The 45,505-nt window shown below is 73.3% G+C and carries 32 protein-coding genes and 1 pseudogene (1 of these 33 running past the window's edge); 5 read left to right on the top strand and 28 right to left on the bottom strand.

Going from position 1 to position 45,505, the window contains the following annotated elements; genetic code table 11:
• A pseudogene (locus HCN08_RS17360) lies at positions 1–138 on the top strand (ATP-binding protein); the annotation flags it as partial.
• 79 nt (positions 139–217) lie between these two features.
• Here HCN08_RS17360 and HCN08_RS17355 read toward each other — a convergent pair.
• The 5 genes from HCN08_RS17355 to HCN08_RS17335 form a co-directional block, all read right to left on the bottom strand.
• Positions 218–433: an acyl-CoA carboxylase subunit epsilon gene (locus HCN08_RS17355; RefSeq protein ID WP_167984003.1), complete on the bottom strand. Its 216-nt coding sequence runs from the start codon at positions 431–433 to the stop codon at positions 218–220.
• A gap of 2 nt (positions 434–435) precedes the next feature.
• Positions 436–2,019 (bottom strand): acyl-CoA carboxylase subunit beta, encoded by a 1,584-nt coding sequence (locus HCN08_RS17350; protein WP_167984002.1) that lies wholly within the window; start codon positions 2,017–2,019, stop codon positions 436–438.
• Positions 2,020–2,187: 168 nt separating this feature from the next.
• The gene (locus HCN08_RS17345) at positions 2,188–3,105 is read right to left on the bottom strand and encodes an HpcH/HpaI aldolase/citrate lyase family protein (protein WP_167984001.1); all 918 of its coding nucleotides are present in this window, start codon (positions 3,103–3,105) and stop codon (positions 2,188–2,190) included.
• A complete protein-coding gene (locus tag HCN08_RS17340) occupies positions 3,105–4,187 on the bottom strand; it encodes an HpcH/HpaI aldolase/citrate lyase family protein (RefSeq protein WP_167984000.1) in 1,083 nt (360 codons plus the stop codon). The genes HCN08_RS17345 and HCN08_RS17340 overlap by 1 nt, the downstream gene beginning before the upstream one ends.
• A gap of 170 nt (positions 4,188–4,357) precedes the next feature.
• Positions 4,358–5,272 carry a hypothetical protein gene (locus HCN08_RS17335; protein WP_167983999.1) on the bottom strand — a complete coding sequence of 305 codons (915 nt, stop codon included), beginning with the start codon at positions 5,270–5,272 and terminating at the stop codon, positions 4,358–4,360.
• A 246-nt stretch (positions 5,273–5,518) separates the two neighbouring features.
• On the opposite strand from HCN08_RS17335, the gene HCN08_RS17330 reads away from it, so the two are divergent.
• Positions 5,519–6,028 (top strand): hypothetical protein, encoded by a 510-nt coding sequence (locus tag HCN08_RS17330; RefSeq protein ID WP_167983998.1) that lies wholly within the window; start codon positions 5,519–5,521, stop codon positions 6,026–6,028.
• Between the two features lie 46 nt (positions 6,029–6,074).
• Here the strand turns inward: HCN08_RS17330 and cimA are convergent, their stop codons facing one another.
• From cimA to HCN08_RS17305, 5 genes are all read right to left on the bottom strand, one after another.
• The gene (gene cimA, locus HCN08_RS17325) at positions 6,075–7,685 is read right to left on the bottom strand and encodes a citramalate synthase (protein WP_167983997.1); all 1,611 of its coding nucleotides are present in this window, start codon (positions 7,683–7,685) and stop codon (positions 6,075–6,077) included.
• Between the two features lie 618 nt (positions 7,686–8,303).
• Positions 8,304–9,392, bottom strand: a complete 1,089-nt coding sequence (locus tag HCN08_RS17320) for a branched-chain amino acid aminotransferase (RefSeq protein ID WP_167983996.1) — start codon at positions 9,390–9,392, stop codon at positions 8,304–8,306.
• Between the two features lie 144 nt (positions 9,393–9,536).
• Positions 9,537–10,580: a 3-isopropylmalate dehydrogenase gene (locus HCN08_RS17315; RefSeq protein WP_167983995.1), complete on the bottom strand. Its 1,044-nt coding sequence runs from the start codon at positions 10,578–10,580 to the stop codon at positions 9,537–9,539.
• 499 nt (positions 10,581–11,079) lie between these two features.
• Positions 11,080–12,711: an L-glutamate gamma-semialdehyde dehydrogenase gene (pruA, locus tag HCN08_RS17310; RefSeq protein WP_167983994.1), complete on the bottom strand. Its 1,632-nt coding sequence runs from the start codon at positions 12,709–12,711 to the stop codon at positions 11,080–11,082.
• Between the two features lie 34 nt (positions 12,712–12,745).
• Positions 12,746–13,681 carry a proline dehydrogenase family protein gene (locus HCN08_RS17305; RefSeq protein ID WP_167983993.1) on the bottom strand — a complete coding sequence of 312 codons (936 nt, stop codon included), beginning with the start codon at positions 13,679–13,681 and terminating at the stop codon, positions 12,746–12,748.
• A 140-nt stretch (positions 13,682–13,821) separates the two neighbouring features.
• Between HCN08_RS17305 and HCN08_RS17300 the strand changes: the two genes are divergently transcribed.
• A complete protein-coding gene (locus tag HCN08_RS17300; RefSeq protein WP_206318875.1) occupies positions 13,822–15,006 on the top strand; it encodes a PucR family transcriptional regulator in 1,185 nt (394 codons plus the stop codon).
• 131 nt (positions 15,007–15,137) lie between these two features.
• Here HCN08_RS17300 and serA read toward each other — a convergent pair whose 3' ends face one another.
• The 6 genes from serA to HCN08_RS17270 all read right to left on the bottom strand — a co-directional run bounded on the left by serA (position 15,138) and on the right by HCN08_RS17270 (position 24,997).
• On the bottom strand, positions 15,138–16,730 hold the full coding sequence (serA, locus tag HCN08_RS17295) for a phosphoglycerate dehydrogenase (RefSeq protein ID WP_167983991.1): 1,593 nt from the start codon (positions 16,728–16,730) through the stop codon (positions 15,138–15,140).
• 266 nt (positions 16,731–16,996) lie between these two features.
• The gene (gene ilvC, locus HCN08_RS17290) at positions 16,997–17,995 is read right to left on the bottom strand and encodes a ketol-acid reductoisomerase (protein ID WP_167983990.1); all 999 of its coding nucleotides are present in this window, start codon (positions 17,993–17,995) and stop codon (positions 16,997–16,999) included.
• Positions 17,996–18,096: 101 nt separating this feature from the next.
• The gene (gene ilvN / locus HCN08_RS17285) at positions 18,097–18,624 is read right to left on the bottom strand and encodes an acetolactate synthase small subunit (RefSeq protein ID WP_167983989.1); all 528 of its coding nucleotides are present in this window, start codon (positions 18,622–18,624) and stop codon (positions 18,097–18,099) included.
• 126 nt (positions 18,625–18,750) lie between these two features.
• A complete protein-coding gene (locus tag HCN08_RS17280; protein WP_167983988.1) occupies positions 18,751–20,622 on the bottom strand; it encodes an acetolactate synthase large subunit in 1,872 nt (623 codons plus the stop codon).
• A 229-nt stretch (positions 20,623–20,851) separates the two neighbouring features.
• On the bottom strand, positions 20,852–23,731 hold the full coding sequence (locus HCN08_RS17275; protein ID WP_167983987.1) for a putative bifunctional diguanylate cyclase/phosphodiesterase: 2,880 nt from the start codon (positions 23,729–23,731) through the stop codon (positions 20,852–20,854).
• Positions 23,732–24,025: 294 nt separating this feature from the next.
• Positions 24,026–24,997 (bottom strand): 2-hydroxyacid dehydrogenase, encoded by a 972-nt coding sequence (locus tag HCN08_RS17270; protein ID WP_167983986.1) that lies wholly within the window; start codon positions 24,995–24,997, stop codon positions 24,026–24,028.
• Positions 24,998–25,160: 163 nt separating this feature from the next.
• On the opposite strand from HCN08_RS17270, the gene HCN08_RS17265 reads away from it, so the two are divergent.
• Positions 25,161–26,411 carry a PQQ-dependent sugar dehydrogenase gene (locus tag HCN08_RS17265; RefSeq protein WP_322974500.1) on the top strand — a complete coding sequence of 417 codons (1,251 nt, stop codon included), beginning with the start codon at positions 25,161–25,163 and terminating at the stop codon, positions 26,409–26,411.
• Positions 26,412–26,901: 490 nt separating this feature from the next.
• On the opposite strand, the gene HCN08_RS17260 is transcribed toward HCN08_RS17265, so the two are convergent.
• Both HCN08_RS17260 and HCN08_RS17255 read right to left on the bottom strand, forming a co-directional pair.
• Positions 26,902–29,934: a helix-turn-helix transcriptional regulator gene (locus tag HCN08_RS17260; protein WP_322974499.1), complete on the bottom strand. Its 3,033-nt coding sequence runs from the start codon at positions 29,932–29,934 to the stop codon at positions 26,902–26,904.
• Between the two features lie 149 nt (positions 29,935–30,083).
• On the bottom strand, positions 30,084–30,299 hold the full coding sequence (locus HCN08_RS17255) for a hypothetical protein (protein WP_167983984.1): 216 nt from the start codon (positions 30,297–30,299) through the stop codon (positions 30,084–30,086).
• 313 nt (positions 30,300–30,612) lie between these two features.
• Between HCN08_RS17255 and HCN08_RS17250 the strand changes: the two genes are divergently transcribed.
• Positions 30,613–32,415, top strand: a complete 1,803-nt coding sequence (locus HCN08_RS17250) for a protein kinase domain-containing protein (protein WP_167983983.1) — start codon at positions 30,613–30,615, stop codon at positions 32,413–32,415.
• On the opposite strand, the gene HCN08_RS17245 is transcribed toward HCN08_RS17250, so the two are convergent.
• The 10 genes from HCN08_RS17245 to HCN08_RS17200 all read right to left on the bottom strand — a co-directional run.
• Positions 32,301–34,595 carry an MMPL family transporter gene (locus HCN08_RS17245; protein ID WP_167983982.1) on the bottom strand — a complete coding sequence of 765 codons (2,295 nt, stop codon included), beginning with the start codon at positions 34,593–34,595 and terminating at the stop codon, positions 32,301–32,303. The two genes, HCN08_RS17250 and HCN08_RS17245, sit on opposite strands and share 115 nt — an antisense overlap.
• A 234-nt stretch (positions 34,596–34,829) precedes the next feature.
• On the bottom strand, positions 34,830–36,338 hold the full coding sequence (gene gatB / locus HCN08_RS17240) for an Asp-tRNA(Asn)/Glu-tRNA(Gln) amidotransferase subunit GatB (protein ID WP_167983981.1): 1,509 nt from the start codon (positions 36,336–36,338) through the stop codon (positions 34,830–34,832).
• A 42-nt stretch (positions 36,339–36,380) separates the two neighbouring features.
• Entirely contained in the window at positions 36,381–36,635 is a 255-nt protein-coding gene (locus tag HCN08_RS17235; RefSeq protein ID WP_167983980.1) for a hypothetical protein, read from the bottom strand.
• The gene (gene gatA, locus HCN08_RS17230) at positions 36,632–38,125 is read right to left on the bottom strand and encodes an Asp-tRNA(Asn)/Glu-tRNA(Gln) amidotransferase subunit GatA (protein WP_167983979.1); all 1,494 of its coding nucleotides are present in this window, start codon (positions 38,123–38,125) and stop codon (positions 36,632–36,634) included. Before gatA ends, HCN08_RS17235 begins: the two co-directional genes overlap by 4 nt.
• A gap of 5 nt (positions 38,126–38,130) precedes the next feature.
• The gene (gatC, locus tag HCN08_RS17225; protein ID WP_167983978.1) at positions 38,131–38,424 is read right to left on the bottom strand and encodes an Asp-tRNA(Asn)/Glu-tRNA(Gln) amidotransferase subunit GatC; all 294 of its coding nucleotides are present in this window, start codon (positions 38,422–38,424) and stop codon (positions 38,131–38,133) included.
• A gap of 115 nt (positions 38,425–38,539) precedes the next feature.
• Positions 38,540–40,831, bottom strand: a complete 2,292-nt coding sequence (locus tag HCN08_RS17220) for a putative bifunctional diguanylate cyclase/phosphodiesterase (RefSeq protein ID WP_167983977.1) — start codon at positions 40,829–40,831, stop codon at positions 38,540–38,542.
• Positions 40,832–41,052: 221 nt separating this feature from the next.
• Positions 41,053–43,287 (bottom strand): NAD-dependent DNA ligase LigA, encoded by a 2,235-nt coding sequence (ligA, locus tag HCN08_RS17215; RefSeq protein ID WP_167983976.1) that lies wholly within the window; start codon positions 43,285–43,287, stop codon positions 41,053–41,055.
• Between the two features lie 84 nt (positions 43,288–43,371).
• Complete coding sequence (locus HCN08_RS17210; protein WP_167983975.1) at positions 43,372–44,376, bottom strand: methionine synthase; 1,005 nt, start codon at positions 44,374–44,376, stop codon at positions 43,372–43,374.
• Positions 44,377–44,432: 56 nt separating this feature from the next.
• Complete coding sequence (locus tag HCN08_RS17205) at positions 44,433–45,131, bottom strand: SDR family oxidoreductase (RefSeq protein ID WP_322974498.1); 699 nt, start codon at positions 45,129–45,131, stop codon at positions 44,433–44,435.
• A protein-coding gene (locus HCN08_RS17200) for an LOG family protein (protein WP_167983974.1) crosses the window boundary here: on the bottom strand, positions 45,128–45,505 show its 3' portion. 153 nt of this gene lie beyond the right edge of the window; 378 of the gene's 531 nt are visible here — the last part of the coding sequence; its start codon lies off the right edge, out of view; it ends in the stop codon at positions 45,128–45,130. Before HCN08_RS17200 ends, HCN08_RS17205 begins: the two co-directional genes overlap by 4 nt.

The following is a 45,505-nucleotide window of genomic DNA, read 5'->3' as shown; positions in this document are numbered from 1 at the left end:
GGTCCCGAGGAGGTGCGCGAAGCCCTGCAGATCGGCCCCGAGGCACCCATCATCACCACCGACGCCCGCAACCGCGGCGAGGCCAAGAGCGCGCTGATCACCCTCGTCGAGCACGCCCTGCTCGCCCGCCTGCGCTGAGCGCCGGGAACGTACGAGAGCCCCGCACCGTGGAGGTGCGGGGCTCTTCGTGTGCCCGGGTCGTGCCCGGCCGTCGTGCTCAGCCCTGCCAGGAGTGCGGGGCGCGGAAGCCCGGGGTGCGCTCCAGCCGGCGCCAGCCGGCCACCGAGCGGGAGGGCGCGGCGGGGGCGTCGGCGCCGCCCGCGGCGGCCCGGGCGAGCAGGATCGCGGTGATCGCGGCCAGCTCCTCCGGGGCGACCTGGCCCTTCTCGACGCGCACGAGGGAATCGGCGGGAGTGCTCACTGTGGTCTCCATGGCTACTGGGGAGGGTTGCCGTGCTTGCGCGACGGCAGGTCCGCGTGCTTGGTCCGCAGCATCGCCAGCGAGCTGATCAGCACCTCGCGGGTCTGCGTCGGGTCGATGACGTCGTCCACCAGGCCGCGCTCGGCGGCGTAGTACGGGTGCATCAGCTCGGCCTTGTACTCCTTGACCATGCGCGCGCGCATCGCCTCGGGGTCGTCGGCGTCGGCGATCTGCCGGCGGAAGATGACGTTGGCCGCGCCTTCCGCGCCCATGACCGCGATCTCGTTGGTCGGCCACGCGTAGGTCAGGTCGGCGCCGATGGACTGGCTGTCCATCACGATGTACGCGCCGCCGTAGGCCTTGCGCAGGATCAGCGAGATCCGCGGCACGGTGGCGTTGCAGTAGGCGTACAGCAGCTTGGCACCGTGCCTGATGATTCCACCGTGCTCCTGGGCAACGCCCGGGAGGAAGCCGGGGACGTCCAACAGGGTGATGATCGGGATGTTGAAGGCGTCGCACAGCTGCACGAAGCGGGCGGCCTTCTCGGACGCCTCGATGTCCAGGACGCCGGCGAGCGAGGCGGGCTGGTTGGCGACGATGCCGACCACCTGGCCGTCGAGCCGGGTCAGGGCGCAGATGATGTTGGTGGCCCAGCGCTCGTGGACCTCCAGGTACTCGCCGTCGTCGACGATCTCCTCGATGACCTTGTGCATGTCGTACGAGCGGTTGCCGTCGGCGGGCACCAGGTCCAGCAGGACGTCGCCGCGGCGGTCGGCCGGGTCGTGGCTGTCGACCGTGGGCGGGTTCTCCCGGTTGTTCTGCGGCAGCAGCGAGAGCAGGTAGCGCACCTCCTCCAGGCACGTCTGCTCGTCGTCGTACGCGAAGTGCGCGACGCCGGAGACGGCGGAGTGGACGTCGGCGCCGCCGAGGCCGTTCTGGGTGATCTGCTCACCGGTGACGGCCTGGACGACGTCGGGCCCGGTGATGAACATCTGCGAGGTCTCACGGACCATGAAGACGAAGTCGGTGAGCGCCGGGGAGTAGGCGGCGCCGCCCGCGCACGGGCCGAGCATCACGCTGATCTGCGGGATGACGCCGGAGGCGCGGGTGTTGCGCTGGAAGATGCCGCCGTAGCCGGCGAGCGCGGAGACGCCCTCCTGGATCCGGGCGCCGGCGCCGTCGTTGAGGGAGACCAGGGGGGCGCCGGCCGAGATGGCCATGTCCATGATCTTGTGGATCTTGGTGGCGTGCGCCTCGCCGAGCGCGCCGCCGAAGATCCGGAAGTCGTGTGCGTAGACGAAGACGGTCCGGCCGTGGACCGTGCCCCACCCGGTGATCACACCGTCGGTGTAGGGACGCTTGGCCTCCAGGCCGAAGCCCGTCGCGCGGTGCCGGCGCAGCGGCTCCACCTCGCGGAAGGTGCCTTCGTCGAGCAGCAGGTCGATGCGCTCGCGGGCGGTGAGCTTGCCCTTGGCGCGCTGGGCCTCGGTCGCCTTCTCGCTGGGTCCGGCGGCGACCTCCGCACGGATGGCGTGGAGTTCGGCCACCCGCCCCCGGGCGTCGTTCACCTCGGCGGGCACCTCTTGCGATGTGGTCATGCAACGACAGTACGAGCCGTCGGCCGCAAAAGAGCCATCGACTTCGTACAGTGTCACTCGCGGCTTCATGGTGGATTCCGACAGAGGCGGTCCACCTGGGGGTTCCGCTTTACGGCCGCGGCACCCGGCGTTTCATCTGCGGCGCCGGGCGACACACGGCCGTAACAGTCAGCGGCCCTCGACGGCGGCGGCCAGCGCGAGCAGCCGCCTGGCCTCCTCGACATGCAGGTTCTCGATCATCCTGCCGTCCACGGTGACCACCCCGCGGCCCTGTGACGTGGCCTGATCGAAGGCCGCCACGATCCTACGGGCCCGGTCGACGTCCTCCGCGGCGGGGGCGAACACCCGGTTGCAGGGCTCGATCTGCCCCGGATGGATGAGGGTCTTGCCGTCGAAGCCGAGCCGGCGGGCTTGGAGGGTTTCCGCTTCGAAGCCGGGCAGATCCCGGACGTCGTTGTAGACACCGTCCAAGATGACCCTCCCCTCGGCGCGCGCGGCGAGCAGCGCCAGGGACAGCGCGGTCAGCAGCGGCGCCCGGCCGGGGACGTGCTCGGCGTGCAGTTCCTTGACGAGGTCGTTGGTGCCCATGACCAGCACGGTGAGCCGGTCGCACGCGGCGGCGACCCGGCGGGCGTCGAAGATCGCGGCGGGCGTCTCCAGCATCGCCCACACGGCGGTACGGTCCGGGGCGCCGGCGGCTTCCAGCGCCTCGACCACGGCGGTGACGGTACGGGGGTCGTCGACCTTGGGCACGACGACGGCGTCGGGTCCGGCCTGCGCGGCGGCCCGCAGGTCGTCGGCGTGCCAGGGGGTGCCGGGGGCGTTGACCCGGACGGTGACCTCGCGGTGGCCGTAGCCGCCGGCGGCGACCGCGGCGGCGACCCGCTCGCGGGCCTCCGCTTTGGCGTCGGGGGCGACGGAGTCCTCCAGGTCGAGGATGAGCGCGTCGGCGGGCAGGGTGCGGGCCTTGTCCAGGGCGCGCTCGTTGGCGCCGGGCATGTAGAGCACCGAGCGGCGCGGGCGCAGGTGCCCGTCGCCGTCCTGGGCGGGGGTGCCGGCCGGACGGGGCGTCAGGTCGTCCGCCATCACAGGGCCGCCTTCCGGGCCGCCGCGTACGAGGCGGCGAGTTCGGGGTCGCGGGCGGCGAGGGCGGCGGCGAGTTCGGCGACCACCCGGCACTGCTTGTAGGTGGCGTCGTCCTGCATCTTGCCGTCGATCATCACCGCGCCGGTGCCGTCGCCCATGGCCTCGATGACCCGCTCGGCCCAGGCGACGTCCTGCGGGGCGGGCGAGAAGACCCGCTTGGCGATGTCGATCTGCACCGGGTGCAGCGTCCAGGCGCCGACGCAGCCGAGCAGGAAGGCGTTGCGGAACTGGTCCTCGCACGCGGTGACGTCCTGGATGTCGCCGAAGGGCCCGTAGTAGGGCAGGATCCCGTGCGCGGCGCAGGCGTCCACCATCCGGGCGATGGTGTAGTGCCACAGGTCCTGCTGGTACGTCACCCGGGGCATGTCCCCGGGGGTCCCCCCGCCGGAGGTAGGGGGCGGGTCCTCGCGGACCAGGTAGCCGGGGTGGCCGCCGCCGACCCGGGTGGTCTTCATCCGGCGGCTGGCGGCCAGGTCGGCCGGGCCGAGGGAGATGCCCTGCATACGGGGGCTCGCCCCGGCGATGGCCTCGACGTTGGCGACGCCGGCCGCGGTCTCCAGGATGGCGTGCACCAGCACCGGCCGGTCGAGTCCGGCCCTGGCCTCCAGCTGGGCGAGCAGCCGGTCCACGTAGTGGATGTCCTGCGGGCCCTCCACCTTGGGCACCATCACCACGTCCAGCCGGTCGCCGATCTCGGTGACCAGGGTGACCAGGTCGTCCAGCGCCCAGGGCGAGTCCAGGCTGTTGACGCGGGTCCACAGCTGCGTGCCGCCGAGGTCGTGGGCCCTGGCGACCGCGACGAGCCCGGCGCGGGCGGCCTCCTTGCGGTCGGTGGGCACGGCGTCCTCCAGGTTGCCGAGCAGCACGTCCACCGTCGGTGCGAGGGCCGGCACCTTCGCGGCCATCTTCGCGTTGCCGGGGTCGAAGAAGTGGATCATGCGGGAGGGCCGGAACGGCACCTCTCGCAGGGGGGCCGGCGCCCCCACGGCCAGCGGGCGGAAGAAGTCCTTCGCGCTGCGCATGCGGTCTCCCGGTGGGTCGGGTCGAGGGTTCGCCGCTCACCCTATGACCGCCGGCGCGCGGATATTACCCGTCAGTATGTGTGCTCTTGCTCACCGGGCGCCATGCCCGGTGAGCCCCATGGTGCGCGATCGGCCGCGCCGCGCCGGCCACTGACGCGCGTACGTCTCCCTCACTGCGGGGGCAGCCGCAGGAGGCCGGTGCCCTCGCGGACGTCGCGGTGCAGGACCGGGGTGCCGAGCAGGGCGCCGTCCAGGGTGGTGGTGACCCGCAGGACGTGGTCGCCGAGCCGGGAGGTGCCGGCGTCGCGCAGCACCAGGTGCGCGGTGAGCCGGTCGACCCGGCCGGGCAGCAGCCGGGTGGCACCGAGGACCGCGGTGACCTCGGCGCCGGGCAGGTGGCGGGCGAGCCAGCGCCGGGCGCTCGCGGTGACGGCGGCCTCGTAGGCCCGCTGGAGGGGGAAGGGGCGCAGCAGGCTGAGCACCGGTTCGCCGTCCGGGCCGAAGGAGGCCCGGTGGTACGGGGCCGCGCTCAGCGCCGCGAGGCGGCGGCGGGAGGTCAGCCGGAGCAGGGTCGGCAGGTCCCGGCGGTCGCGCGGGAGGGTGCGCAGGGTGCGCGGGGCGGCGATCAGCACGGAGCCGGCCGTCGTGCCGCCGGGGTGGGCGGCCAGGCTCGCGTGCAGGGCGGCGAGGACGCCGGTGACGGTGTCGTTGCCGAGGTCCGCCGCGATCCACGGGTCGGCGACGACCCTGCCGAGGGCGTGCACCTCGTGGCCGCCCGAGGCGAGCGCGTCGCGCAGGGCGCGCCAGCGGTCGGCGGCGGCGCGGGCGTCCTCGACGGCCTCGGCGAGCCGGGCGGCGCCGGGCGCGGCCCTGTCGACGTGCAGCCGGACGGCGGCGTCGGGGTCGCCGGTGAGCCGCAGGAGGATCTCGGCGCCGCCGGAAGCGGGGAAGCGGGACTGCGCCGAGATCACCTCCAGCCGGCCGGGGAAGTGCCGCTCGGCCGCCGCCGCGGCCAGCCGGCGGGCGCGGCGGGTCGCCGGCAGGGACGCGGCCCTGCCGAGCAGCAGCACGGCTGAGACGATCATGGCTCTCCCCCGTCCCCCCGTCCTGACCCCGGCCTCCCTGCGAGGCTAGGTCCCTTCGGGGCGGGGCCGCCTGAGTGCGCGTACTCAGTCCGCACCAGGGCCGTACTCAGCGGCCGGGCGCCTTCCCCCGGCGGCCGGTTACGTCATGTTCACCACAAGGGTCTGGCGACGCGCGTAGACCTCGGGCACACTCCTCCTGCGCCACCTGCACCACGCCCACCCCAGCGGAACCAGCAGGAGGAACCCATGCGACTGCGTGTCCGTACCGCCATGAGCACGCTCACCCTCGTCGCCACCGCGCTCTTCGCGCCCGGTGTCGGGGTGGCCGCGTCCACCGACGCCTTCGCGGTCACCAAGCTCACCCACGCCCAGGCCACCGCGATGTTCCGCGCCGCGGGCATCACCTGGTCCTCGTCCGGCGGCTGCTCCAACCGCAACGTGTCGACGTGTACGTCCTTCGACGGGCTGAACCAGGCCACCGCGCAGGGCGCCGTCACGCTGAAGAACGCCAGCGGCTGCGCCATCAACATCACCGGCGGCACCGAGACCGGCCACGCGAGCGGCACGTACTCGCACTGGAACGGCTACAAGCTCGACTACGCGAAGAACACCTGCCTGAACAACTACGTGCACAACGCCTTCACGTACATCGGCCTGCGCGGCGACGGCTACCCGCAGTGGCAGGCCGCGTCCGGCAACATCTACGCCGACGAGGGCAACCACTGGGACGCGCTGTACTACTCCTGCGGCTGCTGACGGCGCCGACCGGGCAGGCCCCGGCCCCCCGGGGCCTGCCCCCGCCTCACTCCTGCGGGTCCAGGCCCGCGCGCAGCAGCCCGTAGGCGTACGCGTCGTCAAGTGCCTGCCAGCTCGCGGCGATCACGTTGTCCGCGACGCCCACCGTCGACCACTCGGCCACGCCGTCGGTCGTGGTGATGAGCACCCGGGTCGTGGAGTCGGTGCCCCGGGTGCCCTCCAGGATGCGGACCTTGTAGTCCACCAGGGCGAACTCCGCGAGCTTGGGGTAGATCCGCTCCAGCGCGCTCAGCAGCGCCCGGTCCAGCGCGTTGACCGGGCCGTTGCCCTCGGCGGTGGCGACGATCCGCTCGCCCTTGGCCCACAGCTTGACGGTCGCCTCGTTGGCGTGCGTGCCGTCGGGGCGGTCCTCGGTGATGACCCGCCAGGACTCGGTACGGAAGAAGCGCCGCGGGGCGCCGTCGCCGGACCGGTCCATCTCGCCGCGCAGCAGCAGCGCGAAGGAGGCGTCGGCGGCCTCGTACGTGTAGCCCTGGAGCTCGCGCTCCTTGACCCGGGCCACCACCCGGCCGACCAGCTCGCGGTCCTCGCCGAGGTCGATGCCGAGCTCTCGGCCCTTGAGCTCGATGGAGGCGCGGCCGGCCATGTCGGAGACCAGCATCCGCATGGTGTTGCCGACCTGCTCGGGGTCGATGTGCTGGTAGAGGTCGGGGTCCACCTTGATCGCCGAGGCGTGCAGGCCCGCCTTGTGCGCGAACGCCGAGATGCCCACGTACGGCTGGTGCGTGGACGGCGGCAGGTTGACGACCTCGGCGATGGCGTGCGAGATCCGGGTCATCTCGCCGAGCGCGCCCTCGGGCAGCACCCGGCGGCCGTGCTTGAGCTCCAGCGCGGCGACGACCGGGAAGAGGTTGGAGTTGCCGACCCGCTCGCCGTAGCCGTTGGCGGTGCACTGCACATGGGTGGCGCCGGCGTCCACCGCGGCCAGGGTGTTGGCGACCGCGCAGCCGCTGTCGTCCTGGGCGTGGATGCCGAGCCGGGCGCCGGTGTCGGCGAGCACCAGCCCGGTGACGGCCTGCACCTGCGCGGGCAGCATGCCGCCGTTGGTGTCGCACAGCACGACGACCGAGGCGCCGGCCTCGTGCGCGGCCCGGACGACCGCGGTGGCGTAGGCGGCGTTGGCGCGGTAGCCGTCGAAGAAGTGCTCGCAGTCGACGAAGACCCGGCGGCCCTGGGCCACCAGGTACGAGACGGAGTCCGCGACCATCGCGAGGTTCTCGTCCAGTGTGGTGCGCAGGGCCAGCTCGACATGCCGGTCGTGCGACTTGGCGACCAGGGTGATCACCGGGGCGCCCGAGTCGAGCAGCGCCTTGACCTGCGGGTCCTCGGCGGCCTTGGCGCCGGGCCTGCGGGTCGCGCCGAACGCGACGAGGGTGGCGTGCTTGAGGTCCAGCTCCTGGCCAGCCCGGGCGAAGAACTCGGTGTCGCGGGGGTTGGCGCCGGGCCAGCCGCCCTCGATGAACCCCACCCCGAAGTCGTCCAGGTGCCGGGCGATCGTCAGCTTGTCGGCGACGGTGAGGTTGATCCCCTCACGCTGGGCGCCGTCGCGCAGCGTGGTGTCGAAGACGTGGAAGCTGTCGTCCGGTGCGGCGGTCATGGCTTTCGTAACTCCTGTCGGGTGGTGAGTGGGGTGCCGCGGGGCGTCCCTGCGCCAGGCGGGTCCCGCTCCACTTGCCCCCAGCATCCCTCGCGCGGTTCCGCCTCCGGCGCGGGTGGTCCGGAAACGAAAAAACCCCTCGCGGATGCGAGAGGTCTGCACGCGGGTCTGGGACACGGTGACGTTCCACTGGGGTCAGAGGGGCGTCACTGCGGACCGGCGTGCGCGCTGCCAATAATGCTGGCGCTATGCACGAGCCCAGTCTTGCACATTCCGCGCCCCCCGCCGCAGGGGTCTCACCATCCGGTCCCCAGAGGCTGCGGCTTGCGCCGCGGGGCGCTTTTTCAGGGGCGCGGGGCTGTATCTGATCTGCGGCTGCCGCCGCGCGGGCGCGACCTGCCGGAGGGCACAGCTGCGCCGCGGGGTGAGCTTTTCAGGGGCGCGGGGAACTGCGCGACCAGCCAGGAACCGGCGTGCACGTCGCCACCGTCCCAAAGGGGCTGTTCGGTTCGATCCGGACCACCGGCCGGTGGCCGGTTGCTCGCGCAGTTCCTCGCGCCCCTGGTGGTGACCCCGCGGCGCAGCCGCGGCCCTAGGGCGGGGGAGGCAAGCGCAGCGTCAGGCGCCGAGGGGGTGCATCCAGGTGTGGGGGTCGGGGGCGTGGCCCGTTTGGATGGAGAGGAGCGCTTCGCGCAGGCGCATGGTGACCGCGCCGGGCGCACCGTCCGCCACAATCCAGCTCGCGCGCGTCGACTTCACGGAGCCGACCGGCGTGATGACCGCGGCGGTGCCGCACGCGAAGACCTCGGTGAGGGTGCCGTCCTGCGTGTGCGCACGCCAGTCGTCGACGCTGATGCGGCCCTCGGCCACCTCGTAGCCGAGGTCCGCCGCGATGCGCAGCAGCGAGTCCCGGGTGATACCCGGCAGCAGCGAGCCGGTCAGCTCGGGGGTGACGATACGGTCGCCGTACACGAAGTACAGGTTCATGCCCCCCATCTCCTCGATCCAGCGGCGCTCGATCGCGTCGAGCCACACCACCTGGTCGCAGCCGTGCTCGATCGCCTGGGCCTGGGCGACGAGGGACGCCGCGTAGTTGCCGCCGGTCTTGGCGGCGCCGGTGCCGCCCGGGGCGGCGCGCACGTACTCCTCGGACAGCCACACGGACACCGGCTGCACGCCGCCGGAGAAGTACGCGCCGGCCGGTGAGGCGATCACGACGAACAGATACTCGTTGGCGGGGCGCACCCCGAGGCCGACCTCGGTGGCGAACATGAAGGGCCGCAGGTAGAGGGACGCCTCGCCCTCGCTGGGCACCCACGCCCTGTCCTGCCGCACCAGCACGTCGCACGCCTCGATGAACGTCTCGACGGGCAGCTCGGGCATCGCCAGCCGGCGGGCGGACGCGGCGAAGCGCTCGGCGTTGGCCCGCGGCCGGAACGTGGCGACGCCGCCGTCGGGCTGCCGGTAGGCCTTGAGGCCCTCGAAGATGGTCTGCGCGTAGTGCAGCGTCATGTTGGCCGGGTCGAGGGACAGCGGCGCGTACGGGACGAGCTGCGCGTCGTGCCAGCCGCGGCCCTCGGTCCACTTGATGGTCACCATGTGGTCGGTGAAGTACCGGCCGAAGCCGGGGCGGGCGAGGATCGCGTCGCGCTCGGCGGCGGGCAGCGGGTGCGCGGACGGCTTCAGCTCGATCGTGGGCGTCGTCATGTGTGTGTCCTTCACCGTGTGTCGTGTGGCGCTGCTGCCGCTGGGGATGCCCGGACTGCTAGGACGTCCGACTTTCCCGTCGTGACGCGGCCCCGCCTCTGATTATCGCAGCGGCGGGGCCGGGTACCTACCTCCGGTGCGCGGTCAGCCGGAAACGCGGGCGGCGAGCGCGTCGCCGATCTCGACGGTGCTGCGGGCGGGGCGCCCGGTGCGCTCGGCGAGGTCGGCCTGGACGGCGGTGTCGATCCGGTCGGCCTGCGCGTCGTAGCCGAGGTGGCGCAGCAGCAGGGCCACGGACAGCACGGTCGCGGTGGGGTCGGCCTTGGACTGGCCGGCGATGTCCGGCGCGGAGCCGTGGACCGGCTCAAACATCGACGGGAACTCGCGGCCGGGGTTGATGTTGCCGCTGGCCGCGACGCCGATCCCGCCGGACACGGCGGCGGCGAGGTCGGTGATGATGTCGCCGAAGAGGTTGTCGGTCACGATCACGTCGAACCGCTCGGGCTGGGTGACCAGGAAGATCGTGGCGGCGTCGACATGCAGGTAGTCGGTGCTGACGTCCGGGTACTCGCGGCCGACCTGCTCGAAGATCCGGGTCCACAGCCGGCCGGCGTGCACCAGCACGTTGTTCTTGTGCACCAGGGTGAGCTTCTTGCGCGGCCGGGCCTGCGCGCGGGCGTACGCGTCGCGCACGACGCGCTCGATGCCGAAGGCGGTGTTGAGGCTGACCTCGGTGGCGACCTCCTGCGGGGTGCCGGTCCTGATGACCCCGCCGTTGCCGGTGTAGGGGCCCTCGGTGCCCTCGCGGACGACGACGAAGTCGATCTGCGGGCTGCCGGCCAGCGGGGTGCCGACGCCGGGGTAGAGCTTGCTCGGCCGCAGGTTGACATGGTGATCGAAGGCGAAGCGCAGCTTCAGCAGGAAGCCGCGCTCCAGCACTCCCGACGGCACGGACGGGTCGCCGATGGCGCCCAGCAGGATCGCGTCGTGCTCTTTCAGCTGCTCCAGGTCCTCGTCGGTGAGGGTCTGCCCGGTGGCGTGGTAGCGCTTGGCGCCGAAGTCGAACTCCCGGGTCTCCAGCTTGGTGTCGGGCGGCAGGACGGCGGAGAGGACCTTGAGGCCCTCGGCGACCACTTCCTGGCCGATTCCGTCACCGGGGATCACTGCGAGGCTGAGGCTTCGAGACATGTCGGGAACCGTACTCCCCATCCCAGCGGCTGACATCCGATGTCCGCATGCCGGACGCCGGTGAGCGCGGCGGGCCGCCGCGCGCGGGGGTACGGGTCAGCGGTTCTCGTGGCCGGTGCTGCCGCCGTTGTCGCGGCGGTCGAGGCTGCGCTGCAGGGCACGCAGGGCGTTCTGGCGGGCGGTGTCGTCCATGGGGGATCAACTCCTGGGAAGCCTGGGGGAAAACGGGTACAGCGGGCGGAGAGGTCCGCGGAGGGGGCGGAGGTCCGGCCGCGGGGGTGACCCGCTCGTCGGCTGCCAGGACGCATGCCCGCCGCTCGCCGGATGGGCGAGACGTTCGGCTCCTACAAAGCTAGGTCAGCCCGCTCGTCCTGTCGCCACAATTACTCGGACTTCCTACTATCTGAGACGACGATCACCCGTTCGCGGCTCCCTGCGCCGCGAACGGGTGATCGCGTCCCTGCCCGCCCCGGGCGTCCGCCCCCGGGAACCGCCCAGGTCAGCCCATGTGCGGGTAGCGGTAGTCGGTCGGCGGCACCAGGGTCTCCTTGATGGCCCGGGTGGACGTCCAGCGCATCAGGTTCTGCGCGGCGCCGGCCTTGTCGTTGGTGCCCGAGGCCCGGCCGCCACCGAAGGGCTGCTGGCCGACGACCGCGCCGGTGGACTTGTCGTTGATGTAGAAGTTGCCGGCCGCGTCCCGCAGCCGGTCCGCCACGTACGCCGCCGCCGCGCGGTCGCGGGCGATGACCGAGCCGGTGAGCGCGTAGGGCGCGACCGCCTCCATCTGCGTGAGCATCGCCTCGAAGTCGGCGTCCTCGTAGACGTACACGCCCAGGATCGGGCCGAAGAACTCCTCGGTGAAGATCTCGTTGTCCGGGTCGGTGGACACCAGCACGGTCGGGCGGACGAACCAGCCCACCGAGTCGTCGTACGTGCCGCCGGCGACGACCTCGACGGCCGGGTCGGCCTTGGCGCGGTCGATGGCGGCCTTGTTCTTGGCGAAGGCCCGCTCGTCGATGAGGGCGCCGGCGAAGTTGGACAGGTCCGTGACATCGCCCATGGTGATGCCGTCGACCTCGGCGGCGAACTCCTCCTTGAAGCCGTTCTCCCAGATCGAGCGCGGGATGTAGGCGCGGGAGGAGGCCGAGCACTTCTGGCCCTGGTACTCGAAGGAGCCGCGGGTCAGCGCGGTCTTGAGCACCGCGGGGTCGGCGGAGGGGTGGGCGACGACGAAGTCCTTGCCGCCGGTCTCGCCGACGATCCGCGGGTAGGAGCGGTAGCCCGCGATGTTCTCGCCGACCGTGCGCCACAGCTGGTGGAAGGTGCGGGTGGAGCCGGTGAAGTGGATGCCGGCCAGCATCGGGTGCGGCAGCGCGACCTCGGAGACGGCCAGGCCGTCGCCGGTGAGCAGGTTGATCACGCCGTCGGGCAGGCCGGCCTCGCGCAGCAGCCGCATGGTCAGCACCGCCGAGTGGGTCTGCGTCGGCGACGGCTTCCACACCACGACATTGCCCATGAGCGCGGGGGCGGTCGGCAGGTTGCCGGCGATCGCGGTGAAGTTGAACGGCGTGATGGCGTAGACGAAGCCTTCGAGCGGCCGGTGGTCGAGCCGGTTCCACACCCCGGGCGAGTTGACGGCCGGCTGCTCGGCGAGGATCTGCCGGGCGTAGTGGACGTTGAAGCGCCAGAAGTCGACCAGCTCGCAGGGGCTGTCGATCTCGGCCTGCTGCACGGTCTTGGACTGGCCGAGCATGGTGGAGGCCACCATCGTCTCGCGCCACGGCCCGGACATCAGCTCGGCGGCCCGCAGGAAGATCGCGGCGCGGTCGTCGAAGGACATCGCGCGCCAGGCGGGGGCGGCGGCGAGCGCGGCGTCGATCGCGTCGCGGGCGTCGTCGGCGGTGGCGGCGGCGTACGTGCCGAGGACCTGGCTGTGGTTGTGCGGCTGGACGACGTCGAAGCGCTCGCCGCCGCCCATTCGCTCCCGGCCGCCGATGGTCATCGGCAGGTCCGCGCGCTGCCCGGCCAGCTCCTTGAGCCTGGCCTCCAGCCGGGCCCGCTCGGGGCTGCCGGGCGCGTAGGTGTGCACCGGCTCGTTGACCGGGGTGGGGACCTGGGTCACGGCGTCCATGGGGGGTTCCTCCTCGCAGTGGGGCGGGTGGGGGTCAGCGGCCGGCGGTCGGGGCGAAGGAGCGCAGGAAGAAGGCGAGGTTGGCGGGGCGCTCGGCCAGCCGGCGCATGAAGTAGCCGTACCAGTCGGCGCCGTAGGGCACGTAGATGCGCACCCGCTCGCCCTGCTCGGCGAGCCGGCGCTGCTCGGCGGCGCGGATGCCGTAGAGCATCTGGAACTCGTACGTGCCCGGGGCGCGGCCGTGCCGGGCGGCGAGGTCCTGGGCGATGGCGATGATCCGCGGGTCGTGCGAGCCGACCATCGGGTACCCGTCGCCGGCGAAGAGGATGCGCAGCGCGCGGACGTACGCCTTGTCGACGTCGCGCTTGTGCTGGAAGGCGACCCGCGCGGGCTCCTTGTAGGCGCCCTTGACCAGCCGCACCCGGGAGCCGGCGACGGCGAGCGCGCGGGCGTCCTCCTCGGTGCGGAAGAGGTACGACTGCAGGACGGCGCCGGTGCGCGGGTGGTTCTTGCGCAGGTCGGCAAGCACCGCGAGGGTGGAGTCGACGGTGGTGTGGTCCTCCATGTCGAGGGTCACGGTGGTGCCGACGGCGGTGGCGAGCTCGGCCACCTCGGTGACGTTCGCGAGCGCCACGTCGTGGCCGCCGTCGGGGAGCGCCTGGCCGAAGGCGGAGAGCTTGACCGAGACCTCGGCGCGGTCGCCGAGGCCCTCGTCGCGCAGCGTCTCCAGCAGCCGCAGGTAGGCGTCCCGGGTGGCCCGGGCGGTGGCGCGGTCGGTGACGTCCTCGCCGAGGTGGTCGAGGGTGACGTCCAGGCCGCTCGCGGTGAGCGCGCGGACGGTGTCGAGCGCGGGGTGCAGGGCGTCACCGGCAACGAACCGGTTCACCACCGGCCGGGTGACGGGCGCGGCGGCGACGACGCGGCGCATACGGTCGCTGCGCGAGGCGGCGAGCAACACGGGACCGAACACGGGGTGTCCTTCCAGGCCGGGACGGGTTTTCCAGGGGTTCTTGCGGCGGACAGGCTCCGTCACCGTGAATCTAGAATTCGTCTACCCGCCGGACCATCGACACCTGTCACGCATCACCCCGCCGTCCCTCATACAGATGTATGAGGAACAATGGTCCTGTGCGAGCCGAGTACGGGGACTACAGCGATTTCCAGGACCTGGTCGACGAGGTGTCGGCGCTGCTCGGCGCCCCCGCGACGCTGGAGGACCGCGATTTCCGGCTGATCGCCTTCGGGGTGCACGACAGCGACGACGCGGCGGCGCTCGACCCGGTCCGCACCCGCTCCATCCTGACCCGGCACTCCACCGCCGAGGTGCGCGCGTGGTTCGAGCGGTTCGGCATCGCGCGGGCGACCGGCCCGGTCCGCATCCCCGCCGCGCCGGACGCCGGCGTGGTGCGCGGGCGGCTGTGCCTGCCGGTGCGGCACTCCGGGTTCGTCTACGGCTATGTGTGGCTGCTGGACGAGGCCGAGCACTCCCCCGCGCAGCTCGCCGCCGCGATGGCCGTCGCCGGGCGGATCGGCGAGCGGCTGGCAGCGCTGTCGCAGGCCGGCGCCGAGACCGGGCGGGCGCTGCGGGCGCTGCTGACCGCGCCCTCCCGCGCCGACCGGGACACCGCGGAGGACGCGCTGCGGCTCGCGCTGGACCGGGACGCGGACGAGCCGCACGCGCTGGTGTGCGTACGCGCCGCCGCCGGGGAGCAGCCGGGCGCGCTGCCGGGGCTGCGCACCATCCCGTCGGCCGCGGCGCTCGCCCGGGTGCCGGAGCGGGGCCGCGGCGAGCTGGTGGCGCTGCTGGTACGGCTGCGGTCCCGGCAGGTGCTGGCGCCGGCCCGTACCGCGGCGGCGCGGCTGCTGGACGCGATCGGCGCGCCGGGCGCGGTGGCCGGGCTCAGCGCGTCCCGCGGCGCGCTCGCGGAGCTGCCCGGCGCGTGGCGGGAGGCGACGGCGGCGGCGCGGGCCGCGCACGCGCAAGGGGAGCTGGGCCCGATCGCGAAGTGGTCCAACCTCGGGCCGTACCGGCTGCTGACCGCGCTGCCGGCCGGCGCGCCGCCGGACCCGGCGGTCGCCCCGCTGCTGACCGAGGCGCACCAGGAGCTGGCGCACACGGCGGAGGTCTTCCTCGACCACGCCGGGCAGGCCGGCCGCACCGCCACGGCGCTGGCGATCCACCGGCAGACCCTCTACTACCGGCTCTCCCGCATCGAGCAGCTCACCGGCCTGGACCTGGCGGACGGCGAGGCCCGGCTGCTGCTGCACATGGCGCTGAAGGCGGCGCGGCTGTGAGCCTGTGAGCCCGCGGCGCTGTGACGTCCGCGGCGCTGTGCGCCCGCGGCGCCGCGCGCAGGTGCGGCCCGGAACGTATACGGCGCCGCCCCTTGCGCGGGGCGGCGCCGTATACGAAGTGCGGGCCGGGGTCAGTCCGCGAGGTTGACCGCGCGGGCCGAGGTGGCGCCGATCTCGCCGGCGATGTCGGTGAGCACGCCCGCCGGGATCGTGGAGTCCACGGTGAGGGCGACCAGCGCGTCGCCGCCGGCGGTGGCGCGGGCGACCTGCATGCCGGCGATGTTGACGCCGACCTCGCCGAGGATGCGGCCGATGGTGCCGACGACACCGGGCCGGTCGGTGTAGCGCAGGAAGGCCATGTGGTCGGCGAGCGCGAGGTCCACGTCGTTCTCGTCGACCGCGACGATCTTCTGCAGGTGCTTGGGGCCGGCCAGCGTGCCGGACACCGACACCGCGGTGCCGTCGGCCAGGGTGCCGCGCACGGTGACCACGTTGCGGTGGTTGGGCGACTCCGAGCTGGTGGTCAGCCGGACCTCGACCCCGCGCTCCTGCGCGAACAGCGGCGCGTTGACGTAGGACACCGTCTCGTCGACGACGTCCTCGAAGACGCCCTTGAGGGCGCTCAGTTCGAGGATCTTCACGTCGTGCTGGGTGACCTCGCCGCACACCTCGACGTCGAGCCGGGCGGCGACCTCGCCGGCCAGCGCGGTGAAGATCCGGCCCAGCTTCTCGGCGAGCGGCAGCGCGGGCTTGACGTCCTCGGCGATGACGCCGCCCTGGACGTTGACGGCGTCGGGGACCAGCTCGCCGGCGAGCGCGAGCCGCACCGACTTGGCGACCGCGATACCGGCCTTCTCCTGCGCCTCGTCGGTGGAGGCGCCCAGGTGCGGGGTGGCCACGACGTTGTCGAACTGGAAGAGCGGCGAGTCGGTGCACGGCTCCTTGGCGTAGACGTCCAGGCCCGCGCCGGCGACCCGGCCCTCCTTGAGCGCCGAGGCCAGCGCCTCCTCGTCGACGATGCCGCCGCGCGCGGCGTTGACGATCCGCACCGACGGCTTGACTTTGTGCAGCGCCTCGTCGCCGATCAGGCCCAGCGTCTCGGGGGTCTTGGGCAGGTGGACGGTGATGAAGTCGGACTGCTCCAGCAGCTCGTCCAGCGACAGCAGCTTGACGCCCATCTGGGCGGCGCGCGCGGGCTGCACATAGGGGTCGTACGCGACGACGTTCATGCCGAAGGCGCTCATCCGCTGGGCGACCAGGACGCCGATCCGGCCCAGGCCCACCACGCCGAGGGTCTTCTCGCTCAGCTCCACGCCGGTGTACTTGTTGCGCTTCCACTCGCCGCCCTTGAGAGCGGTGTTCGCCGAGGCGATGTTGCGGGCGGTGGCGATCAGCAGGCCGCAGGCCAGCTCGGCGGCGGTGACGATGTTGGAGGTCGGCGCGTTGACGACCATGACGCCGGCCTTGGTGGCGGCGGCGACGTCGACGTTGTCCAGGCCGACGCCGGCGCGGGCGACGACCCGGAGTTTCTTGGCGGCGGCGATGGCCTCGGCGTCCACCTTGGTGGCGCTGCGGATCAGGATCGCGTCCACGTCGGCGATGGCGGGCAGCAGTTCGGCTCGGTCGGCACCGTTGCAGTGCCGGATCTCGAAGTCCGGCCCGAGCGCGTCCACCGTGGCCGGCGACAGCTCTTCTGCGATGAGTACGACAGGCTTCTGGCTCACGTGGTCCTCACTTGTCCTTCGTGGGCGGCCGAGTCCCGTACGACCGCTACCAGGGAGGTTTCGGGGGATGGCTTGCCGCGTGGAAGACGCACGACGCTGTGAGCCTGAACGCGCTTGTTAAAGGAGTGTATCGACGGGGGGATTTCGCGCCTTCGCCGAAATGGAAGGATCACCCGCAGGGGTTGCGTCGCTTCGTACAAAGTGCGTACCAGATGCCGGGCAGCCGCCGGCGGCCGGTCGTCCGACCGGCCGCCGGCGGCAGGGGCTCACGCCTCTTCGTCGACCCAGCTCATCAGCTTGCGCAGCTTGCGTCCTGTGGTCTCCAGCAGGTGGTTCTCGTCGGCCTTCTTGTACTCGTTGTACTTCGGCAGGCCGGCGTTGTACTCGGCGATCCAGTTGTTGGCGAAGGTGCCGTCCTGGATCTCGGCGAGGACCTTCTTCATCTCGGCCTTGGTGGCGTCGGTGATGATCCGCGGGCCGGTGACGTAGTCGCCCCACTCGGCGGTCTCGGAGACCGACCAGCGCATCTTCTCCAGGCCGCCCTCGTACATCAGGTCGACGATGAGCTTGAGCTCGTGCAGGCACTCGAAGTACGCGATCTCCGGCTGGTAGCCGGCCTCGACGAGCGTCTCGAAGCCCGCCTTGACCAGCGCGGAGGTGCCGCCGCACAGCACCGCCTGCTCGCCGAAGAGGTCGGTCTCGGTCTCCTCGGTGAAGGTGGTCTTGATGACGCCGGCGCGGGTGCCGCCGATGCCCTTGGCGTACGACAGCGCGAGCGCGAAGCCCTTGCCGGTCGCGTCCTGCTCGACGGCCGCGATGCACGGGACGCCGCGGCCCTCCTCGTACTGGCGGCGCACCAGGTGGCCGGGGCCCTTGGGGGCGACCATGCACACGTCGACGCCGGCCGGCGGCTTGATGAAGCCGTAGCGGATGTTCAGGCCGTGGCCGAAGAAGAGGGCGTCGCCGTCCTTGAGGTTGTCCTTGACGGACTCCTCGTAGACGCGGGCCTGGATCGGGTCCGGCACCAGGATCATGATGACGTCGGCCTCGGCGGCGGCCTCGGCGACCGGCAGCACCCGCAGGCCCTGCTCCTCGGCCACCGTCTTGGACTTCGAGCCCTCGTGCAGACCCACCCGCACGTCCACACCCGAGTCGCGCAGCGACAGCGCGTGGGCGTGGCCCTGGCTGCCGTAGCCGATGACCGCGACCTTGCGGCCCTGGATGATGGACAGGTCGGCGTCGTCGTCGTAGAACAGCTCGGCCACTTGGGGTTCTCCTTGGTTCGGGTTGTGCGGCCCACCGTATGCCTGGCGGGCGGGATCGGGTTGTCGGGTCTCGCGATACGGTCCGGGGTCCGCCGGCGGCGTTACGCCGAACGGTCCAGCGCGCGCAGCGAGCGGTCGGTGATGGAGCGGGCGCCGCGGCCGATGGCGATGGTGCCGGACTGCACCAGCTCCTTGATGCCGAAGGGCTCCAGCATCTTCAGCATGGCCTCCAGCTTGTCGGCCGAGCCGGTGGCCTCGATGGTGACGGCCTCGGGCGAGACGTCGACCGTCTTGGCCCGGAAGAGCTGGACGATCTCCACGATCTGCGAGCGGGTCTCGTTGTCGGCGCGCACCTTGACCAGGACCAGTTCGCGGGCGACCGCCGCCGCGGGGTCGAGTTCGACGATCTTCAGCACGTTGACCAGCTTGTTGAGCTGCTTGGTCACCTGTTCCAGCGGAAGTTCGTCGATGACGTTGACGACGATGGTGATCCGGGAGATGTCGGGGTGCTCGGTGGTGCCGACGGCGAGGGAGTCGATGTTGAAGCCGCGGCGGGAGAACAGCGCGGTGATCCGGGCGAGGACGCCGGGCTTGTTCTCCACCAGGACGGAGAGCGTGTGCTTGGACATGGTCGGGGTTTCCTTCTCTCGCTCTTCGCCGCGGTTCAGTCGGCTTGCGTTTTCTGGGCTGTCTTCCTGCTCGGTCCCGTCGCGGACAGCCTCGTTCCTCGGCCGGCCACTCCTGGACCTCGTGCGTCAGTCATCCAGGTCGTCGCTGAAATCAGGGCGGACATCCCGTGCCGCCATGATCTCGTCGTTGGAGGTGCCGGCCGCCACCATGGGCCAGACCATCGCGTCCTCGTGGACGATGAAGTCGACGACGACGGGGCGGTCGTTGATGGCGTTGGCCTCCTCGATGACCTTGTCGAGGTCGTCGGCGGACTCGCAGCGCAGGCCCACGCAGCCCATGGCGTCGGCGAGCTTGACGAAGTCCGGGACGCGGGTGCCGCGGTTGGTGATGGAGCCGACGCCTTGGGTGGAGCCGGGGACGTGCTCGGCGCCGTCGTGCAGCACGGTGTTGGAGAAGCGCTCGCCGTAGAACAGGTTCTGCCACTGGCGGACCATGCCCAGGGCGCCGTTGTTGATGACGGCGACCTTGATGGGGATGTTGTTGAGCGCGCAGGTGACCAGTTCCTGGTTGGTCATCTGGAAGCAGCCGTCGCCGTCGATCGCCCACACGGTGGCATCGGGGCGGCCGGCCTTGGCGCCCATGGCGGCCGGGACGGCGTAGCCCATGGTGCCGGCGCCGCCGGAGTTGAACCAGGTGCCGGGCTGCTCGTACTTGATGAACTGCGCCGCCCACATCTGGTGCTGGCCGACGCCCGCGGCGAACAGCGTGCCCTCGGGGGCGAGCTTGCCGATCCGCTCGATGACCTGCTGCGGGGCGAGGCTGCCGTCCTCGGGGACGTCGTAGCCCAGCGGGTAGGTGTTGCGCCAGAAGTTCAGGTGGTTCCACCACTCGGTGTAGTCGCCCTTGTGGCCGGCGTCGTGGTCGGCCTGGACCGCGACGATCAGGTCGGCGAGCACCTCGCGGGCGTCGCCGACGATCGGCACGTCGGCGACGCGGTTCTTGGAGATCTCCGCCGGGTCGATGTCGGCGTGCACGATCTTGGCGTGCGGCGCGAAGGTGTCCAGCCGGCCGGTGACGCGGTCGTCGAAGCGGGCGCCGAGCGCGACGATCAGGTCGGACTTCTGCAGCGCGGTGACCGCGGAGACGTCGCCGTGCATGCCGGGCATGCCGACGTGCTGCGGGTGGCTGTCGGGGAACGCGCCGAGCGCCATCAGCGTGGTGGTGACGGGGGCGCCGGTCAGCTCGGCCAGGATCTTCAGCTCGCCGGTCGCGCCGGCCTTGAGCACGCCGCCGCCGACGTAGAAGACCGGGCGGCGGGCCTCGTTGATCAGCCGGGCGGCCTCGCGGATCTGCTTGGCGTGCGGCTTGGTGACCGGGCGGTAGCCGGGCAGGTCCTGCTGCGGGGGCCAGGAGAAGGTGGTCTGGTTCTGCAGCGCGTCCTTGGCGATGTCGACCAGGACCGGCCCGGGGCGGCCGGTGGCGGCGATGTGGAAGGCCTCGGCGATGGTGTGCGGGATGTCGTCCGGGTTGGTGATCAGGAAGTTGTGCTTGGTGATCGGCATGGTGATGCCGCAGATGTCGGCTTCCTGGAAGGCGTCGGTGCCGATGGACTTCGAGGCGACCTGGCCGGTGATCGCCACGATCGGCACCGAGTCCATGTGGGCGTCGGCGATCGGGGTGACCAGGTTGGTCGCGCCCGGTCCCGACGTGGCCATACAGACCCCGACCCGGCCGGTGGCCTGCGCGTAGCCGGTCGCGGCGTGGCCGGCGCCCTGCTCGTGCCGGACCAGGACGTGGCGGACCTTGGAGGAGTCCATCAGGGGGTCGTACGCCGGCAGGATCGCGCCGCCCGGGATGCCGAACACCGTGTCGACGCCTACGGCCTCAAGGGAGCGGATGAGCGCCTGCGCGCCCGTCATGCGCTCGGCGGGGGCGGCGGGGGCCGCGGTACGGGCCCGCGGCTGCGGGTGGTGGGACCCGGAGGCCTGCTCGGTCATCTGCGTTCTCTTCTCTCGAAGATGAGGGTGGTGAGGTGGTGAGGGCGGCGGGGAGGGGCGGTGCCCGGACGCCGGACAACAAAAAACCCCTCGTGCCGGGAGGCAAGCGAGGGGAGCGCGCCGGTGCGTGTGCGAGGCGGTGTGATGGCCTCGGTCAGCCGACGCGCTTTCCAAGTACGAGAATTCGGGTGCGCATGGCCTCGACCTTCCTCCGAGCCCCCTGGGGGTGTCAAGCCGGTGGGACACGCGTCTCATTATGTGAGCGGCAGGACGGCAGCTGCACACTGCGCTGGGTGAGCTGCTCACGGGCGGTCTCGGTGGCCACGGCCCCGAAGCCGGAGCCCGAGCCCGAGCCGGAGCCCGGCCCGAGGCGGCGGCCGGGGTCGCCCGGCAGCGGATATTCGCCGCGGGTGAGGCTGCCGCGCAGCCGGTGCTCGTCCAGCAGCCCGGAGAAGGCCATGCCCTGGCCCTGGGCGCAGCCCATCTCGCGCAGCGCGTGCACCTGCTCGGGCCGGTCCACGCCGTCGGCGACGGTACGCACCCCGAGGTCGGCGGCCATCGTGAGCAGCCCGCGGGTGATCTTGTGCAGGCGGGGCGAGTCGACCATGCCCTCCACGATGCCCCTGTCAAGCTTGACGGCGTCCACCGGGAGGGTGCGCAGCGCGCCGAAGGCGGCGTGCCCGGAGCCGAAGCCGCCGAGCGAGATCCGCACCCCGGCTCTGCGCAGCTTGGTCAGCCGCCGCTCCAGCTCGTCCGGTGAGCCGCCGGGCACACCGCCGGTGAGCTCCACGACCAGGCCGCCGGGCGGCAGGCCGTACCGCTCCAGCAGGTCCTCCACCGTGCCGGGCGGCAGGTCGCGGTGCAGCAGCCGGCGGGCGGAGAGCTTGACTGTGACGGGCACCCGGTGGCCGGCCCCGTAACGCAGCGCGGCCTGGGCGACGGCCTGCTCCAGTTGCCATCGGCCGAGCTCGCACGTGCGGTCGGTGTCCTCGGCGGCGCGCAGGAATTCTGCGGGCGTGAAGAGGATGCCCTGCGCGGAGCGCCAGCGGGCCTGGGCCTCGACGCCGGCGATCCGGCCGCCGGACAGCTCGACCACCGGCTGGTGCAGCAGGGTGAACTCGCCGTCGTGCAGCGCCTGGTGCAGCCGGGTGGCCAGTGCGGTGCGGTGCACGGCCTCGGTGCGCAGCCGGGGCGCGTACAGCTCGACGCGGCCCTTGCCGGCCTGCTTGGCGCGGTACATCGCCAGGTCCGCGTTGCGCATCAGCTCGCCGGCGGTGCCGCCGGGCTCGGCGAAGGCGACGCCGACGCTCGCGCCGACCCGTACCTCGGCGCCGTCCACGTGGTAGGGCTCGCACAGGGTGGCGATCAGCCGCTCGGCGATCTCCAGGGCCTGCTCCTCGTCGGCGCCGCAGACCAGCACGGCGAACTCGTCGCCGCCGAGCCGGGCCGCGGTGTCGCCGGAGCGCAGCGCGCTCTGCAGCCGCCGGGCGGCCTGGGTGAGCAGGTGGTCGCCGGCCTGGTGGCCGACGGAGTCGTTGACGGCCTTGAAGCCGTCGAGGTCGACGTAGAGCAGCGCGACCCGCTCGTCGCCGGGGCGGCGGCCGGTGAGCGCCTTGCCGACCCGGTCCAGGAACAGCGAGCGGTTGGGCAGGTCGGTGAGCGGGTCGTGCGAGGCGTTGTGCTGCAACTGGGCCTGGAGGCGGACGCGTTCGGTGACGTCGCGGCTGTTGAAGATCAGGCCGCCCTGATACCGGTTGACGCTGGACTCCACGTACAGCCAGCCGTCCTCGCCGTGCGGGCCGCCGCGCCGGCCCGATCTGATCCGGCACTCGATCCTGGTGGCGGGCTCCTCGCCGGGCGGGGCGGCGAGGAAGCGGCGCACCTCGTGCACGACCCGGCCCAGATCCTCGGGGTGGATGTGCGCGGACAGCTCGGTGCCGATCATCTCCTCCGGATCGCGCCCGTAGACGCCGACGGAGGCGGGGCTGACGTAGTTCAGCACCCCGGTGGGGGCGGCGATCATGATGACGTCGCTGGAGCCCTGGACCAGGGAGCGGAAGTGGTTCTCCTTCTGGGCCAGTTCCTGGGTCAGCGCGAGGTTGTCCAGCAGCAGGATGCCCTGCCGGACGACCAGGGCGAGCACGACGGTGCTGCCGGTGAGCAGCACGACCTTGTCGCACTTCTCGCCGGTGATGACGTCGTAGAGGATGCCGAGGGTGCACACCGCGGCGGCCAGATACGGGGTGAGCGCGGACAGCGAGGTCGTGACGCGGCGGGTGGTGGTGCCGTGCCGCAGCAGCGGCTGCTCGCGGCGGCCGACCCAGGGGGCGTACGCCATCAGCATGCTGCCGGCGAACCAGCCGGCGTCCAGGATCTGCCCGGAGCGGTAGTGCTCGCGCAGCAGCGGCGAGGTGAACAGCGCGTCGCACAGCACGGTGAGGGCGAGGGCGGCCAGCGCGGTGTTGATGGCGGCGCGGTTGGCAGCCGAGCGGCGGAAGTGCAGCGCGAGGACCATGCTGACCAGCACGATGTCCAGCAGCGGATAGGCCAGCGACAGGGCGACCTTGGCGGTGCTGGGCCCGTCGTAGGTGGCGGCGCGGGCCAGCGCCAGGCTCCAGGACAGCGTCAGCAGCGATCCGCCGATGAGCCAGGTGTCCAGGCCCAGGCAGATCCAGCCGGCCCGGGTCACCGGGCGCTTGGCCAGCACCAGCAGTCCGGTGACGGCGGGCGGCGCGAACAGCAGGAAGCAGAAGTCGGCGGGCGAGGTCTGCGGCACCGGGTGGCGCAGCACCACCTCGTACCAGCCCCAGATGGCGTTGCCGAGCGCGGTCATCGTGGAGGAGCACGCGAAGAGCACCCAGGCGGCGCGGTGGCCGGGGGGCATCCTGCGGGCGTAGAGCAGCATGGACAGCGCGGCCGTCGCGGCGGCGGCCGACAGGCCGAAGTCGCCCATGAAGGCGGCGATGTCGTCGGTGCCCCAGCCGAGCACCGCGCCCGTGGTGTATCCGCCGCAGACCAGGGCGAGCAGCAGTTGCGGCAGCAGGCCGCCGCCGGGCCGCGGCGGTGATCCGGCTCCGGCTCCGGCGAGCACCGCGCCGGTGGTGCTCACGGTGCCGCTCCGTCACGCGGGGCGCGGGTGTGCGGTCGGCCGGGTGGTGCGGCGCGGTGGGTGTGCCTGCCGGGGAACCGCTTCGGTCCGTGCATCGCCCGTCGCCCCCCTTTACTCGCTCGTCGTTCCCTCACCGCGGCCGTCGGTCGTACGGCGCGGCGCGTCCCCCGGTTCCGGACGATACACCAGAACGGTCACTCAGCGATAGGTCCCTTCTACCGAGCGTAACCATATGGGGGCCGCCGACCACCGCGCGCAGTCACCCGGTGGCGTTCCGCGGCCGGTGGGAGGCCGTCAGCCGGTCACATGGACCACGTTCGCCAGTTCCTCTCCGCTTGCGAACCTGACCAGCTGTGAGCGGATCAAACGCGTGGCCCGCGGGAGGAAGGCCGATGTGCTGCCCCCGACATGGGGGCTGACGAGCACGCCGGGCGCGTGCCACAGCGGGTGCCCGGCGGGCAGCGGCTCGGGGTCGGTGACGTCCAGGGCGGCGGTCAGCCGGCCCTTGTCCAGCTCCGCGAGCAGCGCGCCGGTGTCCACGACCGGGCCCCGCGCGACGTTCACCAGCAGCGCGCCGTCCTTCATCGCGGCGAGGAAGTCCCGCCCCGCGAGCCCCCTGGTCTGCTCGGTGAGCGGGGTGGTGAGCACCACGACGTCGGCCCGCGCCAGCAGCTCGGGCAGGTCGGCGAGCGCGTGCACGGGCCCGCGCGGTGCGGTACGGGCGCCGCGCGCGACCCGCTCGACCTCGCACTCGAAGGGCAGCAGGCGCTCCTCGACGGCCGCGCCGATCGACCCGTAGCCGACGATCAGCACCCGGCGGTCGGCGAGCGCCGGGTAGAAGCCGCTGTGCCACTGCTCGTCGTCCTGGCCGTGCACGAAGCGCGGGATGCCGCGCAGCGAGGCGAGGATCAGGGTGAGGGCGAGCTCCGCGGTGCTCGCCTCGTGCACCCCGCGGGCGTTGCACACGCGCACGCCCGGCGGAAGGTCGCGCAGGTGCGGCGTGAGGTGGTCCACGCCGGCGCTCAGCGTCTGCACCACGCGCACGGAGGTCATCCGCGGCAGCGGGAGCGCGCCGGAGGCGGCGCCCTTCATGTAGGGCACGACGTAGAAGGCGGCGTCGGCGGGATCCGCCGGGAAGTCACCGCTGCCGTCCCAGTAGACGTAGTCGAATGCGGCGGGCAGCGCGTCGATCTCGTGCGGCGGGAGGGACAGCCACACCTGCGGCCGTACGCCGCCGGTGGCGGGGGCCTGGAGCGAATCGTTCATGCTCAGGAGGCTAGGTCACGGGCTGGTGGGGCCGGCAGGGCGGTGGGTGGCGGTGTTCTGCGGGCGGGGCGGGTGGGGGTGTGCTTGGGTGGGTCCCGGGAAGTGGCACGACAGGCGCGGCGGCCCGGGTCGCCGCGGCGCGGACCTGGACGAGGGGCGAACGGTGGGCACAGGGCGTCGGGAGCGGACGCAGTCGGGGGCGCGGGGGCAGGCGCGGGCGCGGAGGGTCGTACGGGCGGCGGCGGGGGCGGCGGTCGCCGCGGTGCTCGCCGCGGGGTGCTCGGACGGGCCGCCGCTGCGCGCGGACTCGCCCACGCCCTCGCACACCTCCGGCGCGCCCGCCGCGCCGCCCGCGACGACCGGCCCCGCCTCGCCGGGCGGCACGCCGTCCGCGGCGGCGTCGGCCGCGCCCGCGACCGGTACGGCGAAGGTCGACGCGACCGTCGCCTCCAAGCTGGACTCGCCGTGGGGCATGGTGCAACTCGCCGACGGCACGCTGCTGGTGGGCTCGCGGGACACCGGCAGGATCGTGCTGGTCGACCCGCAGAAGGGCACGACGACGCCGGTCGGCACCGTCCCGGGCGTCGCCCACACGCAGGGCGGCGAGGCGGGCCTGCTGGGGCTCGCGCTGTCGCCCGACTTCGGCACGGACCATCTGCTCTACGCGTACTTCAGCACCGACTCCGACAACCGCATCGCGCGCATGCTGTACGACCCGACGCGCTCGCCCGGCGACCGGCTCGGCGCGCCCGACACGATCCTGCGCGGCATCCCCACCGGGGCCCTGCACAACGGCGGGCGGATCGCCTTCGGCCCCGACGGCATGCTCTACGCCGGCACCGGCGAGACCGGCAACCGCGGGCTGGCACAGGACATGTCCTCGCTCGGCGGCAAGATCCTGCGCATGACGCCCGACGGGCAGGCCCCGCCGGACAACCCGACCCCCGGCTCGCTCGTCTACTCCCCCGGCCACCGCAACGTCCAGGGCCTGGCCTGGGACGGCCAGGGCCGGCTGTGGGCCTCGGAGTTCGGCCAGGACACCTGGGACGAGCTGAACCTCATCGAGCCGGGCAAGAACTACGGCTGGCCGGTGGTGGAGGGCGTCGCGCACCGGGCGCCGTACGTCGACCCGGTCGTCCAGTGGCACACCGACGAGGCGTCCCCGAGCGGTATCGCCTACGCGGCGGGCTGCATCTGGATGGCCTCCCTCAAGGGCGAGCGCCTGTGGCGCATCCCCCTCGACGGCACGAAGGCCGCGGCGGCGCCGCAGGCGTTTTTCCCCAAGACGTACGGCCGCCTGCGGACGGTGATCGCGGCGGATGATCACACGCTCCTCCTGACCACGAGCAACACGGACGGCCGCGGAACCCCTACCTCGCAGGACGACCGCATCCTCCGCGTAACAGTGACCTGACCCCCGCCCCGGGGCTGCCCCGTCCCGCCCGTCCCGCGACCACCCGCCGGTGGAGGGCTATACGCCCCGGGCTGCCCCGTCCCGCCGTCCCGCGACCACCCGCCGGTGCATGGCTGAGCGCGCAGTTCCCCGCGCCCCTGAAAAGCTCACCCTCGCGGGTGGGTGCCCGCCCCTCCGGGGCGAGGCATACCCCCGGCCCTGGCCTGGGAGTTCGCTTCTGCCGCGCAGGGCAACAAACCAGGGGCTGCGTGGGGGTACCCCCAGGCGAAGCGCTGGGGGAGAACGGAGCGACCAGCCAGCGACCGGCGGAAGGTCGCAGGACAGCCGAAAGGGGCAGCCCGGGGCGTGCCACGCCCAGAGATCGCTAAAGCAGGGGCTGCGTGGGGGTACCCCCAGGCGAAGCGCTGGGGGAGAACGGAGCGACCAGCCCACCGCGGCGGGAGGTCGCGGGACGGCGGGTCCGGGCACGTCGGGGCGCTCAGGGTGGGGATCAGCTCGCGGGGGTGAAGAGGTGGAGGCGGTGGGAGAGGGCGGCGGCTTCGCCGCGGGTGGCTACGGCGAGCTTGGCCAGGATGTTCGAGACGTGGACGCTCGCCGTCTTGGGCGAAATGAACAGCTCCTCCGCTATCTGACGGTTCGTCCGCCCATCGGCCACCAGTCGGAGCACGTCCCGCTCCCGGGCCGTCAGGCCCAACGAGTCCGCCGGGTCGGCGGGTTCGGCCGGCGCCGGCTCGGGCGGCGGCGCGTCCAGCGGCAACCGGGCCCGCTGAGCCAGCGCCGCGACCTCCGCGGCGAGCGGCTTCGCCCCGAGCTCCACCGCCGCCGCGTGCGCCCGGGAGAGCAGGCACCCCGCGGCGGCCCGCGCGTCGGCCCCGCGGGCCAGCAGCGCCTCGCCGTGCCGGTACCGCACCGCGGCCAGCTCCACCGGCCGCTCCTCCTTCTCGAAGGCCGCCTCCGCCGCCGCCCACAGCTCCGGTTCGTGCCGCCCCTCCGCCCGCGCGAGCTCCGCGTCGACGAGCAGCGCGTACGCCTCGTGGACGGGCGCGGGCCGCGGCGTCTCGCGCGCGGCGGTCCTGATCCGCTCCAGGACCTGGCCGCGCGCCGGGTCGCCGGTCAGCGGCCACGGCCCGTCGGCCTCGGCGGCGGCGCCGGCGGCGAGCAGCGGCCAGGCGTAGCGGGCGGTGCCATTGGGGAACCCCGCGTCGATCGCGGCGAGCAGCATGCGCCGCGCGTCCTCGTAGCGGCCCTGCGCGACGGCGACCCGCAGGCCCAGGCCGCGCAGCGGGATCTGGTGCTGCGGCTGGGTGTCAAAGCGGAAGCCCTCGCTGGAGGAGGCGTAGAACTTCGCCGCGGTGCCGGTGTCGCCGACGGCGAGCGCCAGGTAGCCCTGGAAGGTCTCGACGCCCGCGCACAGCAGCGGCCCTTCGGCGATCCTGGCCGTGCGGGCGGCCACGAGCGTGACCGCGGCCTCCTCGAAGCGGCCCTGCATCAGCAGCGACTCGCCCTCGTTGGCCAGCAGCCAGGAGTGCGTGGCGTTGGCGACCTGCCCGGCGAGCAGTTGCTGCCCCTCGCGGCTGACCCGTACCGCCTCCGACGAGCGGCCCGCGCCCTCCAGCACGGACGACAGGTTGCCGTACGTGCGGGACGCCAGTTGCGGCGCGTGCCGGTCGGCCACCTGCCGGCGCACGTCGTCGACGAGGGCGACGCCGCCGTCGATGTCGCCGGCGTCGGCCTGGAGCAGCCCGAGGGTGATGCGGGCGTGCAGTTCGGTGTCGGGCGCGTCGGCGATCCTGGCCAGCTCGGCGGCCTGCCGGGCGATCGCGGCGCCTTCCGCGCCGGACTTGTGGACCATGATCCAGCCGGCGATCCGTACCAGCACCTCGGCGTGCGTCGCCGACGGCGGCAGGCCCCGTACCAGCTCACGGGCCCGGGACAGCTCCTCCCAGCCGTCGCCGCGGCCCAGGCTCTCGGTCGACCGGGAGCGCTGCGCCCAGAACCAGGCGGCCCGCAGCGGGTCCTGCCCGCCGCTGCGCTCCAGCAGCCGCAGCGCGCGCTTGGCCATCGCGTACGAGCGCTCCTGCTCGCCGCTCAGCCGGGCGGCCACGGTGATCTCGGCGAGCAGGTCGACCAGGTCGAGCGGGGTGTCCTCGGGGCAGTCGCACGGGGGGTACGCGTCGGTGTAGTCCGCGGGCCGCAGTCCGGCCCGTACATCGGCGGGGGCGTCGTCCCACAGCTCCAGGGCGCGTTCCAGCAGCCGGTACTGCTCGGCGTAGGCGTGCCGGCGGCGGGCCACGACGGCGGCGCTCAGCACGGCGGGCAGCGCGCGGCCGGTGTCGTGGGCGGCGTACCAGTAGTTGGCGAGCCGGGCGGCCCGCTCGTCGGCGGGCACCAGCGTCGGGTCGGCCTCGACGGCCTGCGCGTACCGCCGGTTGATCCGGCTGCGCTCGCCGGGCAGCAGGTCGTCGCCGACGGCCTCCCGTACCAGGGAGTGCCGGAAGCGGTAGCCCTCGCCGCTGTCGGTGGGCAGCAGCAGATTGGCGCCGACGGCGGTGCGCAACGCGTCCAGCAGGTCGTCCTCGGGCAGCCCGGTGACCGCGGCGAGCAGCGGGTACGCGACCGTACTGCCGCCCTCGGCGACGAACTTCGCGACCCGCTGGGCGTCCTCGGACAGCGCCTCGACGCGCACCAGCAGCAGATCGCGCAGCGAATCGCTCAGCCCGCTGCTCGCGCAGCCGCTGCTCAGCGTGCAGGCCAGCTCCTCGACGAAGAACGGGTTGCCGTCCGAGCGGGCGAAGACCTGGTCGACGAACGCCTCGTCCGGCTGCTCCGGCAGGATCGAGCCGAGCTGGCTGCGGACCTCGTCGCGGCTGAACCGCGACAGCTCGAAGCGCTCCACCCGGCGCAGCCGGTCGGTCTCGGCGAGGAAGGGCCGCAAGGGGTGCCGCCGGTGGATGTCGTCGCTGCGGTACGTGGCCGCGACGACCACCCGGCAGCGCTGCAGCGAGCGGAAGAGGTACGCGAGCAGCTCGCGGGTGGAGCGGTCGGCCCAGTGCAGGTCCTCCACGACGACGACGATCGTCCGGTCGGCGCCCAGGCGCTCCAGCAGCCGGGTGGTCAGCTCGAACAGCCGCGCCCTGCCGTCCTCGTCGTGCGCCTCGCGGGGGACGCCGTCGGGGCTGCCGAGCTCGGGCAGCAGCCGGGCCAGCTCGGCCTGCTGGCCGCCGGCGGCGGCGGTCAGCTCGGGGCCGAGCGTGCGGTAGAGGTCGCGCAGCGCCGCGGACACCGGGGTGAACGGCAGCCCCTCCGCGCCGATCTCGACGCAGCTGCCCAGCGCGGTCACGGCCCCCGCCGCGCGGGCCGCGGCCAGGAACTCTTCCGTCAGCCGGGTCTTGCCGACCCCCGCCTCGCCGCCGATGAGCACGGCCTGCGACTCCCCCGCGTCCGCCGACCCCAGCACCGAGGCGAGCCGCGCCAGCTCGGCGTGCCGGCCGATGAACACGGGGCTGAGTGACTGGGTCTGCACGCTTGCGAGCATGTCACGCCGGGCGTCCCGGGCGACACCGAATTCTTCCCGCCCGCCGCTTTTGGGGCGGGTGCGCGACGGGCCCGCCGGATCCACCGCGCTCGGGTGCGGCGCGGCGGGCCGGCGGGCCGGGGCCTGCGGCGCGGTCGTCATGACGCGCGGTGCGGGCGCAGCGCGGCGCGGCGGGAGGGCGCGGGACTTTCCGCGCCCTCCTGATCGGTGCGTACGGCGGGCCTGGCGACGGCGCGCCGCCCGGCCGCCCGGCGCTCGGCGCGGGCCGCCCGCGCCTGCTGGGCCAGCCGCCACTCGTCGGCGCGCTTCTGGAGGTCGGCGCGGTGGGCTTCCTGGAGTTCGTAGGCGAACACGGGGTCTGCTCCTTGGGGTTGGACTTCTCTTGACGTCCTCAAGCTTCGTCTCCCAGGCCCCCGCCCCGCATCGGGCACCTTCCCGAACTCCCCGCCCGCGCGGTACCTATCCGCGCCGCGGGATGCCTTAGGGCCCGCCGGCCCCGCCTTATGCCCGCGCGCCCCGCACGGGCGGTCTAAGGCCCGCGCCCTAGCGGCCCGGGGCGCGGAGGTCTGCCGGGGTTCCCGGGGGCCGCCGAGGTTTGCCGAGGGGTCGGGGAAGAGAAAGAATCGCGCGGGTGGTGGGGAGTCGGCGGTCGGGGAGGAGGGGGTCGTGGACGGTGGTCTGTTCATCGGGCCCGACGGGGAGCCGGACCGGTACCGGCTGCTGAGGTCGATCGGGCGCGGCGGGGAGGCCGTGCTGTATCTGGCCGAGCTGGAGCTGGGGGGCGCGACCGAGCCGGTCGTGGTCAAGATGCTGGACGCCCGGCACACCCTCGCCCCCGACCTCTTCGCGCGGGTCAGCGCGAAGTGGCGCGAGCAGGCCGAGCTGCTGCGGTTCGTGCACCGCCCGGGCGTGGTCGGGATCAGGGAACACTTCGAGGGGCCCTCCGCGCATCCGGGCGGGCAGTTACCCGCCCCCGGCGGCCGGGCCCTCTACCTCGTGATGAACCACGTCGAGGGCCTGGACCTGCGCGACTGGCGCGCCGAGCGCACCCTGGAGTCCCCGGCAGAACGCCGGGAGGCGGTGCGCTGCCTGGAGCAGCTGGCCGAGGTGCTGGACTGGCTGCACAGCGGCGCGGCCACCCCCTCGGGCCGCCAGGTCGTGCACGGCGACCTCTCCCCCGGCAATGTGATGGTCGACGGCCACGGCCAGGCCACCCTGGTCGACTTCGGCCTGAGCAAGCTCGCCGCCGAGCACCGCACGGCCGAGGTGTGGTTCACCCCCGGCTTCGCCGCGCCCGAGGTCTTCGACGGCATCAGGAGCCCGGCGACCGACCGGTACGCCTTCGGTGCCATCGCCTACTTCCTGCTCAGCGGCAACGCCCCCGCGCCCGTACCGGAGACGCTGCGGGCGGCGCTGCTTGCCCTGCCGGAGCTGTCCGGCGCCGGCCCGGAGCAGGCCGCGCGCATCGCGGCGGTCTTCGCGGTGGACCCGCGGGCCCGTCCCGCGTCGCTGACCGGGTGGGTGCGCGAGCTGCGCTCGTACGTGGTCTCGGCGACCCGCCCGCCGGTGGCCAACCCGCCGCTCGCCGGCGCGCCGCTCGCAGGTCCTCCGGCCGCCCGACCTCCGCTGGCCGGCCCGCCGCTGACCCGCCCCGAGCAGGCGCCGGCCCCGCCCGCCGTACCGCCGGCGCCCGCCGCGGCGCCCGTACCGCCGCCGCCCGGGCACGCGCCGCAGCCGGTGTTCCTGACGCCGCCGCCGCAGCCCGCGCCGGCCCCCGTGGCGCGCAGGGGGCGGGGGCTGCGGGTGGCGCTGGCCGCCGTCGTGGCGGTGGCCCTGCTCGGCGGCGGGGTCGCCCTGGGCGTGGCCCTCGGCGGCGGCAAGGGCGACCCCGCCGCGGGGGACGCCCCGGCCTCGGGGTCCGCGTCGCACAGCCCCACGGCGCCGCGGCCGAGCGCGCAGGACTCCGCCGGCGACGGCACCGGGGACGGCACCGGCGCCTCCGGCGACTCCACCGGGGACACCTCCGGCAGCACCGCCGGCGACCAGGGCGACGCGCCCGCCGGCGAGACGTCGCTCGCCGACCTCAAGCCCACCGACGAGAGCCTGTTCACCCTGGAGCGCGGCACCGCCTCCGTCGACGGCGTGCGTTACGACGACGCCCTGAAGACGACGTACTGCTACGGGGCCACCGCCGGCTACGACGGCTTCGCCGAGTACAACCTCGGCCGGTCCTACAAGAAGCTCACCTTCACGGTCGGCCTGGACGACAACAGCCCCGACACCGGCAAGACCTTCACCGTCCTCGCGGACGGCAAGCGGCTGTTCCGCCAGCGGGTCACGGTCGGCCACCCGGCTCAGCCGAGCCTGGACGTCTCCGGGGTGCTGCGGCTGCGCGTGGAGTGGCTCTCGGACGACCAGGACTCCTCCTGCCCGATCGGCGTGCTGGGCAACCCGACGCTGACCCCCTGAGGCACCAGGACCGGCGCGGCGGCCGGCCGCGGCGGCCGTACCGCGGGCGCCTCGATGCTGATCCGCGGCAGCCTGCGGTCCAGCCAGCCCGGCAGCCACCAGTTCGCGTCGCCCAGCACATGCATGAGCGCCGGGACCAGCAGCGTACGCAGCACGAACGCGTCCAGCGCGACGGCCGCGGCCAGTCCGATGCCGAACATCGCGATGACCCGGTCGCCGCTGAGGACGAACGCCAGGAAGACCGCGATCATGATCACCGCCGCCGAGGTGATCACCCGGCTGGTCTCGGCGAGCCCGACCCGTACCGCCCGGCAGTTGTCACCGGTCTCGCGCCACTCCTCGTACATCCGGCTGACGAGGAAGACCTGGTAGTCCATGGACAGCCCGAACAGCACCGAGACCATGATGACCGGCAGGAACGGCTCGATCGGGCCCGCCCTGCCCAGGCCCAGCCACTCGCTGCCCCACCCCCGCTGGAAGATCGCCGTCACCACGCCGAAGGACGACGCGACGGCGGCGACGTTCATGGCGGCGGCCTTGAGCGGGATGCCGACCGAGCGGAAGGCGACCAGCAGCAGGACGCAGCCCAGGCCCACGACGCTGCCGACGAACAGCGGGAGCTTGCCGACGACGACGCCGGCGAAGTCGTCGTAGCTGGCGGTGGGGCCGCCGACGTAGACGCGCAGCCCGCTGCCCCGCTCCGCGGCGGGCAGCACGTCGTGCCGCAGCCGGTGGACGAGCTGGGAGGTGTCGCGGGACTGCGGGGCGCTGTCGGGCACGACGGTGATGACGCCGGTGCCGCCGGACAGCTCCACGGGGCCGGCGGAGGCGACGCCGGGGGTGTCGCGCAGGACGGCGGGCAGGTGGTCCAGGGCGACCCGGGCCTGGGCGCCGTCGGTGGTCGCGACGAGGGTGAGCGGGCCGTTGCTGCCGGGCCCGAAGGCCGCGCCGAGCAGGTCGTACGCCTGCCGGGTGGTGGCCTTCGCGGGGCCGTTGCCCTGGTCGGAGGTGCCGAGGTGCAAGGTGAGCGCGGGCAGCGCCAGGACGGCCATGACGACGGCCGCGAGCACGCCGAGCAGCCGCGGGTGGCGCTCGACGAAGGCCGACCAGCGGGCGGCGAAGGAGCCGGGTGCCTCGGGGCGCGGGCCGTGCTCGGCGAGCGCCCGGCGTTCGCGGCGGCTGAGGGCGCGCATGCCGATGAGGCCGAGCAGCGCGGGCAGCAGCGTGATGGACGCGGCGACGGTGAGCAGGACGGTGAGCACGGAGGCGACGGCGACGCCGTTGAGGAAGCCCAGCCGCAGCACGAGCATGCCGAGCAGCGCCACGCACACCGTGCCGCCGGCGAAGACCACCGCCCGCCCGGTGGTGGCGACCGCCTCCTGCGCGGCCTCGGCGACCGTCAGCCCGCGCCGCAGGCCCCTGCGGTGCCGGCTGACGATGAAGAGGGCGTAGTCGATGCCGACGCCCAGCCCGATGAGCATGCCCAGCATGGGCGCGAAGTCCGCGACGGTCATGGCGTGGCCTAGCAGCACGATCGCCATGTACGCGGTCCCGCAGCCGACGAGCGCGGTCGCGATGGGCAGCAGCATCGCGGCGAAGGAGCCGAAGGCGATGAGCAGCACGACGGCCGCGACGGCGACGCCGACGACCTCGCTGAGGTGGGCGCCGGCGCTCTCGGTGCTGCCGACGGCCTGCCCGCCGAGTTCCACCCGCAGGTTGCCGTGCTGGGCGGCCTTGGCGGTGTCGACCAGGGCCCGCGCCTGGGCGGCGGGGATGTCGTCGGCGTCCTGCGTGAAGGTGACCGAGGCGTACGCGGTGCGGCCGTCGGCGCTGATCTGCGCGCCGCCGGCGGGGGCGTAGGGGCTGTCGACGGCGGCGACGCCGGGCAGGTGCCGGACCTTCCCGAGGACCTGGGTCATCTGCGCGCGTACGTCGGCGGCGCGTACGGTGCCGTGGCCCGAGGTGTGCCAGACGATGGTGTCGGTGTCGCCGGCCTGCGCCGGGAAGGCGTCGCGCAGCAGTGCGGCGGCGTGGCCTGACTCGGTGCCGGACGCCTCGTAGTGGCGGGAGTACGCGGAGCCGGCGACGCCGGCCGCGGCGGTCAGGCCCGCGAGAGCCACGAGCCACAGCAGCACGGTGGGGAGGCGGCGGTGCAGACACCACCGTGCGAGTGCGGCCATGAACCAGCTGCTCCTGTGTGCTCGAACGTCCGCTTCACTCTGCCAGGAGGAAATGATCCTTTGGGACTTTCGTGCCGTTCCTCACAAGGGGTAAAAAGCAGATAAGGACGGCACCCCGGGGAGGGGTGCCGTCCTTACAACTGCCTTATGCGCCGGGCCGGTTCGGGCGGCGGCCGGTGCGCCCTGTCGGTGCGCCCGTCCGGTGTGCCCGGCCGGCTCGGCGGCGGGCCGGACTCAGCCCTGGACGCCGAGCTTTTCCAGGACCAGCTCGCGCACCCGCTTGGCGTCCGCCTGGCCGCGGGTGGCCTTCATGACCGCGCCGATCAGCGCGCCGGCCGCCGCGAGGTTGCCGCCGCGGATCTTGTCGGCGATCGCGCCGTTCGCCGCGATGGCGTCGTCCACCGCCGCGCCGAGCGCGCCCTCGTCGGAGACCACCTTCAGGCCGCGCGCGTCCACGACCTCGTCCGGCCCGCCCTCGCCGGCCAGCACGCCCTCGATGACCTGGCGGGCCAGCTTGTCGTTGAGGTCGCCCGCCGCGACCAGCGCCGCCACCCGGGCGACCTGCGCCGGGGTGATGGGCACCGCGGCCAGCTCCACGCCGGACTCGTTGGCGTGCCGCGCCAGCTCGCCCATCCACCACTTGCGGGCCGCGGTGGCGTCCGCGCCCTCCGCGATGGTCGCGAGGATCAGGTCGAGCGCGCCGGCGTTGAGCACCGACTGCATCTCGTGGTCGGCGATGCCCCACTCCTCCTGGAGCCGCTTGCGGCGCAGCCGCGGCAGCTCCGGCAGGCCCGCGCGCAGTTCCTCGACCCACTCGCGGGGCGGGGCGACCGGCACCAGGTCGGGCTCGGGGAAGTAGCGGTAGTCCTCCGCCTCCTCCTTGATGCGCCCGGAGGTGGTGGAACCGTCCTCCTCGTGGAAGTGCCGGGTCTCCTGCACGATCGTGCCGCCGGAGGAGAGCACCGCGGCATGCCGCTGCACCTCGAACCGGGCGGCGCGCTCGACGCTGCGCAGCGAGTTGACGTTCTTGGTCTCGCTGCGGGTGCCGAACGTCTTCTGGCCGTGCGGGCGCAGCGACAAGTTGACGTCGCAGCGCATCTGGCCCATCTCCATCCGGGCCTCGGACACCCCGAGCGCCTTGATGAGCTCGCGCAGCTCCGCCACATAGGCCCGCGCCACCTCGGGGGCGCGGGCGCCGGCGCCCTCGATGGGCTTGGTGACAATCTCGATGAGCGGGATGCCGGCCCGGTTGTAGTCCAGCAGGGAGTGCGAGGCGCCGTGGATGCGGCCGGTCGCGCCACCCACATGGGTGGACTTGCCGGTGTCCTCCTCCATGTGGGCGCGCTCGATCTCCACCCGGAAGACCTCGCCGTCCTCCAGCGCGACGTCCAGGTAGCCGTTGTACGCGATCGGCTCGTCGTACTGCGACGTCTGGAAGTTCTTCGGCATGTCCGGGTAGAAGTAGTTCTTCCGGGCGAAGCGGCACCACTGCGCGATCTCGCAGTTCAGCGCAAGACCGATCTTGATCGCGGACTCCACGCCGGTCCGGTTCACCACCGGCAGCGAGCCGGGCAGGCCCAGGCAGGTGGGGCAGACCTGCGAGTTGGGCTCGGCGCCGAGCTCGGTGGAGCAGCCGCAGAACATCTTCGTACGGGTGCCCAGCTCCACATGGACCTCAAGACCCATCACCGGGTCGTAGGCGGCGAGCGCGTCCTCGTAGGACAGCAGTTCCGTGACGGTCACAGTCGTTCTTCCTCCTGGCTTCCTGCTGGCATCGCCGGTCCGTCAGCCGGCCAGCACGTCGTCGTCCGGCCGGCGCAGTTCGCGCACCAGCAGGGCGACGCCGGTGGCGACGGCGGCGATCCGGATCAGACCGTCGACCAGTTGCAGGGTGTCGTCCTCGTGGCGGGCGCTGCGGACCTTCTTGGCGTTGCTGAACGCCGCGAACAGCGTGCTGCCGATGGCCAGGTACGTACCGGCCGTGCCCTTCTTCTTGCCCTTGGTGCTCGTGTCGCTCTTGGTGTCGCTCTTCTTGCTCATAGCTGCGGTGCCTCCTCAAGCAGCGCGTGGCCCCACTTCTTCACGAAGGCGGCCTCGACAGCGGCGCCGACCCGGTAGAGCCGGTCGTCCTTGAGTGCGGGAGCGATGATCTGCAGGCCCACCGGTAGACCGTCCTCCGGCGCGAGCCCGCAGGGCAGCGACATCGCCGCATTGCCCGCCAGGTTGACCGGGATGGTGCACAGGTCCACCAGGTACATCGCCAGCGGGTCGTCTACCCGCTCGCCCAGCGGGAACGCAGTCGTCGGGGTGGTCGGCGAGACCAGCACGTCGACCTGTTCGAAGGCCTTCTCGAAGTCGCGGGTGATCAGGGTGCGGACCTTCTGGGCCGAGCCGTAGTACGCGTCGTAGTAGCCGGAGCTGAGGGCGTACGTGCCCAGGATGATGCGGCGCTTGACCTCGGGCCCGAAGCCGGCCTCGCGGGTGAGCGCGGTGACCTCCTCGGCGGACTTCGTGCCGTCGTCGCCGACCCGCAGGCCGTAGCGCATCGCGTCGAAGCGGGCCAGGTTGCTGGAGCACTCCGAGGGGGCGATGAGGTAGTACGCGGCCAGGGCGTACACGAACGAGGGACAGGAGATCTCCACGACCTCCGCGCCGAGCCCGCGCAGCACCTCGACGGACTCCTCGAAGCGCTGCACCACGCCGGGCTGGTAGCCCTCGCCGCCGAGTTCCTTGACGACGCCGATCCGCATGCCGCGCACGTCGCCGCTGCGGGCGGCCTCGACGACCGGCGGGACCGGCGCGTCGATGGAGGTGGAGTCCAGCGGGTCGTGGCCGCCGATCGCCTCGTGCAGCAGCGCGGCGTCCAGCACCGTACGGGCGCACGGGCCGCCCTGGTCCAGGGACGAGGAGAAGGCGACCATGCCGTAGCGGGAGACGCCGCCGTAGGTGGGCTTGACGCCGACGGTGCCGGTGACGGCGGCCGGCTGGCGGATGGAGCCGCCGGTGTCGGTGCCGAGCGCGAGCGGTGCCTCGTACGCGGCGAGCGCCGCGGCGCTGCCGCCGCCGGAGCCGCCGGGGATACGCGTCAGGTCCCACGGGTTGCCGGTGGGGCCGTAGGCGCTGTTCTCGGTGGAGGAGCCCATGGCGAACTCGTCCATGTTGGTCTTGCCGAGGATGACGACGTCGGCGGCCTTGAGCTTCCTGGTGACCGTGGAGTCGTAGGGCGGGATCCAGCCCTCCAGGATCTTCGAGCCGACGGTGGTGGGCACGCCCTCGGTGGTGAAGATGTCCTTCATCGCCAGCGGCACCCCGGCCAGCGGCCCCAGCGGCTCGCCCGCGGCGCGCTTGGCGTCGACCGCGCGGGCCTGCGCGAGGGCGCCCTCGCGGTCGATGTGCAGGAAGGCGTGCACCTTCTCGTCGACCGCCTCGATCCGGGCCAGGTGGGCCTCGGCCACCTCGACCGCGGTCAGCTCGCCGGAGGCGATCTTTTCCGCCGTCTGCGCGGCGGTGAGCTTGATGATCTCCGTCATCGCGATCAGTCCTCCCCGAGGATCTGCGGCACCTTGAAGCGCTGCTGCTCCTGCGCCGGCGCGCCCGACAGCGCCTGCTGCGGCGTGAGCGACGGGCGCACGGTGTCCGCCCGCATCACGTTCGTCAGCGGCAGCGGGTGCGAGGTCGGCGGTACGTCCTCGGCGGCGACCTCGGAGACGCGGGCGACCGCGCCGATGATGTCGTCAAGCTGCCCGGCGAAGTGGTCCAGCTCGTCGCCGGACAGCTCCAGCCGTGCCAGCCGGCCGAGGTGGGCGACCTCCTCGCGCGTGATGCTCATACGATCCTCTGCGGGTGAGACGTCTACGGTGTGAGCCCCAATCCTATGGGGCGCGGACACCGCGCCGCGCAGCCGTTCCCCGTCCCTGTGGATAACTCCCGGGGGTGCGCCGGCCTCAGGCCCGTTCGACCGCCGCGGCGGGCGGAGTGGAAGGAGCGGCCGGGGCGGACGCGGCAGGCGCGGCGGACGGAGCGGGCGGGGCAGAGGGGGCAGAAGGGGCGCCCTCGGCGGCGGGCAGCGCCGGGAGCTTGCGGGCGCCCGGCGGGAGCGCCCCGCGCTCGCCCCGGGCCAGCAGCCACTTCGTCGCCTCGGCCGGCGGCATCGCCGCCGCGACCAGCCAGCCCTGCACGGCGTCGCAGTGCAGGTCGCGCAGCCGCTCCCAGGTCTCGTCGTCCTCGACGCCCTCCGCGACGACCATCAGGCCCAGCGAGTGCGCGAGGTCGACGGTGCAGCGCACGATCTCCGCGTCCTCGGTGTCGACGACGAGCCTTGCCACGAACGAGCGGTCGATCTTCAGCTCGCTGACGGGCAGCCGCCGCAGGTGCACCAGCGAGGAGTAGCCGGTGCCGAAGTCGTCCAGCGACATCTTCACGCCGTGGCCGGTCAGCCCGTGCAGGGTGTCGGCGGCGCGCTGCGGGTCCTCCAGCAGGACGTGCTCGGTTATCTCCAGCTGGAGCGAGCCGGGCGGCACCTGGTGGCGGGCCAGCCGGGCGGCGACCAGGCCGGCGAAGCCGGGGCTGTGGACGTCGCGCGGCGAGACGTTGACGGCGACGGGCACGTCCAGGCCCATCTCCCGCCACTGCGCGACCTGGCTGAGCGCGGTGTCCAGGACGTACTCGGTGAGCAGCGGCATCAGCCCCGACGTCTCCGCCATGGTGATGAACTCCTCGGGGCTGACCCGGCCGCGCTCGGGGTGCTCCCAGCGGACCAGCGCCTCCAGGCCGGCCACCCGGCCGTCGAAACGCACCTTGGGCTGGTAGTGCAGCTCGACGTCGCCGGAGTCCAGCGCCCGGCGCAGATCGCCGAGCAGGCCGAGCCGGTCGGGGGTGTTGCCGTCCCGGGTGGCCTCGTAGACCTCGACGCCGCTGTTGTCCCGCTTGGCCTGGTACATCGCGACGTCGGCGCGGCGCAGCAGCCCCTCGGCGTCCAGCGCGTGGTCGGGGAAGACGGCGACGCCGGCGCTGGCCTCCAGCACCAGGGACAGCCCGTCGAGGCTGAGCGGCGAGGCGAGGGCGGCGACCAGGGTGCGGGCGATGCGCTGGGCGCGGGTCGCGGAGTCGCAGCCGGGCAGCAGCACGGCGAACTCGTCGCCGCCGAGCCGGGCCGCCTCCGCGCCGCGCGGCAGCGCCATCCGCAGCCGGTCGGCGACCTGGAGCAGCAGCCGGTCGCCGGCGAGGTGGCCGAGGGTGTCGTTGACGGAGCGGAACTTGTCGAGGTCGATCAGGATGAGCCCGACCCGGCCGCACCCTTCGGGCGGGTGGCAGCCGGCGCCGCCGGACGCGGCGAGGAAGCCGGGCTCGGCGCGCTCGCAGTCCTCCAGCCCCTCGTCCAGCGCGGCCCAGGCGCGCTCCAGCAGCCACTGCCGGTTGGGCAGCCCGGTGAGCGGGTCGCGCAACTGCTCCTCGGCGCGGGCGTGGGCGATCCACAAGGTGGAGTCCAGCGCGATGAGGGGCACGGAGAACAGCGGCAGCAGGGCGGGCTTGGCGCAGCCGACGACGAGGATCAGCGGGGAGATGCCGAGCAGCGCGCCGCCGAGCATGCCCTGCCGGACGAGGGCGGCCTTGGTGACGGTGGGCAGGCCGTCGCCGCGCGGCGCGAAGGCGAACCACAGCAGGGCGCGGGTCGCGGCCATGTACGTCAGCGCGGTGAGGGCGACGATCGGCACGGCGGTCATCGTCCAGTCGTGCGGGTCCCAGGGCTGCTCGACGCACGGGTGGACGCCGCACAGGCCCAGCACGGCGGCGCCGGCGCTGATGCCGAGGACGTCGATGGAGCCGTAGAGCACGGCCTGCCGCCAGCGGTGCCGGCGGGCGGCGCCGACGAGGGTGACCACGGCGAGGCTGACCAGCAGGGCGGCCACCCAGCCGTGGACGAGCAGCATGGCGAGCGTGAGGGCGGCACCGGATCCGGTGCCGCCCCACCAGCGGTCGCGGCCCATCGCCACCAGGTGGCCGACGATGATGCCGGTCAGGATCGCGAACCCCCAGCCGCCGGTGCCGCCGGGGAAGAGCGCGTGGCCGTGGCCGAGCACCCGGACGACGCCGGCGACCAGGCAGGCCGCGGCGGCCGGCGGCGCCAGCGTGCGCACCACGGACCGGGACAGGGACGGCGCCGGGGGCGGCGGGGCGGTGACGGGCGCGGCGGCGGCAGGCAGCGGCGTCGCTGCGGCACTCTCCGTCGAATGCATGCCCGTCCCTCTCACAGCCCGGTGAAGCAAGCAGGTCTCACCGCGCCCTGCCCGTTGGCGAGTTCCGTCGGGTGCCGGAACGTATCTCCGCGGCGGTGGCGCGTCTCAACACTAGGCCCGCCGGTGCCGTCCCGGGCACCGATCGACCGGGGTTGCCCGAATGCGACCAGGCACATCGACGTATTCTGATATAGGCCGATGGGGTGACATCCCCGGGCCATTCAGTCGGATTCACCACCCGTTTCCGCGGGCGCCGCCCCGTCCGCCGCGGTGTCCGTTTCCACGGGGTTCACCGCTTTTACCCGGGCCGCGTCGGGGCCGTCGGCGAGCAGGACGGCGAAGCCCTCCTCGTCCAGAACAGGCACTTTCAGCTGCACGGCTTTGTCGAACTTCGAGCCGGGGTTGTCGCCCACCACGACGAAGTCCGTTTTCTTGGACACCGCGCCGGTGACTTTCGCACCTTGGCTGCCCAGCGCCTCTTTTGCGCCATCCCGGGTATATGTCGACAGCGTTCCGGTCACGACCACGGTCACCCCTTCGAGTGGCCGCGGCCCCTCGTCGGAGCCCTCCTCGTGGAAGGTGACGCCGGCCTCCCGCCACTTGCGGATGATCTCCAGGTGCCAGTCCTCGGCGAACCACTGCTTGAGCGAGGCGGCGATCGTCGGGCCGACCCCGTCGACCGCGGCCAGCTCCTCCTCGGCGGCGTCCTTGATCCGGTCCAGGTCGCGGAACTCGCGGGCGAGCGCGGCGGCGGCGACCGGGCCGACGTGCCGGATGGACAGCCCGGTGATGACGCGGGCGAGCGGGCGCTCCTTGGCGGCCTGGATGTTGTCCAGCATCGCCAGGGCGTTCTTCTTCGGCTCGCCCTTCTGGTTGGCGAAGAAGGTGACGATCTTCGGCTCGCCGGTCTCCGGGTCGCGCTTGGGCAGGCCGGTGTCCTGGTCCAGGACGTAGGAGCGGATGGGCAGCAGCCGCTCGATGTCCAGCGAGAACAGGTCGCCCTCGTCGCGCAGCGGCGGCTCGGCGTCCAGCGGCTGGGTCAGCGCGGTCGCGGCGACGTATCCCAGCGCCTCGATGTCGAAGCTGCGGCGGCCGGCGAGGTAGAAGATGCGCTCGCGCAACTGGGCGGGGCAGTAGCGGGCGTTGGGGCAGCGCAGGTCGATGTCGCCCTCCTTCATCGGCTGCAGCGCCGTCCCGCAGTCGGGGCACTCGGCGGGCATCACGAACTCCCGCTCGGTGCCGTCCCGCAGGTCCACCACCGGGCCGAGGATCTCCGGGATCACGTCGCCGGCCTTGCGCAGCACGACGGTGTCGCCGATCAGGACGCCCTTCTTCTTGACCACGTCCTGGTTGTGCAGGGTGGCGAACTCCACCTCGGAGCCGGCGACGGTGACCGGCTCGACCACCGCGTAGGGCGTGACGCGGCCGGTGCGGCCGACGCCGACCCGGATCTCCAGCAGCCGGGTGTTGACCTCCTCCGGCGCGTACTTCCAGGCGATCGCCCAGCGCGGGGCGCGCGAGGTCGAGCCGAGCCGGCCCTGCAGCGGGATCTCGTCGACCTTGACGACGACGCCGTCGATCTCGTGCTCCACGTCGTGCCGGTGGTCGCCGTAGTAGGCGATGAAGTCGCGCACCTCGGCGAGCGAGCCGACCGTCTTGTTGTGGCCGGCGGTGGGCAGGCCCCATTCGCGCAGCAGCTCGTAGGCGTGCGACTGGCAGTCGATGTCGAAGCCCTCGCGGGCGCCGATGCCGTGGACGACCATCCGCAGCGGACGCGAGGCGGTGATCCGCGGGTCCTTCTGGCGCAGCGAACCGGCCGCCGCGTTGCGCGGGTTGGCGAAGGGCTTCTCACCGGCCTCGACCAGCCGCTCGTTGAGCTCCTCGAACTTCTCGCCGGGGAAGTAGACCTCGCCGCGGATCTCCACCAGGGCCGGCACCCGGTCGCCGGCGAGCCGGTCGGGGATGTCGGCGATGGTCCGCACGTTCGGCGTGATGTCCTCGCCGGTGCGGCCGTCGCCGCGGGTGGCGCCGCGGGTCAGCCGGCCGTTCTCGTACGTGAGGTTGACCGCGAGGCCGTCGACCTTCAGCTCGCACAGGAAGTGGTAGGGGCTGCGCTCGTTGTCGGGCGGGCCGAGCTCGGCGGCGACGCGGTCGGCCCACGTCGTCAGCTCCTCGTCGGTGAACGCGTTGTCCAGCGACAGCAGGCGCTCGCGGTGCTGGACGGAGGTGAACTCCGTCTCGTACGCGCCGGCGACCTTCTGGGTGGGCGAGTCGGGGGTGCGCAGGCCCGGGTGGGCCTGCTCGATCTCCTCCAGGCGGCGCAGCAGCCGGTCGAACTCGGCGTCGCTGACGACGGGTGCGTCCTTGACGTAGTACCGGAAGCGGTGCTCCTCGACCTGCTCGGCAAGGCGGGCGTGCTCCTCGCGTGCCTCCGCCGGAATCTGCGTGTCCTCCACGACCGCGTCCTTCCTCGCTTCCCGGCCCGACTCCCCGGGTTCCCGGCTCCGGTCCCGAGCGCCGGCCCCCGCTGCGGGACCCGGCTACTCAGGGTTGTCGACGAGCGACCGTGCCGCCTTCGCGCAGTGCGCGAGAGCGGCCCGGGCGTAGGCCGGTGTGGCCCCCGCCAGGCCGCAGGACGGGGTGACGGCGACGGAGGAACCCAGTGCCCCCGGTGCCAGCCCCAACCTGCGCCACAGCGCCCGAACACCACTCACGCTACCGGGAGGGTCCGACAACGGGGCGTCGGTGCCCGGCACGACACCGGCGAACAGCGCGGTGCCCGCCTCGGCCGCCTCGCCGATGGCGTCCCAGTCACGCTCGGTGAGCAGCCCGAAGTCGAAGGACACCCCCGCCGCGCCCGCGGCGCGCAGCAGCGCGAACGGCACCTCGGGGGCGCAGGAGTGGACGACGACCGGCACGTCCACCGCGGCGACCACGTCGCGCAGCACCGACTCGACGACCGCGCGGTCCACCGCCCGGTAGGTGCGGTAGCCGCTGGCGGTGCGGACCTGCCCGCGCAGCACCGCCGTCAGGGACGGCTCGTCGAGCTGGAGCACGACCTGTGCGCCGGGCACCCGCCGGGCCACGTCCGCGAGGTGGGCGGCCAGGCCCTCGGTGAGCGAGCCGGCGAGGTCGCGGCAGGCGCCCGGGTCGCGCAGCGCCGCCTCGCCCTGCCGGGTCTGCACGGCGGCGGCGAGCGTCCACGGGCCGACGGCCTGGACCTTGAGGTGGCCCGCGTAGCCTTGCGTGAACTCCTCGACGGCGTCCAGGTCCTCGCCCAGCCACGACCTGGCCCTGCGGGTGTCGCGGCCGGGCCGGTCGGCGAAGCGCCAGCCGCTGGGCTCCAGCTGGGCGTAGAGCTCCACCAGCAGGCCGAGGGTGCGGCCGGTCATGTCCGCGCCGGGGCCGCGGGCGGGCAGCTCGGGCAGGAAGGCGATGCCCTGCGGGGCCTCGGTGGCGACGCGGGCGGCCTCGCGGGCGTCGGTGCCGGGCATCGAGCCGACGCCGGTGCCGGTGGCCGGGGGAAGGTGCAGGTCGTTGCTCACGCCGGAAGGGTAGCCCGCCGGCGTGGGGCGCCCGGGCGGGCGGGCCGCCACCGGGCTTATCGGCCGGGGCGGACGGTGACGTCGGTCAGCTCGGCGTCCCGCGGCAGGTCCAGGGCCGCGAGCACGGTCGCGGCGACCGACTCGGGGGCGATCCAGCGCGCCGGGTCGTAGGGCTTGCCCTCCTGCTGGTGGACCTTGCGCTGCATCGGCGTCGCGGTGCGGCTGGGGTAGACCGACGTCACCCGCACCCCGGCGGGGTGCTCCTCGGCGCGCAGCGCGTCGGCGAGGGCGCGCAGGCCGGACTTGCTGGCCCCGTAGGCGCTCCACTCGGCGCTGACGGCCAGGCCCGAGGTGGAGTTGACGAAGACGACGTGGCCGCGGGACAGCCGCAGTTGGGGCAGCAGCAGGCGGGTGAGCTCGGCCGGGCCCAGCAGGTTGACGGCGAGGGTCTCCTGCCAGATCTTCGGCGTGAGGTCGCCGACCAGGCCGAGCTCGACGGTGCCGGCGATGTGCAGCAGCGAGTCGAGGCGGTCCGGCGGCGCCTGGTGGCCGAGCGCCCACGACAGCCGGGCGGGCTCGGCGAGATCCCCGACCAGGGTGCGGGCGCCCTCGTGCCGCGCGGCCAGCTCCTTCGCCCGCGCGGCGTCCCTGGCCAGCAGCCAGACCTCGTCGCCGCGCTCCAGCAGCCGGGCGGCGACGGCGCTGCCGATACCGGACCCGGCACCGGTGACCAGGTGGATGCGCGGGTCGCTCACAGCTGCTCCTGGAGGTAGGCCAGTGCGTCGGCGCCGTCCTGGGCCACGTACACGAGCTGGGACAGCGGCAGGGGCAGGAAGCCCTCGGCGTCCATCCTGCGCAGTTGCAGCTCCAGGCCGTCGTAGAAACCGGCGCTGTTGAGCAGCACCACCGGTTTGGCGTGCAGGCCGTGCTTCTTCAGCTCCAGGATCTCGGTGGCCTCGTCCAGGGTGCCGGTGCCGCCGACCATGACGACCAGGGCGTCGCTCAGCCGCAGCAGTTCGGCCTTGCGTCGGGCGAGGTCGGGCGTGACGATCATCTCGTCGGCGCCGGCCCGCGCCTTGGCCTGGAGGAATTCCACCGAGACGCCGACGAGCCGCCCGCCGGCTTCCTG

The sequence above is a fragment of the Actinacidiphila epipremni genome (assembly GCF_012034175.1).
Taxonomy (GTDB): Bacteria; Actinomycetota; Actinomycetes; order Streptomycetales; family Streptomycetaceae; genus Actinacidiphila; species Actinacidiphila epipremni.
This window is presented reverse-complemented; position numbering and strand designations above follow the sequence as displayed.

Bases quoted from the DNA above. Each gene is read 5' to 3' on its own strand.
- HCN08_RS17335 (WP_167983999.1), bottom strand. From the start codon at position 5,272: ATGATCGTCTCAGCCGTGCTGCTGCTCGGCAGGGCCGCGTCCCTGCCG.
- pruA (WP_167983994.1), bottom strand. From the start codon at position 12,711: ATGGACGCCGTGACCCAGGTCCCCACCCCGGTCAACGAGCCGGTGCAC.
- HCN08_RS17345 (WP_167984001.1), bottom strand. From the start codon at position 3,105: ATGGCGGACGACCTGACGCCCCGTCCGGCCGGCACCCCCGCCCAGGAC.
- HCN08_RS17220 (WP_167983977.1), bottom strand. From the start codon at position 40,831: ATGCATTCGACGGAGAGTGCCGCAGCGACGCCGCTGCCTGCCGCCGCC.
- gatC (WP_167983978.1), bottom strand. From the start codon at position 38,424: ATGAGCATCACGCGCGAGGAGGTCGCCCACCTCGGCCGGCTGGCACGG.
- cimA (WP_167983997.1), bottom strand. From the start codon at position 7,685: ATGACCGCCGCACCGGACGACAGCTTCCACGTCTTCGACACCACGCTG.
- HCN08_RS17235 (WP_167983980.1), bottom strand. From the start codon at position 36,635: ATGAGCAAGAAGAGCGACACCAAGAGCGACACGAGCACCAAGGGCAAG.
- HCN08_RS17280 (WP_167983988.1), bottom strand. From the start codon at position 20,622: ATGACCGAGCAGGCCTCCGGGTCCCACCACCCGCAGCCGCGGGCCCGT.
- HCN08_RS17320 (WP_167983996.1), bottom strand. From the start codon at position 9,392: ATGACGACGCCCACGATCGAGCTGAAGCCGTCCGCGCACCCGCTGCCC.
- HCN08_RS17340 (WP_167984000.1), bottom strand. From the start codon at position 4,187: ATGCGCAGCGCGAAGGACTTCTTCCGCCCGCTGGCCGTGGGGGCGCCG.
- gatA (WP_167983979.1), bottom strand. From the start codon at position 38,125: ATGACGGAGATCATCAAGCTCACCGCCGCGCAGACGGCGGAAAAGATC.
- HCN08_RS17315 (WP_167983995.1), bottom strand. From the start codon at position 10,580: ATGTCTCGAAGCCTCAGCCTCGCAGTGATCCCCGGTGACGGAATCGGC.
- HCN08_RS17300 (WP_206318875.1), top strand. From the start codon at position 13,822: ATGAGGAACAATGGTCCTGTGCGAGCCGAGTACGGGGACTACAGCGAT.
- HCN08_RS17355 (WP_167984003.1), bottom strand. From the start codon at position 433: ATGGAGACCACAGTGAGCACTCCCGCCGATTCCCTCGTGCGCGTCGAG.
- HCN08_RS17330 (WP_167983998.1), top strand. From the start codon at position 5,519: ATGCGACTGCGTGTCCGTACCGCCATGAGCACGCTCACCCTCGTCGCC.
- HCN08_RS17350 (WP_167984002.1), bottom strand. From the start codon at position 2,019: ATGACCACATCGCAAGAGGTGCCCGCCGAGGTGAACGACGCCCGGGGG.
- HCN08_RS17245 (WP_167983982.1), bottom strand. From the start codon at position 34,595: ATGGCCGCACTCGCACGGTGGTGTCTGCACCGCCGCCTCCCCACCGTG.
- HCN08_RS17270 (WP_167983986.1), bottom strand. From the start codon at position 24,997: ATGAACGATTCGCTCCAGGCCCCCGCCACCGGCGGCGTACGGCCGCAG.
- ilvN (WP_167983989.1), bottom strand. From the start codon at position 18,624: ATGTCCAAGCACACGCTCTCCGTCCTGGTGGAGAACAAGCCCGGCGTC.